The organism is Pseudomonas sp. PDM13 (assembly GCF_025685765.1).
GTDB classification, from domain to species: Bacteria; Pseudomonadota; Gammaproteobacteria; order Pseudomonadales; family Pseudomonadaceae; genus Metapseudomonas; species Metapseudomonas solani.
In genome coordinates this window covers 1-56,645 of record NZ_JAOTQU010000036.1, presented here as the reverse complement: position 1 = coordinate 56,645, position 56,645 = coordinate 1, and the positions used below count along the sequence as shown (strand labels likewise).

51 protein-coding genes (1 of these 51 running past the window's edge) are annotated in these 56,645 nt (G+C 67.0%); 27 read left to right on the top strand and 24 right to left on the bottom strand.

The annotated features are described in order from the left end of the window. The 4 genes from OEJ36_RS27955 to lnt form a co-directional block, all read left to right on the top strand. Positions 1–75 carry the end of a PhoH family protein gene (locus OEJ36_RS27955; RefSeq protein WP_263404287.1) on the top strand. 948 nt of this gene lie to the left of the window's left edge, so the window shows 75 of its 1,023 coding nt (coding positions 949–1,023); its start codon lies beyond the left edge, outside the window; its stop codon occupies positions 73–75. Next, on the top strand, positions 68–526 hold the full coding sequence (ybeY, locus tag OEJ36_RS27950) for an rRNA maturation RNase YbeY (protein WP_263404286.1): 459 nt from the start codon (positions 68–70) through the stop codon (positions 524–526). Before OEJ36_RS27955 ends, ybeY begins: the two co-directional genes overlap by 8 nt. A gap of 21 nt (positions 527–547) precedes the next feature. Next, complete coding sequence (locus OEJ36_RS27945) at positions 548–1,387, top strand: HlyC/CorC family transporter (protein ID WP_021222012.1); 840 nt, start codon at positions 548–550, stop codon at positions 1,385–1,387. Positions 1,388–1,489: 102 nt separating this feature from the next. Continuing rightward, positions 1,490–3,010 carry an apolipoprotein N-acyltransferase gene (gene lnt / locus OEJ36_RS27940; RefSeq protein WP_263404285.1) on the top strand — a complete coding sequence of 507 codons (1,521 nt, stop codon included), beginning with the start codon at positions 1,490–1,492 and terminating at the stop codon, positions 3,008–3,010. A 70-nt stretch (positions 3,011–3,080) separates the two neighbouring features. Here the strand turns inward: lnt and OEJ36_RS27935 are convergent, their stop codons facing one another. Together OEJ36_RS27935 and OEJ36_RS27930 are read right to left on the bottom strand one after the other, a co-directional pair. Next, a complete protein-coding gene (locus OEJ36_RS27935; protein WP_263404284.1) occupies positions 3,081–3,842 on the bottom strand; it encodes a YdcF family protein in 762 nt (253 codons plus the stop codon). A 26-nt stretch (positions 3,843–3,868) separates the two neighbouring features. Then, a complete protein-coding gene (locus OEJ36_RS27930) occupies positions 3,869–4,312 on the bottom strand; it encodes a hypothetical protein (RefSeq protein ID WP_263404283.1) in 444 nt (147 codons plus the stop codon). A 241-nt stretch (positions 4,313–4,553) separates the two neighbouring features. Here OEJ36_RS27930 and leuS point away from each other — a divergent pair, with 241 nt between their 5' ends. The 6 genes from leuS (at position 4,554) to lipA (ending at position 11,740) form a co-directional block, all read left to right on the top strand. Further along, positions 4,554–7,175 (top strand): leucine--tRNA ligase, encoded by a 2,622-nt coding sequence (gene leuS / locus OEJ36_RS27925; RefSeq protein WP_263404282.1) that lies wholly within the window; start codon positions 4,554–4,556, stop codon positions 7,173–7,175. Between the two features lie 60 nt (positions 7,176–7,235). Next, complete coding sequence (lptE, locus tag OEJ36_RS27920; protein WP_263404281.1) at positions 7,236–7,841, top strand: LPS assembly lipoprotein LptE; 606 nt, start codon at positions 7,236–7,238, stop codon at positions 7,839–7,841. Positions 7,842–7,883: 42 nt separating this feature from the next. Continuing rightward, complete coding sequence (holA, locus tag OEJ36_RS27915) at positions 7,884–8,921, top strand: DNA polymerase III subunit delta (RefSeq protein WP_021221479.1); 1,038 nt, start codon at positions 7,884–7,886, stop codon at positions 8,919–8,921. Positions 8,922–8,996: 75 nt separating this feature from the next. Beyond that, entirely contained in the window at positions 8,997–9,149 is a 153-nt protein-coding gene (gene arfA, locus OEJ36_RS27910; protein WP_021221480.1) for an alternative ribosome rescue factor ArfA, read from the top strand. Between the two features lie 56 nt (positions 9,150–9,205). Then, positions 9,206–10,510 carry a lytic murein transglycosylase gene (locus tag OEJ36_RS27905; protein ID WP_263404280.1) on the top strand — a complete coding sequence of 435 codons (1,305 nt, stop codon included), beginning with the start codon at positions 9,206–9,208 and terminating at the stop codon, positions 10,508–10,510. Between the two features lie 177 nt (positions 10,511–10,687). Further along, a complete protein-coding gene (gene lipA, locus OEJ36_RS27900; RefSeq protein ID WP_263404279.1) occupies positions 10,688–11,740 on the top strand; it encodes a lipoyl synthase in 1,053 nt (350 codons plus the stop codon). A gap of 101 nt (positions 11,741–11,841) precedes the next feature. Here lipA and lipB read toward each other — a convergent pair whose 3' ends face one another. The 11 genes from lipB to OEJ36_RS27845 all read right to left on the bottom strand — a co-directional run bounded on the left by lipB (position 11,842) and on the right by OEJ36_RS27845 (position 21,905). Then, on the bottom strand, positions 11,842–12,462 hold the full coding sequence (gene lipB, locus OEJ36_RS27895; protein WP_263404278.1) for a lipoyl(octanoyl) transferase LipB: 621 nt from the start codon (positions 12,460–12,462) through the stop codon (positions 11,842–11,844). Beyond that, positions 12,462–12,743 (bottom strand): DUF493 domain-containing protein, encoded by a 282-nt coding sequence (locus OEJ36_RS27890; RefSeq protein WP_263404277.1) that lies wholly within the window; start codon positions 12,741–12,743, stop codon positions 12,462–12,464. The genes lipB and OEJ36_RS27890 overlap by 1 nt, the downstream gene beginning before the upstream one ends. Before the next feature lie 89 nt (positions 12,744–12,832). Further along, entirely contained in the window at positions 12,833–13,996 is a 1,164-nt protein-coding gene (locus OEJ36_RS27885; protein ID WP_263404276.1) for a D-alanyl-D-alanine carboxypeptidase family protein, read from the bottom strand. A gap of 58 nt (positions 13,997–14,054) precedes the next feature. Further along, positions 14,055–15,059 carry a septal ring lytic transglycosylase RlpA family protein gene (locus OEJ36_RS27880; RefSeq protein ID WP_031288485.1) on the bottom strand — a complete coding sequence of 335 codons (1,005 nt, stop codon included), beginning with the start codon at positions 15,057–15,059 and terminating at the stop codon, positions 14,055–14,057. Between the two features lie 3 nt (positions 15,060–15,062). Then, positions 15,063–16,073, bottom strand: a complete 1,011-nt coding sequence (mltB, locus tag OEJ36_RS27875; protein WP_263404289.1) for a lytic murein transglycosylase B — start codon at positions 16,071–16,073, stop codon at positions 15,063–15,065. A 14-nt stretch (positions 16,074–16,087) separates the two neighbouring features. Next, positions 16,088–17,191: a rod shape-determining protein RodA gene (rodA, locus tag OEJ36_RS27870; protein WP_263404288.1), complete on the bottom strand. Its 1,104-nt coding sequence runs from the start codon at positions 17,189–17,191 to the stop codon at positions 16,088–16,090. 38 nt (positions 17,192–17,229) lie between these two features. Further along, positions 17,230–19,131, bottom strand: coding sequence for a penicillin-binding protein 2 (mrdA, locus tag OEJ36_RS27865; RefSeq protein ID WP_263404275.1), 1,902 nt, complete (start codon positions 19,129–19,131; stop codon positions 17,230–17,232). A gap of 9 nt (positions 19,132–19,140) precedes the next feature. Continuing rightward, complete coding sequence (gene rlmH, locus OEJ36_RS27860) at positions 19,141–19,608, bottom strand: 23S rRNA (pseudouridine(1915)-N(3))-methyltransferase RlmH (protein WP_021221490.1); 468 nt, start codon at positions 19,606–19,608, stop codon at positions 19,141–19,143. Positions 19,609–19,620: 12 nt separating this feature from the next. Beyond that, positions 19,621–19,974: a ribosome silencing factor gene (rsfS, locus tag OEJ36_RS27855; RefSeq protein WP_031288488.1), complete on the bottom strand. Its 354-nt coding sequence runs from the start codon at positions 19,972–19,974 to the stop codon at positions 19,621–19,623. A 21-nt stretch (positions 19,975–19,995) separates the two neighbouring features. Next, the gene (gene nadD / locus OEJ36_RS27850; RefSeq protein WP_184489631.1) at positions 19,996–20,640 is read right to left on the bottom strand and encodes a nicotinate-nucleotide adenylyltransferase; all 645 of its coding nucleotides are present in this window, start codon (positions 20,638–20,640) and stop codon (positions 19,996–19,998) included. Continuing rightward, a complete protein-coding gene (locus tag OEJ36_RS27845; protein WP_263404274.1) occupies positions 20,640–21,905 on the bottom strand; it encodes a glutamate-5-semialdehyde dehydrogenase in 1,266 nt (421 codons plus the stop codon). Before OEJ36_RS27845 ends, nadD begins: the two co-directional genes overlap by 1 nt. A gap of 298 nt (positions 21,906–22,203) precedes the next feature. Between OEJ36_RS27845 and OEJ36_RS27840 the strand changes: the two genes are divergently transcribed. Continuing rightward, complete coding sequence (locus OEJ36_RS27840; RefSeq protein ID WP_263404273.1) at positions 22,204–23,430, top strand: alpha/beta fold hydrolase; 1,227 nt, start codon at positions 22,204–22,206, stop codon at positions 23,428–23,430. Positions 23,431–23,581: 151 nt separating this feature from the next. Here the strand turns inward: OEJ36_RS27840 and OEJ36_RS27835 are convergent, their stop codons facing one another. After that, positions 23,582–24,433, bottom strand: coding sequence for a class I SAM-dependent methyltransferase (locus tag OEJ36_RS27835; RefSeq protein WP_263404272.1), 852 nt, complete (start codon positions 24,431–24,433; stop codon positions 23,582–23,584). 114 nt (positions 24,434–24,547) lie between these two features. On the opposite strand from OEJ36_RS27835, the gene OEJ36_RS27830 reads away from it, so the two are divergent. Both OEJ36_RS27830 and OEJ36_RS27825 read left to right on the top strand, forming a co-directional pair. Beyond that, complete coding sequence (locus OEJ36_RS27830) at positions 24,548–25,258, top strand: DNA-3-methyladenine glycosylase (protein ID WP_263404271.1); 711 nt, start codon at positions 24,548–24,550, stop codon at positions 25,256–25,258. Then, positions 25,255–26,574, top strand: a complete 1,320-nt coding sequence (locus OEJ36_RS27825) for a bifunctional DedA family/phosphatase PAP2 family protein (RefSeq protein ID WP_263404270.1) — start codon at positions 25,255–25,257, stop codon at positions 26,572–26,574. The genes OEJ36_RS27830 and OEJ36_RS27825 overlap by 4 nt, the downstream gene beginning before the upstream one ends. Before the next feature lie 38 nt (positions 26,575–26,612). Here the strand turns inward: OEJ36_RS27825 and OEJ36_RS27820 are convergent, their stop codons facing one another. From OEJ36_RS27820 to OEJ36_RS27810, 3 genes are read right to left on the bottom strand one after another with little or no spacing between them, the layout of a single operon-like run. After that, positions 26,613–27,203 (bottom strand): LON peptidase substrate-binding domain-containing protein, encoded by a 591-nt coding sequence (locus OEJ36_RS27820; protein ID WP_263404269.1) that lies wholly within the window; start codon positions 27,201–27,203, stop codon positions 26,613–26,615. Between the two features lie 10 nt (positions 27,204–27,213). After that, entirely contained in the window at positions 27,214–27,924 is a 711-nt protein-coding gene (locus tag OEJ36_RS27815) for an LrgB family protein (protein ID WP_031288489.1), read from the bottom strand. Positions 27,925–27,926: 2 nt separating this feature from the next. Next, on the bottom strand, positions 27,927–28,289 hold the full coding sequence (locus OEJ36_RS27810) for a CidA/LrgA family protein (RefSeq protein WP_021221500.1): 363 nt from the start codon (positions 28,287–28,289) through the stop codon (positions 27,927–27,929). Between the two features lie 245 nt (positions 28,290–28,534). Here OEJ36_RS27810 and OEJ36_RS27805 point away from each other — a divergent pair, with 245 nt between their 5' ends. The 7 genes from OEJ36_RS27805 to OEJ36_RS27775 all read left to right on the top strand — a co-directional run bounded on the left by OEJ36_RS27805 (position 28,535) and on the right by OEJ36_RS27775 (position 33,942). Further along, positions 28,535–28,990, top strand: a complete 456-nt coding sequence (locus OEJ36_RS27805) for a MaoC family dehydratase (protein WP_021221501.1) — start codon at positions 28,535–28,537, stop codon at positions 28,988–28,990. Between the two features lie 114 nt (positions 28,991–29,104). Next, the gene (locus tag OEJ36_RS27800; protein WP_021221502.1) at positions 29,105–29,317 is read left to right on the top strand and encodes a TM2 domain-containing protein; all 213 of its coding nucleotides are present in this window, start codon (positions 29,105–29,107) and stop codon (positions 29,315–29,317) included. A 90-nt stretch (positions 29,318–29,407) separates the two neighbouring features. Then, positions 29,408–31,135: a C13 family peptidase gene (locus OEJ36_RS27795; protein WP_263404268.1), complete on the top strand. Its 1,728-nt coding sequence runs from the start codon at positions 29,408–29,410 to the stop codon at positions 31,133–31,135. A 28-nt stretch (positions 31,136–31,163) separates the two neighbouring features. Continuing rightward, the gene (locus tag OEJ36_RS27790; protein WP_263404267.1) at positions 31,164–31,805 is read left to right on the top strand and encodes an oxidoreductase; all 642 of its coding nucleotides are present in this window, start codon (positions 31,164–31,166) and stop codon (positions 31,803–31,805) included. 101 nt (positions 31,806–31,906) lie between these two features. Beyond that, a complete protein-coding gene (locus OEJ36_RS27785; RefSeq protein WP_263404266.1) occupies positions 31,907–32,518 on the top strand; it encodes a class I SAM-dependent methyltransferase in 612 nt (203 codons plus the stop codon). 59 nt (positions 32,519–32,577) lie between these two features. Next, the gene (locus tag OEJ36_RS27780) at positions 32,578–33,444 is read left to right on the top strand and encodes an MBL fold metallo-hydrolase (protein ID WP_263404265.1); all 867 of its coding nucleotides are present in this window, start codon (positions 32,578–32,580) and stop codon (positions 33,442–33,444) included. Between the two features lie 30 nt (positions 33,445–33,474). After that, positions 33,475–33,942 (top strand): YbaK/EbsC family protein, encoded by a 468-nt coding sequence (locus OEJ36_RS27775; RefSeq protein ID WP_184489622.1) that lies wholly within the window; start codon positions 33,475–33,477, stop codon positions 33,940–33,942. Positions 33,943–34,054: 112 nt separating this feature from the next. On the opposite strand, the gene OEJ36_RS27770 is transcribed toward OEJ36_RS27775, so the two are convergent. The 6 genes from OEJ36_RS27770 to OEJ36_RS27745 form a co-directional block, all read right to left on the bottom strand. Beyond that, a complete protein-coding gene (locus OEJ36_RS27770) occupies positions 34,055–34,357 on the bottom strand; it encodes a YceK/YidQ family lipoprotein (RefSeq protein ID WP_263404264.1) in 303 nt (100 codons plus the stop codon). After that, positions 34,350–34,982, bottom strand: a complete 633-nt coding sequence (gene ubiX / locus OEJ36_RS27765; RefSeq protein ID WP_263404263.1) for a flavin prenyltransferase UbiX — start codon at positions 34,980–34,982, stop codon at positions 34,350–34,352. Before ubiX ends, OEJ36_RS27770 begins: the two co-directional genes overlap by 8 nt. Positions 34,983–34,992: 10 nt before the next feature. Further along, the gene (gene mpl / locus OEJ36_RS27760; RefSeq protein WP_263404262.1) at positions 34,993–36,345 is read right to left on the bottom strand and encodes a UDP-N-acetylmuramate:L-alanyl-gamma-D-glutamyl-meso-diaminopimelate ligase; all 1,353 of its coding nucleotides are present in this window, start codon (positions 36,343–36,345) and stop codon (positions 34,993–34,995) included. A gap of 181 nt (positions 36,346–36,526) precedes the next feature. After that, a complete protein-coding gene (locus tag OEJ36_RS27755; protein WP_263404261.1) occupies positions 36,527–42,445 on the bottom strand; it encodes a calcium-binding protein in 5,919 nt (1,972 codons plus the stop codon). 108 nt (positions 42,446–42,553) lie between these two features. Further along, positions 42,554–43,771, bottom strand: a complete 1,218-nt coding sequence (locus OEJ36_RS27750; protein ID WP_263404260.1) for a glycosyltransferase family 4 protein — start codon at positions 43,769–43,771, stop codon at positions 42,554–42,556. A gap of 181 nt (positions 43,772–43,952) precedes the next feature. Beyond that, positions 43,953–44,831, bottom strand: coding sequence for a LysR substrate-binding domain-containing protein (locus OEJ36_RS27745; RefSeq protein ID WP_263404259.1), 879 nt, complete (start codon positions 44,829–44,831; stop codon positions 43,953–43,955). Positions 44,832–44,943: 112 nt separating this feature from the next. Here OEJ36_RS27745 and OEJ36_RS27740 point away from each other — a divergent pair, with 112 nt between their 5' ends. The 3 genes from OEJ36_RS27740 (at position 44,944) to phnX (ending at position 48,526) form a co-directional block, all read left to right on the top strand. After that, positions 44,944–46,113 carry a 2-aminoethylphosphonate--pyruvate transaminase gene (locus tag OEJ36_RS27740; RefSeq protein ID WP_263404258.1) on the top strand — a complete coding sequence of 390 codons (1,170 nt, stop codon included), beginning with the start codon at positions 44,944–44,946 and terminating at the stop codon, positions 46,111–46,113. 216 nt (positions 46,114–46,329) lie between these two features. Next, on the top strand, positions 46,330–47,676 hold the full coding sequence (locus OEJ36_RS27735) for an MFS transporter (protein WP_263404257.1): 1,347 nt from the start codon (positions 46,330–46,332) through the stop codon (positions 47,674–47,676). Positions 47,677–47,698: 22 nt separating this feature from the next. Continuing rightward, positions 47,699–48,526 (top strand): phosphonoacetaldehyde hydrolase, encoded by an 828-nt coding sequence (gene phnX, locus OEJ36_RS27730; protein ID WP_263404256.1) that lies wholly within the window; start codon positions 47,699–47,701, stop codon positions 48,524–48,526. A gap of 206 nt (positions 48,527–48,732) precedes the next feature. On the opposite strand, the gene OEJ36_RS27725 is transcribed toward phnX, so the two are convergent. Continuing rightward, entirely contained in the window at positions 48,733–50,634 is a 1,902-nt protein-coding gene (locus OEJ36_RS27725) for a sigma-54-dependent Fis family transcriptional regulator (protein WP_263404255.1), read from the bottom strand. A gap of 317 nt (positions 50,635–50,951) precedes the next feature. Here OEJ36_RS27725 and OEJ36_RS27720 point away from each other — a divergent pair, with 317 nt between their 5' ends. The 4 genes from OEJ36_RS27720 to eutC all read left to right on the top strand — a co-directional run bounded on the left by OEJ36_RS27720 (position 50,952) and on the right by eutC (position 56,471). Then, positions 50,952–52,472 carry an aldehyde dehydrogenase family protein gene (locus OEJ36_RS27720; RefSeq protein WP_263404254.1) on the top strand — a complete coding sequence of 507 codons (1,521 nt, stop codon included), beginning with the start codon at positions 50,952–50,954 and terminating at the stop codon, positions 52,470–52,472. A 353-nt stretch (positions 52,473–52,825) separates the two neighbouring features. Further along, the gene (eat, locus tag OEJ36_RS27715; RefSeq protein ID WP_263404253.1) at positions 52,826–54,196 is read left to right on the top strand and encodes an ethanolamine permease; all 1,371 of its coding nucleotides are present in this window, start codon (positions 52,826–52,828) and stop codon (positions 54,194–54,196) included. A gap of 55 nt (positions 54,197–54,251) precedes the next feature. Next, positions 54,252–55,646 carry an ethanolamine ammonia-lyase subunit EutB gene (locus OEJ36_RS27710; RefSeq protein ID WP_263404252.1) on the top strand — a complete coding sequence of 465 codons (1,395 nt, stop codon included), beginning with the start codon at positions 54,252–54,254 and terminating at the stop codon, positions 55,644–55,646. Between the two features lie 9 nt (positions 55,647–55,655). Then, on the top strand, positions 55,656–56,471 hold the full coding sequence (gene eutC, locus OEJ36_RS27705) for an ethanolamine ammonia-lyase subunit EutC (RefSeq protein ID WP_263404251.1): 816 nt from the start codon (positions 55,656–55,658) through the stop codon (positions 56,469–56,471). Positions 56,472–56,645: the final 174 nt, after the last annotated feature.

Here is a 56,645-nt window from a genome sequence, read left to right as displayed (position 1 = left end):
CGCTACGACAACCGCAATCAGCCCAAGCCCAAGCCTGCCGACAACGACCCGGGTGCGATCGACGCCGATGCTTGAACTCGACCTGCAACTGGCCAGTGAAGCCCCCGGGCTGCCCGGCGAAGCCGACTTCCGCCGCTGGTGCGAACTGGCCCTGCGTCAGCGCAGCGCCGACTCGGAGCTGACCATCCGCCTGGTGGACGAGCCCGAGGGCCGCGAGCTGAACCACACCTGGCGGCACAAGGACTACGCCACCAACGTACTGTCCTTCCCCGCCGACGTGCCGGACGAGCTGCTGGATATCCCGCTGCTCGGCGACCTGGTGATCTGCGCCCCGGTGGTGGCCCGCGAGGCCGCTGAACAGGGCAAGGCCCTGGACGCCCACTGGGCGCACCTGGTGATTCATGGCTGCCTGCATCTTCTCGGTTACGACCACATCGAAGATGAAGAAGCCGAAGAAATGGAAGCGCTGGAACGGGATTTGCTGGCTGAACTGGGCCACCCCGACCCCTACCGCGATGACGAATAAGAAGGCACCGAGCAAGGACATATGAGCGAAGATCGATCGAGCAACGGGCACAGGTCCTGGCTGGAAAAGCTGACCCAGGCCTTTGCCCATGAGCCGAAGAACCGCCAGGAGCTGCTTGAGCTCCTGCGTGAAGCGCACCAGAACAAGCTGCTGGACAGCGAAGCCCTGTCGATCGTCGAAGGTGCAATTCAGGTCGCCGACCTGCAGGTACGCGACATCATGGTGCCGCGCTCGCAGATGATCAGCATCAAGGCCAACCAGAGCCCGAAGGAATTCCTTCCGGCGATCATCGACGCCGCGCACTCGCGCTACCCGGTGATCGGCGAGGGCCTGGATGACGTGATGGGCATCCTCCTGGCCAAGGACCTGCTGCCGCTGATCCTCCAGGACCCGGAGCGCCCCTTCGCCATCAAGGACATGCTGCGCCCGGCGACCTTCGTCCCCGAATCCAAGCGCCTCAACGTCCTGCTCAAGGAATTCCGTGCCAACCACAACCACATGGCCGTGGTCATCGACGAATACGGCGGCGTCGCCGGCCTGGTGACCATCGAGGACGTGCTGGAGCAGATCGTCGGCGACATCGAGGACGAGCACGATGTCGAGGAAGACAGCTACATCAAGCCGCTGCCCAGCGGCGACTTCATCGTCAAGGCACTGACCCCGGTGGACGCCTTCAACGAATTCTTCGAAACCGATTTCTCGGAAGACGAGTTCGACACCGTCGGCGGCCTGGTGATGGGCGCCTTCGGCCACCTGCCCAAGCGCAACGAAGTCACCCAGATCGGCGATTTCCGCTTCCGCGTGCTCAACGCCGACAGCCGCCGCCTGCACCTGCTGCGCCTCAGCCCGCTGTCCCGCTGAGACCACGCCGCGCCCCGCTTCACGGCGTGGGCGCGGCCCGGCTAGACTGCGCCGCGATGAACTCCCCGGGCGCGACCGCGCCACCAAGCCCAAGGACTGTGCATGAACTGGATCACCCGCCCCGGCTGGCCGGGCAACCTGCTGGCCCTGGCGGCCGGCGCGCTCACCCCGCTCGCCCTCGCGCCCTTCGATATCTGGCCGCTCTCGCTGCTGTCCCTGGCGTTGTTCTACCTCGGCCTGCGCGACCTGGCGCCCAAGGCCGCCTTCATCCGCGGCTGGTGCTACGGCTTCGGCCTGTTCATCGCCGGCACCAGCTGGATCTACGTCAGCATCCATGACTACGGCGCCGCCTCGGTGCCGCTGGCGGCCTTCCTCACCGGTGGCTTCAGCGCCGGCGTCGCCCTGTTCTTCGCCCTGCCCGCCATCGTCTGGGCACGCTGGTTCCGCCGCAGCGAAGCGCCCTTGGCCGACGCCCTGGCCTTCGCCGCCCTGTGGCTGGCCCAGGAGGCCTTCCGGGGTTGGTTCCTCACCGGCTTCCCCTGGCTCTACGCCGGCTACAGCCAGCTCGACGCGCCCCTGGCCGGGCTCGCCCCGGTGGGCGGCATGTGGCTGGTGTCCTTCGTCCTCGCGCTGACCGCCGCCCTGCTGGTCAACCTGGTGCGCCTGCGCACACGCCCGGGCTTCCTCGCTGCCGGCCTGGTGCTGCTGGTCGCCCCCTGGATCGCCGGCCAGGCCCTGAAAGGCCATGCCTGGACCAAACCCGCCGGCGAGCCGCTGAAGGTCGCCGCGCTGCAGGGCAACGTCGAACAGAACATGAAGTGGGACCCGGAGCAGCTCAACGCCCAGTTGGCGCTGTACCGCGACATGACCTTCAGCGCCGAGAAGGCCGACCTGATCATCTGGCCGGAAACCGCCGTGCCGGTGCTCAAGGAATACGCCGATGGCTTCCTCTCGGTGATGAACCGCTTCGCCCACGACCGCCAGGCCACCCTGATCACCGGGGTGCCGATCCGCCAACTCAACGAGCGCGGTGAAAAGCGTTACTACAACGGCATCACCGTGATCGGTGAAGGGGAAGGCACCTACCTCAAGCAGAAGCTGGTGCCCTTCGGCGAGTACGTGCCCCTGCAGGACATGCTGCGCGGCCTGATCGCCTTCTTCGACCTGCCCATGTCGGACTTCGCCCGTGGCCCGGCCGACCAGCAGCCGCTGCTGGCCAAGGGGTACCGCATCGCCCCCTTCATCTGCTACGAGGTGGTCTACCCGGAGTTCGCCGCCGGCCTCTCGGCCAACAGCGAACTGCTGCTGACGGTAAGCAACGACACCTGGTTCGGCACCTCAATCGGCCCGCTGCAGCACCTGCAGATGGCGCAGATGCGCGCCCTGGAAGCCGGCCGCTGGATGATCCGCGCCACCAACAACGGCGTCACCGCGCTGATCGACCCCTTCGGCCAGATCACCGCCAGCATCCCCCAGTTCCAGAAGGCCACCCTCTACGGCGAAGTGGTGCCCATGCAGGAGCTGACGCCCTACCTGAAATGGCGTGCCTGGCCGCTGGTGATCCTCTGCGGCCTGCTGTTCGGCTGGGCCCTGCTGGCCAGCCGCATCGCCAAGACCGTCTGACCCCGCGCCCCGGACCGTAACCGGGGCCGCACCACCGTAGCCCGGGCTTCAGCCCGGGACGCACGGAAGCTCAGCGATAGACCAGCGGATAGGCGATCAGCCCGATCCACTCGTTGAGCAGCATGCCGTTCCTCCATACCGCTGGCGCCTCGGGCAACCAGCCACCGAAGGGCTGCGAGACCGGCACCCCATAGGCGCCCGTGGGCGCCGTCACCACCTCCAGCCCCACCTTCTCGAAGCACCAGCGCGCCCGCTGCATGTGGTGCGCCTGGGTCACCAGCACCACCTTGTCGATGCCTTCGGCCTTGAGGATGCGTGCGCTTTCCACGGCATTTTCCCAGGTGGTGCGGCTGGTCCCTTCCTGCCAGCGCACGGGCACGCCGAGCTCCTGCTCCAGGGTCCTGGCCATGATCGCCGCCTCGCTGGGCGGGGTGCCGTAATGCAGGCCGCCGGAGGTCAGCACCGGCAGGCCGCTGGCCTTGGCCAGGAAGGCCGCATAGCGCACCCGCTCCATGGCCAGGAGGCTGGGCTGGTCCTCGCCCCAGGCGGGGTCGCCACGCATGCGCCCGGCACCGAGCACGACGATGGCCTGGGCACGCCCGGCCAGGCCGCTCCACTCATCCCGGGTCAAGGATGTTTCGGTTTCCAGCGCCCGTGCCGACCACTCGACCACCACCGGCAGGCTCATCGCCCACAAGCCGCCAAAGCCCAGCACGAAGCAGCACAGCGCCAGGCGCGGGCTGCGCCGGCGCAACCACCAGCCGGCCAGCAGAAGCAGCAACAGGCCACCGGGCGGCAGCAGCAATTGTTTGAAGAAATAGCGAATGGGCATCGGGCACCTCCAAAGGTGCGCGAAGCCTAACGGGGATTACCGGTACGGAAAAGCTGCGAACCGCAGGTGGGACAGGCCTGCACGCCCTGGCCACGCTGCCAGCTGGCAGCCGCGCCACAGAGCGCACAAACCAGTTGCTGGCGGCGCTTGAACAGGGGTTTGGCGACACGTGGCGAGGCCGTGGGCGCCTTGGCGGCGGTGCGAGTGACTTTGGATTTGGCCGGCTGCTGCTCGATCAGCGCCAGCTCTTCGGCGGCCGCATGCCAGCCACGCAGCCAGTGCAGGTCGTTGTCGAGGTAGGCGCGGATCAGTTCGAGCTCGGCGGGGGTCAGTCCCTTGAGCTCCAGTTCGCGGGGGTGTTCGTCACGCAGGCGGACGGCGGTGTCGGCTTCATCCAGGGCGAGCGCCAGGCGATGCAGCAATCGCTCGTAGAGCCCGCCCGCCGATTCCGCCCGCCGCAAATCGCCCATCTACCACCACCTCGTTACCGCATCCGACTTTTACAAAGCTAATGAATAGCTTAGCGCCAGGTGCCGAACCGGCAGGCTGCCGCGACAAACGGTGGGCCGCGCCCGGGCGGCGGACAATCAGGGTTTCCCTCAGCAGAGGGGGGTCATGTATGCTACGGCGCTCGAATTTCCTTTTCAGATCAGGCCTACCGAATCCGGGACAGCAGCGGATCTGAATGCCCATTTCTCAGCGCAAGTAGCCATGCACGAAAACTACCAGCCCCGCGAAATCGAAGCCGCCGCGCAATCCCACTGGGATTCGCAGAAATCCTTTGTAGTCAGCGAACAGCCCGGCAAGGACACCTTCTATTGCCTGTCGATGTTCCCCTACCCGAGCGGCAAGCTACACATGGGGCACGTGCGCAACTACACCATCGGCGACGTGATCGCCCGCTACCAGCGCATGCAGGGCAAGAACGTCCTGCAGCCCATGGGTTGGGACGCCTTCGGCATGCCGGCGGAAAACGCCGCGATGAAGAACAACGTCGCCCCTGCCAAGTGGACCTACGAAAACATCGACTACATGAAGACCCAGCTGAAAAGCCTGGGCCTGGCGATCGACTGGTCCCGCGAAGTCACCACCTGCAAGCCGGATTACTACCGCTGGGAACAGTGGCTGTTCACCCGCCTGTTCGAGAAAGGTGTCATCTACCGCAAGAACGGTACCGTCAACTGGGACCCGGTGGACCAGACCGTACTGGCCAACGAGCAGGTCATCGACGGCCGTGGCTGGCGTTCGGGCGCGCTGATCGAGAAGCGCGAAATCCCGATGTACTACTTCAAGATCACCGCCTACGCCGATGAGCTGCTGAGCAGCCTGGACGACCTGGATGGCTGGCCCGAGCAGGTCAAGACCATGCAGCGCAACTGGATCGGCAAGTCCCGCGGCATGGAAGTGAGCTTCCCCTACGACGCGGCCAGCATCGGCCAGGCCGGCGTGATGAAGGTCTTCACCACCCGCCCGGACACCCTGATGGGCGCCACCTACGTGGCCGTGGCCGCCGAGCACCCGCTGGCCGCCATCGCCCTGCAGAAGCTGCCGGCCGACAAGGCCGCCGAACTGCAGGCCTTCATCGATGAATGCAAGCGTGGCGGCGTCGCCGAAGCCGACATCGCCACCCAGGAAAAGAAAGGCCTGCCGACCGGCCTGTTCGTCGAGCACCCGCTGACCGGCGAGAAGCTGCCGGTGTGGGTCGCCAACTACGTCCTGATGAACTACGGCGAAGGCGCGGTGATGGCCGTGCCCGCCCACGACGAGCGCGACTTCGAGTTCGCAGCCAAGTACGCCCTGCCGGTGAAAGCCGTGGTGCGCACCAGCGCGGGCGACGAAACCCCGGTCCCGTGGCAGCCCGCCTATGGCGAGCATGGCCAGCTGATCAACTCCGGCGAGTTCGACGGCCTGGACTTCCCCGGTGCCTTCGACGCCATCGAAGTGGCCCTGCAGAAGAAATCCCTCGGCCAGGCGCGCACCCAGTTCCGCCTACGCGACTGGGGCATCAGCCGCCAGCGCTACTGGGGCTGCCCGATCCCGATCATCCACTGCCCGAGCTGCGGCGACGTGCCGGTCCCCGAGGACCAGCTGCCCGTCGTCCTGCCCGAGGACGTGGTGCCGGACGGCGCCGGTTCGCCGCTGGCCAAGATGCCCGAGTTCTATGAGTGCAGCTGCCCGAAATGCGGCACTGCGGCCAAGCGCGAAACCGACACCATGGACACCTTCGTGGAAAGCTCCTGGTACTTCGCCCGCTACGCCTCGCCCCATTACGACAAGGGCATGGTCGACCCGGCCGCCGCCAACCACTGGCTGCCCGTGGACCAGTACATCGGCGGTATCGAACACGCCATCCTGCACCTGCTCTACGCGCGCTTCTTCCACAAGCTGATGCGTGACGAAGGCCTGGTCAGCTCCAACGAGCCGTTCAAGAACCTGCTCACCCAGGGCATGGTGATCGCCGACACCTACTACCGCACCACCGAGAACGGCGGCAAGGACTGGTTCAACCCGGCCGACGTCGAAGTCGAGCGTGACGCGAAGGCCAAGGTCATCGGCGCCCGCCTGAAGACCGACGGCCTGCCGGTGGAAATCGGCGGCACCGAGAAGATGTCCAAGTCGAAGAACAACGGCGTGGACCCGCAAGCCATGATCGACGCCTACGGTGCCGACACCTGCCGCCTGTTCATGATGTTCGCCTCGCCGCCGGACATGAGCCTGGAATGGTCCGACTCCGGTGTGGAAGGTGCGAGCCGCTTCCTGCGCCGCGTCTGGCGCCTGGGCCAGGCCCACGTCAATGCAGGCCTGCCGGGCAGCCTCGACGCCGCCGCCCTGAGCGATGCGCAGAAAGAAGTACGCCGTGCCATTCACCTGGCCATCAAGCAGGCCAGCCAGGATGTCGGCCAGCACCACAAGTTCAACACCGCCATCGCCGCCGTGATGACCCTGATGAACGTGCTGGAGAAAGCCGCCCAGGAAACCGCCCAGGACCGCGCCCTGCTGCAGGAAGGCCTGGAAACCGTCGCCCTGCTGCTGGCCCCCATCACCCCGCACATCAGCCATGAGCTGTGGCGCGAACTGGGCCACGCCGACGCGATCATCGATGCCACCTGGCCGAAGGTCGACGAAAGTGCCCTGGTGCAGGACACCCTGCAACTGGTGGTCCAGGTCAACGGCAAGCTGCGCGGCCAGATCGAAGTGCCGGCCGACGCCAGCCGCGAGGCCGTCGAGGCCACCGCGCGGGAAAACGAGAACGTGCTGCGCTTCACCGAGGGCCTGACGATCCGCAAGGTCATCGTGGTGCCGGGCAAGCTGGTCAACATAGTCGCCAACTGATTGAGCCCGGGGCCGCGTGTGGAGCGCGGCCCCGGTACGTTCGCCAAGGGGAAAACAAAGATGAAGAAACGGAATCTGCTGGTCGTGGGTCTGGCCGTGATGCTCAGTGCCTGCGGCTTTCAACTGCGCGGCACCGGCGACACCCGGTTCGCCCTGAAGGAAATCGACGTCACTGGCCGCAACAGCTACGGCGAGACCGTCAAGCAGGTGCGCGAGCTGCTGGAGAAGAGCAACGTCAACGTCCACGCCGGCGCGCCCTACACCCTGGTCCTTGCCCGCGAGAAGGAAGACCAGCGTACCGCCACCTACACCGGCTCCGCGCGCAGCGCCGAGTACGAGATGAGCTACACCGTCGACTACGAGATCCGCGGCAACAACGACCTGCTGCTGCTCAGCGACCGCATGGACGTGCAGCGCTATTACACCCACGACAGCAACAACCTGATCGGTTCCTCCCAGGAATCCAGCCAGCTGCGTGAGGAAATGCGCCGCGAAGTGGTGCAGCAGCTGGCCATGCGCCTGCAGCTGATCACCCCCGAGCGTCTGGACCAGCTGCAGGCCGAAGCCGAAGCCAAGGCCAAGGCGGAAGCCGAAGCCCTGGAAGCCGAGCGTCGCGCCGACGAGGCCAAGCCGCAGCAGTCTCCGCTGCAACTGCCCATCCAGTAAGGTGCACGGGGCCGCTACTGCGGCCCCGGTCATTTCCCGCCCATGAAGCTCAACGCCGCCCAACTCAGCAAGCACCTGCAAGGCACCCTCGCCCCTGTCTACGTCGTCAGTGGCGACGAGCCGCTGCTGTGCCAGGAAGCCTGCGACGCCATCCGCATGGCCTGCCGCGAGCGCGACTTCAACGAGCGCCAGGTCTTCAACGTCGAGACCAGCTTCGACTGGGGCCAACTGCACGAGGCCGGTGCCAGCCTCTCGCTGTTCGCCGACAGGCGCCTGCTCGAGCTGCGCATCCCCAACGGCAAGCCCGGGGACAAGGGCGCCGCCGCCCTGCTCGAATACCTCTCGCGCCCGCCGGAAGACACCCTGCTGCTGGTGAGCCTGCCCAAGCTGGACGGCAGCACCCAGAAGACCAAATGGGCCAAGGCGCTGATCGACGGCCCCAATGCCCAGTTCCTGCAGATCTGGCCGGTGGACGCCCACCAGCTGCCGCAATGGATACGCCAGCGCCTGGCCCAGGCCGGCCTCGCCGCCAACCAGGAAGCGGTGGACCTGATCGCCGCCCGCGTGGAAGGCAACCTGCTGGCCGCCGCCCAGGAAATCGAAAAACTCAAGCTGCTCGCCGAAGGCGGCCAGATCGACGCTGCCACCGTGCAGGCCGCCGTTGCCGACAGCGCCCGCTTCGACGTCTTCGGGCTGATCGATGCCGCACTCAATGGCGAAGCCGCCCACACCCTGCGCACCCTCGAAGGCCTGCGTGGCGAGGGCGTGGAAACCCCGGTGATCCTCTGGGCCCTGGCCCGCGAGCTGCGCCAGCTGGCCGGCATCGCCCAGCAATACAGCCAGGGCGTGCCGCTGGAAAAGGCCTTCGCCTCCGCCCGCCCGCCGGTCTGGGACAAACGCCGCCCGCTGGTCAGCCGCGCTTTGCAACGCCACCCTGCCTCGCGCTGGAACCAGTTGCTCAGCGACGCCCAGCGCATCGACGCGCAGATCAAGGGCCAGGCCGCAGGCGACCCCTGGATCGGCCTCGCGCACCTCGCGCTCAGCCTCGCCGGCCAGCGCCTGCCCATCCCCGCCGCCTGACACTGGACATCGCCCGCACTCGGGCGCAAGATGCGCGCGCCTGCAACCCCGCAGGCGCCCAGTGGAGATCCGGCCATGGCCAAGCAGCGCAAGAAACCCAACAAGGCGAAAAGCATCATCGCCCAGCCCCTGTTCCGCAGCCGCCAGGAACAGCCGGCAAAAGGCAAAGGCAGCTACCGCCGCGAAGCCTCCCGTAACTGGGAGGCTTCTTCGCTTCTGGCCGCCTGAAAAGGGCCATCCGTGTTAAGGTCGCGGCTTGTTTTTACAGCTGTCGAGACCGCCCCATGCTCCTCGCCCCCGTACCCGGCCTGATCCTCCGCAGCCTGGCAGTGGCTACCACCCTCGCAGTCCTCAGCGCCTGCGCCGACACCCCGAGCAACGCCGCCCCCCTGGCCAGCGCGCCCGTCCAGCCCGCCTCCCCCTCCGCACAAACCACCGTGCAGCAGCTCGCGCCTGACGTCCTGCCCGACGAAACCTTCGAGCAATGGCGTGACCGTTTCCGCCAGGAAGCGCTGGCGGCCGGCATCCGCGCCACCATTTTCGACCAGGCCTTCCAGGGCGTCGAACCGGACCCTGCCGTGGTCAAGGCCGACCAGAGCCAGCCCGAGTTCACCCGCCCGGTCTGGGAGTACCTCGAAGGCGCCATGTCGCCCTACCGCGTCCGCAAGGGCCAGGCCCTGCTGGCGGAACACGCGCGGATACTGGACGCCATCGAGCAACGCTACGCCGTCGACCGCCAGACCCTGGTCGCCGTCTGGGGCATGGAAAGCAGCTTCGGCCAGTTCATGGGCGACAAGTCGGTGATCCGCTCCCTCGCCACCCTGGCCTACGAAGGCCGCCGCCCGGCCTTCGCCCACGCCCAGCTGATCGCCGCCCTGCAGATCATCCAGCACGGCGACATCAAGCCCGGCGGCATGCGCGGCTCCTGGGCCGGCGCCATGGGGCAGACCCAGTTCATCCCCACCACCTACAACACCCACGCCGTGGACTTCGACGGTGACGGTCGCCGCGACATCTGGAACTCCACCGCCGACGCCCTGGCCTCCACCGCCCACTACCTGCAGGCCTCCGGCTGGCAGAAGGGCAAGCCCTGGGGCGCCGAAGTGCGCCTGCCCGCCGGCTTCGACTACGCCCAGGCCGACACCGAGATCCGCAAGACGGTGGCCGAGTGGCAGGCCCTCGGGGTCAAGTCTCCCCTGCCCGCTTCGCTGGCGCAGGAACGGGGCTACCTGCTGCTGCCGGCCGGTTATCGCGGCCCGGCCTTCCTGGTGCTGGACAACTTCCGCGCCATCCTCAAGTACAACAACTCCTCGTCCTACGCCCTGGCCATCGGCCTGCTGTCCCAGCGCTTCGACGGCCAGGGGCTGATCGCCGGCACCTGGCCCAAGGGTGACAAGCCCCTGAGCCGCACCGAGCGCATCGAGCTGCAGGAAGCCCTGGCCAGCAACGGCTACAGCCCGGGCACCGCCGACGGCATCATCGGTGCCAACACCCGCAAGGCGATCCGTGGTTACCAGCAGCGCCTGGGCTGGCCAGCCGATGGCTACCCCAACCAGGAACTGCTCGGCGAACTGCGCAAGGTACGCTGAGCCCCGCCTTCGCCCGGCCACCGGACCCTCCTGCGGGAAGGCCGGCGGCAAGGGCTGACCGCCTGGTCATTTGTCTCCAGGTGGCTGCCAGTCTGTATCCACCTTTGTGATAAACTGCGCCACCCCCTTTTTTTGCCCCCGTGGCAGCCAGCTGAGCCTCTAGCGGAGCCAGTTCAGATGTCCGACACAGCCTCGCCAAAACCCGTCGCCAGTGGCGAAAAATTCCGTAATGCCGAGGGCATCACCGCGATCAAGGATGGCCAGAAGCGCCGCCCTTCGGCCGAGCCGCAGGTATTCGAACCCAAGCCCAAGTGGCTGCGGGTCAAGGCGCCCGGTGGCAGCCGCTTCGACGCGGTCAAGCGCAATGTCGGCGAACACCGCCTGAGTACCGTGTGCCAGGAATCCCACTGCCCGAACATGGGCGAGTGCTGGTCCAACGGCACCGCCACCATCATGCTGATGGGTTCGGTGTGCACCCGCGCCTGCCGCTTCTGCGCCGTGGACACCGGCAACCCCAACGGCTGGCTGGACAAGGAAGAGCCGCAGAACACCGCCAAGTCGGTGGAGCTGATGGCGCTGCGCTACATCGTGCTGACCTCCGTCGACCGCGACGACCTCGACGACGGCGGCGCGGCCCACTACGCGGCCTGCGTGCGCGCCATCAAGGAGCGCACCCCGAACGTAGTGGTGGAAGCCCTCACCCCCGACTTCAACGGTGACCTGCAAGCCATCGAGCGTGTGGCGGACTCCGGCCTCGAAGTGTTCGCGCAGAACGTCGAGACGGTGAAGCGCCTGACCTACGAAGTGCGCGACCCCCGCGCCGGCTACGAGAAGACCCTGCGCGTGCTGGAGCATGCCAAGCGCCATCGCCCCAGCCTGCTGACCAAGACCAGCCTGATGCTGGGCCTGGGCGAGACCGACGAAGAAGTGCTCGAAGCCATGGATGACATGCGCGCCATCGGCGTCGACATCCTCACCCTCGGCCAGTACCTGCAACCCACCCGCAACCACCTGAAGGTGCAGCGCTGGGTCAGCCCGGAAGAGTTCAACCGCTTCCGCGACATCGGCCTGGAGAAAGGTTTCATGGAAGTCGCTGCCGGCCCGCTGGTGCGTTCCAGCTACCGCGCCGACCGGGTGTTCGAGAAGAACAACCTGGGCCTCGCCGCACCGGTTCCGGTACCGGGCCAGCCCCTCGACACCAACCTGATCCCCGCCCTCAACCTGGGCTGAGCGGACACGGCACGATGCCCCGGGAAACCGGGGCACAGTGCAACCAAGGGAAATCAGGTTCTAGAAAAAAGGCGCCCTCAAGGCGCCTTTTTTGTGCCCGCTTAGCGCGGGTAGAGCCGGTCGCGCAGGACGCGTTCCAGCCGCTGCGCCACCTCGTCGAACGACGGCGGCGAGTCGAGCAGCTCGCGGAGCTGCACCATCTTCAGCCCGGCGTAGCCGCAGGGGTTGATGCGCTGGAAGGGCGACATGTCCATGTCCACGTTCAGTGCCAGGCCATGGAAGGAGCATCCACGGCTGACCCGCAGCCCCAGCGAGGCGATCTTGTCGCCCGCGACATAAACGCCGGGCGCGTCCGCCTTGGGCGCGGCCTCGATACCGTATCCGGCCAGCACATCGACCAGGCTCTGCTCCATCGCCGTGACCAGTTCGCGCACGCCCAGTCCCAGGCGGCGCAGGTCGAGCATCAGGTAGCCCACCAGCTGGCCGGGGCCGTGGTAGGTGACCTGGCCACCGCGATCCACCTGGACCACCGGGATATCCCCGGGTGCCAGCAGGTGCTCGGCCTTGCCGGCCTGCCCCTGGGTGAAGACGCGGGGGTGCTGCAGCAGCCAGATTTCGTCGGGGGTGCTGTCGTCGCGCTCAGCGGTCAGGCGACGCATCGCCTCCAGGGTCGGCAGGTACTCCGCCAACCCCAGATGACGCACGATGAGTTCAGGTGCCACTAGAGCACCATGTGCACACGGCCGGTGGCCCGGAGGTCGCTGTGGATGGCCTGGAGCTGGTCCACGCCCGTGGCGGTGATCAGCACCTGCACGGAGAGGAAGCGGCCATTGCGGCTGTCACGCGCCACCAGGGTGGTGACGTCGAGGTCCGGCGCATGGCGCTGGATGATCTCGATGACCAGGTCGGAGAAGCCCTCGCCGGCATCGCCGATCACCTTGATCGGGTAGCGCTCGCAGGGGAATTCGATTTTCGGGGGTTGTACGTCGGTTTCGTCGGTCATGGCGGCGGCGGACTCGTGGCCCGCGATGCGGACGCCCCGCCACCCGGATGGGGGGCGGGGCGTCGGCTCAGTAGGTCGGTGGGTACGGCTTAGTTGAACAGGCCGTAGAAGAACAGGCGGATGCTATCCCACACGCGGCGGAAGAAGCCACCTTCCTCGACGGCCTCCAGGGCGACCAGGTCGGCGCTGTGCACCACCTTGTCGTCCAGCTTGACCTCGACCTTGCCGATCACATCGCCCTGCTTGATGGGCGCGACCAGCTGCGGGGACAGGGTCATGGCAGCCTGCAGCTTCTGCAGCTGGCCTTTCGGCAGGGTCATGGTCAGGTCGCTGGCCAGGCCGGCCTTCACTTCGCGGGAAGCGCCCTTCCATACCTGGGCTTTCGCCAGCTCGGCACCCTTCTGATAGAAGGTCTTGGTCTCGAAGAAGCGGAAACCGTAGGTCAGCAGCTTCTGGGTCTCGGCGGCGCGGGCCTGCTCGCTGTTGGTGCCGAACACCACGGCGATCAGACGCTGGTTGTCACGCACGGCAGAGGCCACCAGGCAGAAGCCGGCTTCCTCGGTGTGGCCGGTCTTCAGGCCGTCGACGGTCTTGTCGCGCCACAGCAGCAGGTTGCGGTTGGGCTGCTTGATGTTGTTCCAGAAGAACTCCTTCTGCGAGTAGATGGCGTAGTGCGCCGGATCCTCGTAGATGATCGCGCGGGCCAGGCGGGCCATGTCGTGCGCGGTGGAGTAGTGCTCCGGGTTGGGCAGGCCGGTGGCGTTCATGAAGTGGCTGCCGACCATGCCGAGTTTCTCGGCGGTGGTGTTCATCATGTCGGCGAAGGCGTCTTCGCTGCCGGCAATGTGCTCGGCCACCGCGACGCTGGCGTCGTTGCCGGATTGGATGATGATGCCGTGCAGCAGGTCGCTCAGCGACACCTGGGTGTTCACCTGCACGAACATGCGCGAACCGCCGGTGCGCCATGCGTGCTCGCTGATGGTCACCGGGTCGTTCTCGCCGATCTGACCCTTGCGGATCTCCAGGGTGGCGATGTACGCGGTCATCAGCTTGGTCAGGCTGGCGGGCGGCAGGCGCTCGTCACCGTTGTTCTCGACCAGGACCTGGCCACTGGCGGCATCCATCAGCACATAGGCCTTGGCAGCCAGTTGCGGCGGCGATGGGACGATCTGCTCGGCGGCCAGGGCGACCGGCGCGGCGATGAGCAGGGCTGCTGGCAGTAGAAGGCGTTTCGCAAAGCTGATGATGTTCATCCGTCTCTCTGAAGTTGCTAATGGTCTAACAGGCCCTTGCGGGCAAAGAACGAAGCCGTCAGTCCGGCTTCACCAGGGTCGGCTGGCCGAGGTTGGCCAGGCGTACGCTGTCCTGCAATTGCTGTGCTTCACCCTGCGTGTCGATCGGCCCCAGGCGTACCCGGTGCAGGATCTGCTGATTGCGCACGACCGAGCTGATGAATACCGGGGCACTCACCATCCCGCTCAGCTTGTCCTTGAGGAGCTCCGCAGCGTCCGGATTGGCGAAGGCGCCCACCTGGAGATACAGGCCAGATGCTCCGAGTGAACCGTTTTTTTTTGCGTCGATCTGCACGGGCAGCACGGCGGCTGCGTGCTGTGCGGGCGGCGGCGTGTACTGCTCCACGGGTGCGGAAGCGACCTGTGCGACGCTCGGCGCCGGCTGCGCCTTGGCCACCTGCTGCGGCTGTGCCAGCACCATGGGCACCGGGCGGCCCTGGGCGGCCCACCACTCGTTGGGGTCGATGCCTTCCACCTTGACCCGCGCGGTGCCGCTCTCGGCATAGCCGAGCTTCTTCGCGGCAGCGAAGGACAGGTCGATGATGCGGTCGGAGTAGAACGGGCCACGGTCGTTGACCCGCAGGATCACGGTGCGGCCGTTGTCCAGGTTGGTCACCTTGACGTAGCTCGGCAGCGGCAGGGTCTTGTGCGCGGCGGTCATGCCGTAGAGGTCATAGGCCTCGCCGTTGGCGGTGGCCTGGCCGTGGAACTTGGTGCCGTACCAGGAGGCGGTGCCGGTGGCCTGGTAGCGGCGCGCATCGCTCATCGGGTAGTAGGTCTTGCCGAGCACCGTATAGGGGTTGGCCTTGTACGAGCCGTAGTGCGGCATGGGCACGGCATCGGGAATCCGCGAGACGTCCACGTCCCACCAGGGGGCGCCGTCACGGTGAGGGCGCGAATAGTCGCCGGGGCCGGAAATATTTCCGCCCTGCTGTACCGGCTGCGGGGTACGGCTGCTGGAGCAACTGGCGAGCATCAGCGCCAGGACACCGTAAGCAGCGATTCTTATAGGCATTGGCTGCATCTGTTAACGCCCGCCCCGTGCATTGACCAAGGATTCTGAAAGCTGATGCACCGCCATGGAATACATCACGCTGCGATTGTAGCGGGTGATCACGTAGAAGTTGGGCAGGCCCATCCAATACTCCATGCCGTCGACGCCATCCAGCCGGAAGGCCGTGACGGCGAGATCATCGCGCAAGGCGTCACCGCTTGCCCAGCCCAGGGCACGCAGTTCGCCGACATTCTTCACCGGGTCCAGGCCTTCGGTGAGGCCCTGCTCGGCATTCTCGCCACGCACCTGGGCGCGGCTCACCACCGGCTCGCCGGCCACCCAGCCATGGCGCTTGAAGTAGCTGGCCACGCTGCCGATGGCATCCACCGGGTTGTTCCAGATATCGATGTGGCCGTCACCGTCGAAGTCCACCGCGTAGGCGCGGAAGCTGCCCGGCATGAACTGCGGCAGGCCCATGGCGCCGGCGTAGGAACCTTTCAGGGTGAGCGGGTCGACCTGCTCTTCACGCGCCAGCAGGAGGAATTCCTTGAGTTGCTTGCGGAAGAAGTCGGCGCGCGGCGGGTAGTCGAAGCCCAGGGTGGAGAGCGCATCGATCACCCGGTAGCTGCCGGTGTTGCCGCCATAGAAGGTCTCGACGCCAATGATGGCGACTATCACCTGGGCGGGCACGCCGTACTCTTTCTCGGCGCGGGCCAGGGCGTCGGCGTGCTTGTTCCAGAAATCCACGCCTTTCTGGATGCGGGCATCGGTGATGAAGATCGGCCGGTATTCCTTCCACGGCTTGACCCGTTCGGCCGGCCGCGAGATGGCATCGAGGATCGCCTGCTTGCGCTCGACCTCGCGGAACAGGCTGACCAGTTGCTCCCCGGCGAAACCATAGTCGCGGGTCATCTCCGCAACGAACTCGGCGACCTGGGGGCTTCCTTCATAGTCGCCCGCCAATGCGGGGGCGGCTGCACCCAGCACGCCGCAGAAGCCCACTCCCAGGGCCCCTCGCATCATCCAGTTGCGCAGTATTTTCAAATTATTCACTCGTATCAAACCTGGGCGATCCACTTGCGATGGGTATGGATGGCCATCAAAACCCCAAACCCTGACAGCAGCGTAACCAGCGAAGTTCCGCCGTAGCTGATGAAGGGAAGAGGCACTCCAACCACCGGCAGCAGGCCACTGACCATGCCGATGTTGACGAACACATAAACGAAGAAGGTCATGGTCAGGCTGCCCGCCAGCAGCTTGCCGAACAGGGTCTGCGCCTGGGCGGTGATGACCAGGCCGCGACCGATCAGCAGCATGTAGACCAGCAGCAGGATGCACACGCCGACCAGGCCGAACTCTTCGCCGAGGACGGCAATGATAAAGTCCGTGTGGCTTTCGGGCAAAAAATCCAGGTGCGACTGGGTGCCCAGCAGCCAGCCCTTGCCGAACACCCCGCCCGAACCGATCGCCGCCTTCGACTGGATGATGTTCCAGCCGGTGCCGAGCGGGTCGCTCTCCGGGTCGAGGAAGGTCAGCACGCGCTGTTTCTGGTAGTCGTGCATGACGAAGAACCACATCCCCACCGCGATCGGCACCACCGCCGTGACCGCGCCGAGTATCCAGCGCCACTGCAGCCCGGCCATGAACAGCACGAAGGCGCCCGAGGCGAGGATCAGCAGCGCGGTGCCGAGGTCCGGCTGGCGCACCACCAGGATGAAGGGCACGACGATCAGCGCCAGGCTCACCACCACGTGCTTGAGCTTGGGTGGCAAGGTGCGTTTGGACAGGTACCAGGCGATGGTCGCCGGCATCAGGATCTTCATGAACTCGGCGGGCTGGAAGCGGATCACCCCGGGGATGTTGATCCAGCGTGTCGCGCCCATGGCGTTGTGGCCCATGATGTCCACCACTATCAGCAGCGACACGCCGCCGACGTAGCCCAGGGGCACCCAGCGGGCGAGGAAGCGCGGTTCGAACTGGGCGATCACCACCATCGCCACCAGGCCGAGGCCGAAGGACGAGGTCTGCTTCATCAGCAGGTCCCAGTGCTTGCCGCTGGCCGAATAAAGGACGAACAGGCTGCCGGCAGCCAGGAGCAGCAGCAGCAGGAGCAACTGGCCGTCGATGTGCAGGCGCTGCAGCAGGCTCGCGCGGCGGCGCATCACGTCCTCGTTGGACAGGGTGCGGTCGAAGTTGCTGTTCATCGGCTCGGGCTCTTCTCGGCGGTGAGGGGCGCCTGCGGTGGCTGGAACTCGGGTTTCAACTGGCCATCGGGGCCCAGCAGCCAGGCATCCATCACCTGCTTCACCACGGGTGCGGCGACGCCGGAGCCGGATTCGCCGTTCTCCACCATCACCGCCACGGCGATCTTCGGGTTGTCCGCCGGGGCGAAGCCGATGAACAGCGCGTGGTCGCGGTGGCGCTCCTGCAGCTTGGAGCGGTCGTACTTCTCGCCCTGCTTGATCGCCACCACCTGTGCGGTACCGGACTTGCCGGCGATGCGGTACACCGATGCATCGCCAACCTTGCGCGCGGTACCGCGGGCGCCGTGCACCACCTGCTCCATGCCAATGCGGCCGTAGTCCCAGAACTTCGGGTCGCGCAGCGCGATGTCCGGCATCGGGTTCGGGTCTTCCGGCGGCTTGCCTTCGATGGTCTTGGCCAGGTGCGGGCGGATCCACTTGCCGCGGTTGGCCATCAGCGAGGTGGCCTGGGCCAGCTGCAGCGGCGTGGCCTGCATGTAGCCCTGACCGATGCCGAGGATCAGCGTCTCGCCCGGGTACCAGGCCTGGCGGTAGCGGGCACGCTTCCAGTCACGGGACGGCATCAGCCCGGTGGTTTCCTCGAACATGTCCAGGGCGACCTTCTGGCCGAAGCCGAAGCGGCTCATGTAGGTGTGCAGGCGATCGATGCCCATCTTGTGGGCGAGGTCGTAGAAGTAGGTGTCGTTGGACCGCATGATCGCGGTCTCCAGGTTCACCCAGCCGTCGCCGCTGCGGTTCCAGTTGCGGTACTTGTGGTCGTAGTTGGGCAACTGGTAGAAGCCGGGGTCGAACACCCGGGAATCCGGGGTGACCACACCAGCGTCCAGCCCCGAAACGGCCACCATCGGCTTCACCGTCGAACCCGGCGGGTAAAGGCCGCGCAACACGCGGTTGTACAGCGGCCGGTCGATGGAGTCGCGCAGCTCGGCGTACTGCTTGAAGCTGATGCCGGTGACGAAGGGGTTGGGATCGAAGCTCGGCTGGCTGACCATCGCCAGCACGTCGCCGCTGGAGGGCTCGATCGCCACGATGGCACCGCGACGCCCGGCCAGGGCCGCCTCGGCCGCCTCCTGCAGGTGCGTGTCGATGGTCAGCACCAGGTCCTTGCCCGGCTTCGGGTCGGTACGCTTGAGCACCCGCAGCACGCGGCCACGGGCGTTGGTCTCGACTTCCTCGTAACCCACCTCGCCGTGCAGCGTGTCTTCGTAGAAGCGCTCGATGCCGGTCTTGCCGATATGGTGGGTGCCGCTGTAGTTGATCGGGTCGAGCTCCTTGAGCTCCTTCTCGTTGATGCGCCCGACGTAGCCCACCGAATGGGCGAAGTGCGCCCCCTGGGGGTAGTGCCGCACCAGCTGCGCCACCACCTCCACGCCCGGCAGGCGGAACTGGTTCACCGCCACGCGGGCGATCTGCTCCTCCGAGAGTTCGAAGAGGATGGGCACTGGCTCGAAGGGACGACGGCCCTGCTTCATGCGCTTCTCGAACAGCGCCCGGTCATCGGCGCTCAGCTGCAGCGCCTCGACTATCACGTCCAGGGTCTGCTCCCAGTCGCCGGCGCGCTCGCGGGTCACCGTGAGGCTGAAGCTCGGCCGGTTGTCGGCGATGATCAGGCCATTGCGGTCATAGATCAGGCCACGGGTCGGCGGGATCGGCTGGACGTGGACGCGGTTGTTCTCGGACAGCGTCGAGTGGTACTCGTACTGGATCACCTGCAGGTAATAAAGGCGGGCGATCAGCACGCAGGTCAGCAGCAGCACCACCAAAGCGCCGACGACGACGCGACGCCGCACCAGGCGGGCATCCTTCTCGTGGTCTTTCAGGCGGATCGGCTGCGGCATCGGTACGGCTTACTTGTGATAGGGGTGGCCGGACAGCACGGTCCAGGCACGGTAGATCTGCTCGCCGACCAGAATCCGCACCAGCGGGTGCGGCAGGGTCAACGGCGACAACGACCAGCGTTGCTCACTGCGCGCGCAAACCTCGGGGGCCAGCCCTTCCGGGCCACCGACCATAAGGTTCACGGTGCGCGAGTCGAGACGCCAGCGGTCCAGTTCCACCGCCAGTTGCTCGGTGCTCCAGGCGCGGCCTTCGACTTCCAGGGTGACGATGCGTTCCCCGGGTTGCACCTTGGCCAGCATCGCCTCGCCTTCCTGGCGGATCATCCGCGCCACGTCGGCGTTCTTGCCGCGCGTGGTCAGGGGGATCTCCACCAGTTCGAGGGCGAGTTCGGACGGCAGGCGCTTGGCGTACTCGTGCCAACCCTCCTCCACCCAGCGGGGCATGCGCGAGCCAACGGCGATCAGACGCAGACGCAAGGCGACGCTCCGTTATTCCTGGGGATGCTGGGCGCGGCTCTGCTCGGCACCCTGCCACAGGCGCTCGAGGTCATAGAACTGGCGGGTGGCGACCTGCATCACGTGGACGACCACATCGCCCAGGTCCAGCAGGGCCCATTCGCCGCTGTCCAGGCCTTCGCTGCCCAGGGGGCGCACGCCTTGTTCCTTGACCTTCTCCAGCACGTTGTCGGCGATCGACTTGACGTGGCGGCTGGAGGTACCGCTGGCGATCACCATGAAATCGGTGACGCTGGTCTTGCCGCGTACATCGATGGTGGTGATGTCCTGGGCCTTCATGTCTTCCAGGGCCGCAAGAGCGACCTTGACCAGTTCTTCGTTTTGCATCGGTTCAACTACCTCGATCATTCAGCTCGTCGCACGGTACAGGCCGTGCTCATGGATATAGGCCAGCACCGCATCGGGGACGAGGAATCGTACCGAACGCCCGGTGGCCAGCAATTGGCGGATCTGCGTGGCGGACACCGCCAGCGGTGCCTGCCATACAAAGGAAATCTGCCCACCGCGCCCGGCCAGGGCCAGGGGGTCGGCGACACTGCGCGCCGCCAGCAGGTCGCGCAGTGCTTCCGGTGGTTCGCTGTCGGCATCCGGCCGCTGCAACACCAGGATGTGGCAGTGCTCCAGCAGCTCCTCCCAGCGGTGCCAGCTCGGCAGGCCGCAGAAGGCGTCCCAGCCCAGCAGCAGGTAAAGCGAGTCGTCCGTGCCCAGCTCGGCCTGCACGGACTCCAGGGTATCGATGGTCCAGGACGGCCGGTCGCGCTTCAGTTCGCGGTCATCCACCCGCAACGGCGGCAGGTCGGCCACCGCACGCTGGACCATTTCCAGGCGATCGGTCGCAGAAACCTGCGGCGTCTCGCGGTGCGGCGGCCTGGCGCTGGGGATCAGACGCAACTCGTCGAACCCCATCAGCTCGGCGACCTCCAGCGCACCACGCAAGTGGCCGATGTGCACAGGATCGAAGGTACCGCCGAACAGACCGATGCGTTTGCCCATCAGGTGCGCACGTGACCGTCACCGAAGACCACGTACTTCTCGCTGGTCAGGCCTTCCAGGCCGACCGGGCCACGGGCGTGCAGCTTGTCGGTGGAAATACCGATCTCCGCGCCCAGGCCGTACTCGAACCCATCGGCGAAGCGCGTCGAGGCGTTGACCATCACCGAGGCGGAATCCACTTCGGTGAGGAAACGACGGGCGTCGCTGAAGTTCTCGGTGATGATCGCGTCGGTGTGCTGCGAGCCGTAGGCGTTGATGTGCTCGATGGCCTCATCCAGCCCGGCGACGATGCGGATCGACAGGATCGGTGCGTTGTATTCGGTGCGCCAGTCTTCCTCGGTCGCCTCCAGCACATCACTGCCCAGCAGCGCGCGGGTGGCGGCGTCGCCACGCAGCTCCACCTGCTTGTCGCGGTAGATGGCGGCCAGCGGCGGCAGCACGCGCTCGGCGATGCCGGCATGCACCAGCAGCGTTTCCATGGTGTTGCAGGGTGCGTAGCGCTGGGTCTTGGCGTTGTCGGCGACGCGAATCGCCTTGTCCAGGTCCGCGGCGATGTCGATATAGACGTGGCAGATGCCGTCCAGGTGCTTGATCACCGGCACCTTGGCATCACGACTGACGCGCTCGATCAGGCCCTTGCCGCCACGCGGCACGATGACGTCGACGAACTCCGGCATGCTGATCAGCGCGCCCACGGCAGCGCGGTCGGTGGTCTCGACCACCTGCACCAGCTCGGCCGGCAGGCCGGCGTCGGCCAGGCCCTTCTGGATGCACAGGGCAATGGCCTGGTTGGAATGGATGGCTTCGGAGCCGCCCCGCAGGATGGTGGCGTTGCCGGACTTCAGGCACAGGCTGGCCGCATCGATGGTCACGTTCGGGCGCGACTCGTAGATGATGCCGATCACGCCCAGGGGCACGCGCATCTTGCCCACCTGGATGCCCGAAGGCAGGTAGCGCATGTCGCGGATCTCGCCGATGGGGTCCGGCAGGGTGGCCACCTGGCGCAGGCCCTCGATCATGTCGTCGATGCGTGCCGGAGTCAGCGCCAGGCGATCCAGCATGGCTGGCTCCAGACCGTTGGCCCGGCCGTTGGCCAGGTCCTGCTCATTGGCGGCGGACAGCTCGCCACGGGCGGCGTCCAGGGCATCGGCGGCGGCCAGCAGGGCGCGGTTCTTCTGCGCGGTGCTGGCACGGGCGGCCACGCGCGAGGCGGCGCGCGCGGCGCGGCCCAGGCGGGTCATGTAATCGAGAACGGACTCGGTCATGGTCTCGGCGGTCTGGCAGTTGGGAAAAGTGGGCGATTATAGCCCGCGCGCCCCGCCACGCCCAGCGGCGCCGGGCGGATGGTAAACAGCCCGTTCCGCGCCCTCCCAGCCTCCCACCCGCAAGCGCCAGCCCCCGCGGTTGCAGGGGATACGGTGACACCCGGGGAAAAATACTGGCTTTTTGCCGCCCGAAGGTTGGGTAAACAAAATCGTCACCGATGTTTACCTTGAGGTCGTGCCCCGCGCCCCGACTCGCGGCGAGAACAACAACAAGGCGCCCGAGCGCCGGAGAATCGCCATGCTCTATCGCACCGGATACAGCGCAGACCTGCTCGCCTCCCCCCCCGAGAGGCTCCACATCGGCCCCTGGTGCCTGCATTACCAGGCCTGGTCCCACCATGCAGACGACCCACGAACGCCGGTGCTCATGCTCGGCGGCGCCTTCCAGAGCTTCCGCTCCTTCGCCGCCGAGGTGGAGGAGCTGCTCGGCGAGCACCCGGTCATCCTTCTCGACCTCCCCGGCCAGGGCGGCAACCTGCAACTGGCCCCCGAGCTGGGGCTGGAGCAACTGGCCGACCTGATCGCCGACTTCGCCGAGGAACTGGCGCTGCCGCCGCTAATGCCCATCGGCCTCTCCTACGGTTCGGCCCTGGCAGCGCTGTTCGCCAGCCGCCACCCGCAACGCTGCGAGCGCCTGCTGCTGGCCGGCATCACCGCCTTCGGCCGCGACGGCGCCCGCGCGTTGCTGGAGGAAGGCCTGCTGATGCTCGCCGAAGGCAACCTCGCGGCCTTCGCCCAGGGCGTGCTGATCGGTCTGATCAACCCGCTGCGCCTGGATGCCACCGGCATCACCCCGGGCTTCCGCAAGGCCATGCTGCGCCAGCTGCAGCGCCTGTCGCCGGTGGAGCAGGAGCGCTACCGGCAGAACAGCCGGCGCCTGCTGGATTTCGGCGGCTTCGCCCAGCACCCGCGCTGCCCGACCCTGGTGCTGGCCGGCGAATACGACCACTTCACCCAGCCCTGGGAACACGCGCTGTTCGCCGCCGCCTGCGACGATGCCGACTGCGCGCTGATCGAGAACGGCGATCACCTGGCCCAGTTCGAACGCCGCGACGCCTGCTCGCGCCTCTACGTGCCCTTCTTCAAGGGCAACCCGCTGCCGCAGCAGGCCCCCGGTGCCGCGCGCCTGGCGCGGGGCATGCTCGGCAACCTGGAGAAACGCCAGGAACCCCGCCTCGCCCCGCTCGACCGCAACGGCCGCCTGTTCCACCCGGAACTGGGAGAGCTAAGCGTGGAAGTGAGCGAGCTGGGCTTCTTCGGCGGCCTGCTGCACGGCGACCTGCCAGCCACCCTCCCCACCCGGGGCTGGAGCCTGCGCGCCGGCGACCTGCCAGCACTGGAACTGCTGCCCCTGCGCCGGCAGAGCGACACGCTGTCGCTGGTGTTCACCCATGTCGACGCCCAGGCCAGCGCCGCCCTCGCCGCCCAGGTCGGCCCCTGGCAGATGGCGGCGGCAGCAGCCTGAAAGCTGGAAGCTGGAAGCTGGAAGCTGGAAGCTGGAAGCCAGGAATGCTCTTGAAGCTTTTGGCTTTTGGCTTTTGGCTTTTGGCTTCTGGCTTGTGGCTTGTGGCTTGTGGCTTGTGGCTTGTGGCTTGTGGCTTGCCGCTTGCCGCTTTTCATATGGAAGCCTCGACGACGCGGACCAGGGTGGGCCACCGCCCCATGCTCAAGCCAAGGTCGGCGCCATCCACCTGCGGGTCCAGCACCTGCACCCGGGGGAAACCACAACGGTTGAAGCCGTCGATGATGGCCGCGCCGTCGCGGTAGTGCAGCGGGTAGTTGCCGCGGGTGAAGCGGCCGACCAGGTCGACGCCCCAGCGCACCTGGCGGTAGCGCGGGTGCTCGCGCAGGTCCGGGTAGAGGTCGGTGAGGTAGGTGGCCGAGGGGAAGGCACGCAGCTGGTCGGCCAGGCGCTGCCAGAAGCCCTCGATCACCGGCAGCTCGAAGTAGTTGACCAACCCCTCGGTGATCACCACTACCGGTCGGTGGCGGTCCAGCCCGGCGAACAGTGCATCCAGCCCCTGCCCGCCCTCACCCGCGAGAATGTCCACGGCGCGCACCTGGTGGCGGCTGTTGAGCCAGCCCTCGCCGTGCAGCAGCAGGCGCTTGCGCGCGGCCATGGGCGGCAGGTCGGCCTCCAGGTAACGCAGCTCCGGGTAGCGCTCGCAGAAGCGCCGACCCCGGGGCGACAACCCGCAGGCGATCTCCACCACCTGGGTCGTGCCACTGGCGATGGCGGCGTCGAGCCGGGCGTCGATCATCAGGTGGCGTTGCAGCAGGAAGTTCTCGATATCCAGGCCGAAGCCCACCCGCGCGCCCCAGGTGATGGGGCTGAGCAGGCCATGCACCCAGCGCCCGAGGGAGGTGGCGAACGCCGGGTCGGCCAGGTGATGGCGGTACCAGACATAACCGGTGTAGTGCGCGCTGGGCGTGATGTGGGCGCTGTCGGCCCGAGCGGTTCTGGACATGGCAGGACTCTTTATTGTTTTTCTCGGTGTTTCCCATCCAGCCGTTCAGCTGCCGGCCGTCGAGGCTTACGTATAATCGCCAGCCTAAGCCGCTGCGGATAGCCAAGACAGCCCATGCCCACCGTTCCCACCCTAAGTTTGCCCTGGCCGCACGACCGCGCCCTGGGCGATGCCTTCTTCGACCGCGACGCACAACTGCTGGCCCGTGAACTGCTCGGCAAGGTCATCCGCCACCGGGTCGGCGAGCACTGGCTGTCGGCGCGCATCATCGAGACCGAAGCCTATTACTGCGCAGAGAAAGGCAGCCACGCCTCCCTCGGCTACACCGAGAAGCGCCGGGCGCTGTTCCTCGATGGCGGCCACATCTATATGTACTACGCACGCGGCGGCGATTCGCTCAACTTCAGCGCCCAGGGCCCCGGCAACGCCGTGCTGATCAAGTCCGGCCACCCCTGGCAGGACGCGATCTGCGGCCCCGAGGCACTGATCGCCATGCAGCTCAACAACCCCGACGCCAACGGCATCCCGCGCCCGCCCGAGCGCCTCTGCGCCGGCCAGACCCTGCTGTGCAAGGCCATGGGCCTGCGCGTGAAGGAATGGGATGCGCAGCGTTTCGACCCCACCCGGCTGTTCGTCGAAGACGTTGGCGAGCGACCGACTCAGATCATCCAGACCACCCGCCTGGGCATTCCCCACGGCCGCGACGAACACCTGCTCTACCGCTTCGTCGACGCCGGCTATGCACGGCACTGCACACGCAACCCTTTGCGCCGTGGGCAGGTCGAAGGGCAGCACTATCACCTGATCGAAGGAACGACCCCATGAGCGAATGGCTCGACGCCCTCACCACCTGGCTCGGCGCCCACCCGCAGTGGCTGGGCCTGGCCATCTTCATCATCGCCTGCGTCGAATGCCTGGCCATCGCCGGCATCATCGTGCCCGGCACCGTGCTGCTGTTCGCCGTCGCCGTGATGGCCGGCAGCGGCGCGCTGGGGCTTTGGGAAACCCTGCTGCTGGGCTACTTCGGCGGCCTGCTGGGGGATGCCATCTCCTATGGGCTGGGCCGGCGCTTCCACCAGAACATCCGCCGCCTGCCGGGCCTGCGCCACCACCCGGAATGGCTGGCCGGGGCGGAGAACTACTTCAACCGCTACGGCGTCGCCAGCCTGCTGGTGGGCCGCTACATCGGCCCGCTGCGGCCGATGCTGCCCATGGTCGCTGGCATGCTCGACATGCCGCTGCCGCGCTTCATCGCCGTGAGCCTGCTCGCTGCGGCCGGCTGGTCGGTGGCCTACCTGCTGCCCGGCTGGGCCACGGGCGCGGCCTTCCGCCTGCCCTTGCCGGAGGGGTTCTGGAAGGAAGCCGGTGTGGTGGTGGTCGCCGTGCTGGCGATGCTGGCGCTGATCCTCCAGGGCAGCCTGCGCGAGAAGCGCTGGGCGACGCCTCTGGCCGCCGGCCTCAGCCTGGCGCTGCTGGCGGGGCTGTTCTTCGGCTGGTCCTACCTGCACGACTTCGACCAGGGCCTGATGGCGCTGGTGCAGGAGCAGCGCAACGACACCCTCGACAGCTTCATGGTGCTGGTCACCCGCCTCGGCGATTTCCGCACCCAGCTGTTCGCCGGCGCCCTGCTCACCTCGCTGCTATTGGTCGCCCGGCAATGGCGCCACGCGGTGTTCGCCGGTGCCACCCTGGTGTGCACGGCACTGGCCAATGGCGGCCTGAAGCAGCTGTTCGCCCGCGCCCGGCCGGAGGTGCTGGCCGAGCCCCTGAGCACCTTCAGCTTCCCCAGCGGCCACAGCTCGGCGGCCTTCGCCTTCTTCCTGGTACTGGGTGTGCTGGCCGGCCGTTCGCAGCCCGCACGCATGCGCCTGACCTGGCTGCTGCTGGCCTGCCTGCCGGCGCTGGCCATCGCCCTGTCACGGGTCTACCTGGGGGTGCACTGGCCCACCGACATCCTCGCCGGCGCCCTGCTGGCCGGCTGCATCTGCGCGGCCTGGCTGGCCATCCTGCAGCGTGACGAGCCGATGCCAGCAATGAGCGCGAGGGTCTGGTGGCTGGTGCTCCCGGCCTGCATCGCCCTGCTCGGCGGCGTGGCCACCTGGGCCCTGCCCGAGGCCTTCGCCATGTACCGCTACAAGTGATCGGGAGCCGGTAGCCCGGGAAGGGAGGAGCGGGCGGCTCAGGCGATCATGTCGCCCTGCAGCTTGTTGAGCAGCCCCTGCAGGTGATCCAGGCGCTGCTCGGGGTCGCCCAGCGCCAGGAGTTCGAGCTTTTCCTTGAGCGAGAACGGCAGCAGGTAGGCCAGCTGGTTGGCCAGCTCCTGCTGCCCATTGGCCAGGCCGCCCATGCCAAGCCCCTGCACCAGCGGGTGCTCGGCCAGGGCGTTGAGCAGCGCGGCGAGGTCGGCGTGCTCGGGCTGCAGCGGGCGTTCCTCGGCCTCGTCCAGCCACTCGATATCGGCGACCGTCAATTGGTCGGGCAGCACCTCGGCGCGGGTCACCTTGAAACGCCGCCCGCCCTCCACGCGAATCCCCAGCAGGCTGTTGGGCAACTGCTTGAAGTCGCGGATCACCGCCTCGCAGCCCATGCCGGAGAAACGGCTGGCCGCGTCGCCCACCTCCTCGCCCTCAAGGATGCAGACCACGCCGAAGCCGGTGCCCTGCTTCATGCAGCGGCCGATCATGTCCAGGTAGCGCGCCTCGAACAGCTGCAGGTCGAGCGAGCAGCCGGGGAAGAGCACGGTATTGAGCGGAAACAGCGGCAGATTCATCGACACGACCTCAAACGACCATCGCAACGGCCAGCGGCAACAGCACCGCGGTGGCCACACCCATCAAACTCATCGCCAGCGCCGCGAAGGCGCCACACTCCTCGCCTTCCTGCAACGCCCGGGCGGTGCCCACGGCGTGGGCGGTGATGCCCAGCGCCATGCCCTGGGCCGCCGGGTGACGCACGCCGATGCGGCGCAGCAACTCCGGGCCGAGGGTGGCGCCGATGACGCCGGTGATCAGCACGAACACCGCTGCCAGCGCCGCCACGCCACCGATCTGCTCGGCCACCAGCATGGCGATGGGCGAAGTCACCGACTTCGGCGCCATGGTCATCAGCATCATGTGCTCGGCACCGAAGGCCCAGGCCAGGCCCACGCCCATAACCGTAGCAACCAGGCCGCCGATGAACAGGGTGATCAGCGTCGGCCAGAACAATTGGCGGATGCGCTTGAGGTTGAGGAACAACGGCACCGCCAGGGCCACGGTGGCCGGGCCCAGCAGCAAGGTCAGCAGGGTGGTGCTCTGGCGGTACTCTTCGTAGCCGATGCCCAGGGGCACCAGCACCGCGATCACCAGGGCCATGGACACCAGCACCGGCTGCAGGAACATCAGCCGGGTCTTCTCGTAGAGGAAGATGGACAGCTGGTAGGCCGCCAGCGTCAGGCCGACGCCGAACAGCGGATGGTGGGCGATGGCCTGCCAGGCGCCGTGCCAGTCGATGCTCATGGGCGACCCTCCTGGCGGGCCTTGCGGTCGATCAGGCGCTGCATCAGCCAGCCCACGAACAGCATCGAGAAGAACACCGACAGCGCCAGCGCGCCGACCACCGCCCAGAAGTCCGCCCAGATCGCCTGGGCATAGACCATCACCCCCACCGCCGGCGGCACCAGCAGCAACGGCAGGTAGCGCAGCAGGCTGCTGGAGGCCACCGACAGCGGCTCACCCACTTCGCCCCGGGCGACGAGGAACAGGAACAGCAGCACCAGGCCGATGATGGGGCCGGGCAGCATGTGCAGGAAAAGGGCGTTGATCCCGGTGCCAAGCAACTGGAACAGCACCAGCCAGGTCAGGCCGCGCAAAAGCATGAAAATCTCCGGATAGGTCGAGGAAGCAAACGGCGAACCGCGCGCAAGGCCCGCTGCAGAGGGGCCGTTGCCAGGATCGCGCCATTATAGGCCCGCTCGCCACCCTCGCTATAACCCGCCATTCGCAGGGGGCATGCCAGCTTGACCCCTGGCATCCGGCCATGCTGATCTAGACGGCGTTGAATCCAGGGTCGGCCAAAGACCCAGCAAGAAGAACAACAAACCACGTCCACGGAGGATGAAGCATGCCGTTCGTACCTGTATCCGAACTGAAGAACTACATAGGCAAGGACCTGGGCCACTCCGAGTGGCTGACCATCGACCAGGGTCGCATCGACCAGTTCGCCGAGTGCACCGGCGACCACCAGTTCATCCATGTTGACCCGGAGAAGGCCAAGCACACCCCCTTCGGCACCACCATCGCCCACGGTTTCCTCACCCTGTCGCTGATCCCGGTACTCACCGAAGGGCTGCTGGTACTGCCCGAAGGCATGAAGATGGGCATCAACTACGGCCTGGACAGCGTGCGCTTCATCCAGCCGGTGAAGGTGGACTCCCGCGTCCGCCTGGCGCTCACCATCATGGACGTCACCGAGAAGAACCCCGGCCAGTGGCTGATCAAGGCCCGCGCCACCCTGGAGATCGAAGGCCAGGCCAAGCCTGCCTACATCGCCGAATCCCTCAGCCTCTGCTTCGTCTGAAGCCCCTGCCGGCGGCTCTCCGCCGGCATCCCTCCCGCTACTCGCCGCCAGGGCGCCGCGTTCGCTAGAATGCCGCCGCCAATCGGCACCCGCTTTCTCAACAAGGACAGTTCCATGACCGAAAAACGCATTCTCCCGGCCTTCCTGCTGTGCTTCTTCCTGGGCACCTTCGGCGCACATCGCTTCTACGCCGGCAAGATCGGCACCGCCATCCTGCAGATCCTCACCCTCGGCGGCCTGGGCATCTGGACCCTGATCGACTTCATCATGATCATCGTCGGCGCCTTCACCGACAAACAGGGCAACAAGATCACCCAGTGGACCTGAGCCCCTGCCTGACTGAAAAGAAAAGCCCGCAATAGCGGGCTTTTTTACGCCACACTTGCACCAGCCGTATCCACCTTCAAGGGACTGTCGATGAAACCGCTGCTGCCCCTCGCGCTCGCCCTGCTCCTCGCGGCCTGCGGAGACGGAGAACCCCTCACCCCGCCGGACGCCCGCCTGCCCGACGGCTCCCGCTACCGTGGCGCGGTGGTCGATGGCCTGCTGCAGGGCCCGGGGCGCCTGGACTACAGCAACGGCACCTGGTTCGAAGGCACCTTCAAGGATGGCCAGCCCAACGGGCGCGGCACCTGGCACGGCCCCAACGGCGTCGAGTACCAGGGCGATTTCAGCAACGGCCTGTTCGACGGAAACGGCCACATGACCTATGGCGACGGCACGCTCTACGAGGGCGGCTTCAAGGCCAACCAATTCAACGGCGAAGGCACGCTCAGCCGCGAAGGCATGGTCTACAGCGGCACCTTCCGCGACGACCGCTACCACGGCCAGGGCAAGCTCGCCCTGCCCGATGGCAGCAGCTACCAGGGCCAGTTCAAGCGCGGCGAACAGACCGGCCGGGGCGTGCGCACCGACGCCGATGGCTCGCGCTATTCCGGCCTGTTCAAGGCCGGCCAGCTCAACGGCGAAGGCGACTACCAGGGCGCCGACGGCGGCTTCTACAGCGGTGGTTTCAAGGGCGGCCTGTTCGACGGCAAGGGCCGCTACCAGAACGCCGAAGGCTCGGTGTGGAGCGGCCAGTTCAAGGACGGCGGCCTCACCGGCAAGGGCGAATTCAAGGGCGCGGACGGCGAGCTGTACACCGGCGCCTTCCGCAACTGGCGCTACCAGGGCGAAGGCAGCCTCAGCCTCGCCGATGGCAGCCGCTATGAAGGCGGTTTCGCCGCAGGGCGCTATGCCGGCAAGGGCACCCTGACCCTGGCCGACGGCGGCCAGGAGAAAGGCACCTGGCGCGGTGGCCGGCGCATCAGCGACGAAACCGGCAAGGCGCTGCCCAATCCCCTGGAAGTCGGCCTGCTGGAACAGGGCCGCCTGCTCGACGCCGCCATCGACGCCCTGCCCGCCTCCACCCCGGCGGTGGAGCTGTACTCCCTGAGCCTGGGAGGCGACGGCCGCCAGAGCGTATTCCTGCGCGAGGCCGACTACGTCGCCAAGCTGCTCGACCAGCGCTTCGGCGCCCACGGCCACATCACCCTGATCAACCACCGCGATCACATGGACGACCGCCCCCTGGCCACCCGCGAGAGCCTGGCCCGCGCCATCCAGGGCATCGCCCAGCGCAGCGGGCCGGAAGACCTGGTGTTCATCTACCTCACCAGCCACGGCTCCGCCGACCACCAGCTGGCCCTCGAGCAGCCCGGCCTGCAGCTCGGCGACCTGCCCGCCAGCGAGCTGGCCACGGTGCTGGCACCGCTGAAGGAGCGCCACAAGGTGGTGGTGATCTCCGCCTGCTATTCCGGCGGTTTCATCCCCGCGCTCAAGGACGACAAGACCCTGGTGATGACCGCCGCCCGCGCCGACCGGGTGTCCTTCGGTTGCTCCGACGACAACGAATTCACCTACTTCGGCCGCGCCCTGCTGGCCGACGCCCTGAACCAGACCGACGACCTGGAACGTGCTTTCGAACTCGCCCGCACCGAGGTTGCCGAATGGGAGAAGGCCGACGGTTTCGAACCCTCCGAACCGCAGATCTGGGCACCGAAACCGGTGCTCGCCCATTGGCGAAAGTTGCGCGCCGCGCAAGCCCAGGAGGCCCTCGCCGCGCAACCTGCAACGGCCGACGGCAAAACCGCCGCCAGCCACTAAGCTGAAGCTGTAACAGCGGAGAAACAGCATGCATCTGACGCCCCAGCACGTACTGCTCGCCGGCGCCACGGGCTTGACCGGTGAACACCTGCTCGACCGACTGCTCAACGAACCCACGGTGGAGCGGGTGCTCGCGCCGACCCGTCGCCCCCTCGCCGAGCACAAGCGCCTGGACAACCCGGTGGGCGATATCGCCGACCTGCTGCCGCAGCTCCTGGGGCCGGTGGACACCGCCTTCTGCTGCCTCGGTAGCACCATCCGCCAGGCCGGCTCCCAGGAAGCCTTCCGCGCCATCGACCTCGACCTGGTGCTCGCCGTCGGCGCCCGCGCCCGCGAACTCGGCGCCCGCCACTACCTGGTGATCAGCGCCCTGGGCGCGGACGCCAGTTCCTCGGTGTTCTACAACCGCACCAAGGGCGAGATGGAGGCAGCGCTCAAGGCCCAGGACTGGCCCCAGCTGACCCTGGTGCGCCCGTCCCTGCTGCTCGGCCCGCGCAGCGAATTCCGCCTCGGCGAACGCCTGGCCGCCCCGCTCATGCGCTGGCTGCCGGGCAAGTACCGTGGCATCGGCGCCTGCACCCTGGCCCGGGCCCTGTGGCGCCTGGCCCTGGAAACCGACCAGGGCACGCGCATCGTCGAGTCGGACGAACTGCGCCGCCTGGGTCGCTGAGCCGGGCGGGAATCCTCCCGCCATTGGCCGAAATCCCCGCGCCGCGCGGGGATGCGCCCTGCTAACGTGAACGCCTCGTCAACCGCAATGGACTGCCCGCCATGGGTTTCTACGATCGCCACGTCCTGCCCCGCCTGATCGACTACGCCTGCGGCATGGGCGAAGTGATGAAGACCCGCTCGAAGATCGTGCCCCAGGCCGAAGGCAAGGTGCTGGAGATCGGCATCGGCACCGGCCTGAACCTCGGTTTCTACGACCCGGCCAAGGTGCAGGTGGTGATCGGCGTCGACCCCGCCGCGCAGATGCAGGCCCTGGCTCGCCAGCGTGCCGACGCCATCACCATCCCGGTGGAAACCATCGCCCTGGAACTGGGCGAGATCCAGGCCAGCGACGCCAGTTTCGACAGCATCGTCTGCACCTTCACCCTCTGCACCATCCCCGACGCCCCGGCAGCGCTGAAGGAAATGCGCCGCGTGCTCAAGCCCGGCGGGCGCCTGCTGTTCGCCGAACACGGCCTGGCACCGGACGCCCCGGTGGTGCGCTGGCAGCACCGCCTCACGCCGTTGTGGAAACCCTTCGCCGGCGGCTGCCACCTCAACCGTGACATCCCGCGCCTGATCGAAGGTGGCGGCTTCGCCATCCGCGAGCTGCAAACCGGCTACCTGCAGGGCCCGCGCCCCATGACCTTCGTCTATCGCGGCTGGGCGGATTGACCGGCGCCCCCGCAACCGGGTTAGCCTTGGGCGCTTGAAAGCCAGCCCGGAACCGCCCCATGCGTACCCTCACCTCGCTCACCGGCAACAGCCAGAAACTCGACGGCGGCGCCATGTTCGGCAACGCCCCGCGCGCCCTCTGGGAACGCTGGATGCAGCCGGACGCGCAAAACCGCATCGACCTCGGCTGCCGCGCCCTGCTGGTACAGGAAGACGAGCGCAACATCCTCATCGAAACCGGTATCGGTGCCTTCTTCCCGCCGGAACTCAAGCACCGCTTCGGCGTGCAGGAGGCGCACCACGTGCTGCTCGACAGCCTCGCCGAGGCGGGCCTGTCCGATGCCGACATCGATATCGTGCTGCTCACCCACCTGCACTTCGACCACGCCGGCGGCCTGCTCGCCGCCTGGGAGCAGGACCAGCCCATGCGCCTGCTGTTCCCCAACGCCCGCTTCGTCACCGGCCGCAGCCAGTGGCAGCGCGCCTGCAACCCGCACCCGCGCGACCGCGCCTCCTACATCCCGGAAATGCTCGAACTGCTGGAGGCCAGCGGCCGCCTGGTGCTGATCGACGAGCAGCCCAGCGCCGAGATCCTCGGCCCCGACTGGCGCCTGCACTGGAGCGACGGCCACACCCCCGGGCAACTGCTGCCGGAGATCGCCATGCCCGACGGCCCGGTGGTGTTCAGCGGCGACCTGATCCCCGGCGCGCCCTGGGTGCACCTGCCCATCACCATGGGCTACGACCGCTTCCCCGAAGGCCTGATCGAGGAGAAGGAAGCCCTGCTCGCCAGCCTGCTGGAGCGCAATGGCCGTCTGCTCTTCACCCACGACCCGAGCGTCGCCATGGGCCGCGTCACCCGCGACGGCAAGGGCCGCTACGGCCTCGACGACAGCCTCGCCGCCGTGCACCAGCTGGCCGCCTGAGCCGGCCGGACAGAAATCAAGGAGCCCCGAATGAGCCTCGAATCCGTACGCGCCTTCCTCGCCGAGAAGGCCCCCGAACTCGCCATCATCGAACTGGAAACCAGCACCGCCACCGTCGCCCTGGCCGCCGAAGCCCACGGCGTCGAACCGGGCCGTATCGCCAAGACCCTGGCCTTCCGCGTCGGCGAGCAGCACCTGCTGGTGGTGGCGCGCGGCGATGCGCGCATCGATAACCGCAAGTTCAAGGAAGCCTTCGGCGCCAAGGCCAAGATGCTCGACGCCGAAACCGTGCAGGCGCTGACCAGCCACCCCGTCGGCGGCGTCTGCCCCTTCGGCCTGGCCACCCCGCTGCCGGTTTATTGCGACCTATCGCTGCAGGCCTTCGACGAAGTGGTCCCCGCCGCCGGCGCCATCCATAGCGCCGTACGCATCGCCCCCCAGCACATGGCCGAACTGGTCGCCGCGCAATGGGTGGATGTCTGCCAGGACCCGGCCTGAGGCGGGCCGATCAGATGCTCGCAGCGGCCTCGAAACCCACCGCTCACACAGAGCTCCTCCGTAGGATGGGTAGAGGTACGAAACCCATCACCGCGTAGCCCTACGGAGCGCCTCAATTCCCGCCGGTCACACCCAACCCCACGCCCAGCTCCGCCGCCACCGCGAACGGCAGCAACAGCGTCTCCAGCACCGCGCTGAACGGCAGGTCGAGCGCCGCCCAGCCTGGCGCTTCGGCGCCGAAGCGGTCCTTGGGGCAACAGCCGCCATTGAGGGAATACCAATCCAGCCGAGTGCCGGAGTAGATAATCGGCGCGCCGGGCTTGGCCGCGTCCAGGGTGCGCACGGCGGCGCAGCCCTGGAGCACCAGCACCAGGCCGATGAACAAGCCCAGGCGGGTGCGGCGTGGTTCAGTCATCGCTGCTCTGCAAGTGATGCTCGCCCCAGCGCGGCAGCATGTCCTGGGGGATTTCCAGCAGGTTGAGGATGCGCGCCACCACGAAGTCCACCAGGTCATCGATGGTCTGCGGCTGGTGATAGAAACCCGGCGAGGCCGGCAGGATGATCGCGCCGAGGTTGGAGAGCTTGAGCATGTTCTCCAGGTGGATGCTGGAGTACGGCGCCTCGCGGGGCACCAGGATCAGCTTGCGCCGCTCCTTCAACGCCACGTCCGCGGCGCGCTCGATCAGGTTGTTGCAGGCACCGGTGGCGATGGCCGACAGCATGCCGGTAGAGCAAGGCACCACCACCATCGCCCCCGGGGCACCGGAGCCGGAGGCCGCCGGGGCCATCCAGTCTTCCTTGCCGTAGACGCGGATCTGCCCCGGCGCGGCGCCGGTGTACTCGCTGAGGAAGGCCTGCATCGACTGCGGCTTGGGCGGCAGGGTGACTTCGGTCTCGGTGGCCATCACCAGCTGCGCGGCCTTGGAGATGAGGAAGTGCACCTCGCGGTCTTCCTGCACCAGGCAGTCCAGCAGGCGCAGGCCGTACTGGGCGCCGGAAGCGCCGGTCATCGCCAGGGTGACGCGTTCGGGTCCGCTCATGTCGTCGTCCTCAGCCTTCCAGCGCCTTGGCCAGCTTGCCGTGCAGGCCGCCAAAACCGCCGTTGCTCATGATCACCACCTCGGTGCCCGGGCGCGCCTGGCCCTTCACCCGCTCGATGATCGCCTCCAGCGAATCGCAGACCACCGCCGGCACCGGGCAGGCGGCGGCCGTGGCGGCCAGGTCCCAGCCCAGGTTCGGCGGCGCGTACCAGATCACCTGGTCGGCCTGGGCCACGCTCTCCGGCAGGCCGTCGCGGTGGGCGCCCAGCTTCATGGAGTTGGAGCGCGGCTCGATGATGGCGATCACCGGCGCCTCGCCCACGCGCTTGCGCAGGCCGTCGAGGGTGGTAGCGATGGCGGTGGGGTGGTGGGCGAAGTCGTCGTAGATGGTCACGCCGTTCACTTCGGCGACCTTCTCCATGCGCCGCTTGACGTTGCGGAAGGCACTCAGGGCGGCGATGCCCAGCTCCGGCACCACGCCCACATGGCGCGCGGCGGCAAGGGTGGCCAGGGCGTTGGCCACGTTGTGCTGGCCGGTCAGGGTCCATTCCACGGTGCCCTGTACCTTGCCGTCGAACCGCACCTCGAAGCGCGAGCCATCCTCGCTGAGCAGGCGCACCTGCCACTGGCCACCTTCACCGGTGGTCTGCACCGGCGTCCAGCAGCCCATTTCCAGCACCCGCACCAGGGCCGGTTCGGTGGTGGGGTGGATGATCAGGCCCTCGCCGGGGATGGTGCGCACCAGGTGGTGGAACTGCCGCTCGATGGCGGGCAGGTCCGGGAAGATGTCGGCGTGGTCGAATTCCAGGTTATTGAGGATCGCCGTGCGCGGGCGGTAGTGAACGAACTTCGAGCGCTTGTCGAAGAAGGCGCTGTCGTACTCGTCCGCCTCCACCACGAAGAACGGCGTGCCGCCCAGGCGCGCCGAGATGCCGAAGTTCTGCGGCACGCCACCGATGAGGAAGCCCGGGCTCATGCCCGCATGCTCCAGCACCCACGCCAGCATGCTGGTGGTGGTGGTCTTGCCGTGGGTACCAGCCACCGCCATCACCCAGCGGCCCTGTAGCACGTGGTCCGCCAGCCACTGCGGGCCGGAGACATAGGGCAGCCCCTTGTTCAGCACATGCTCCACCGCCGGGTTGCCCCGCGACAGCGCATTGCCCACCACCACCAGGTCCGGCGCCGGGTCCAGGTGCGCGGGGTCGTAGCCCTGCATCAGCTCGATGCCCTGGGCCTCCAGCTGGGTGCTCATGGGCGGATAGACGTTGGCATCGGAGCCGGTGACGCGGTGGCCGAGTTCCTTGGCCAGCACCGCCAGCGAACCCATGAAGGTGCCGCAGATGCCGAGGATATGGATATGCATGGAATACCTCTGGAAACGGGCTGCCGGAGCCCGAAAAAAACATGCCGCAGGTTAGCACAGCGGCCCCGCCCGGAGCCTGGCCCTGCGGCATATGTAGAGCGTTGGAAGGTGATTTCATTCGCCGCCGCGCAACGAAAAAGCCCCGCCGATTGGCGGGGCTCCTCGTCACGCGTTCAGGCGATCACTGCCAGTTGGCGGCGATCACCAGGTTCAGCTCGTCGCGCTGGGCGGCGGTGAGGTTGCCCTCAGCCCCAGCCGGCACACCGAAGGCGGCCATCGCATCCACCAGCCCCTGCACCTGGCTGTCCAGCAGGGTCTTGCCGTCGGCCGACTTGAACTGATCGAGGTGGTAGGCGCTGCCGCCGTACCAGTTCTCGATGCTCACCCGCTCGGTGCCGCCCACCAGGCTGACGTCCAGGTCGTTGCCGTTCTGGCGGAACCAGAGTTGCTCGACCGAGATGCCGCCGCCGAATTGCAACAGGTCCAGGCTGCCCGCCACGCTGTCGTTGTTCTGGATGACATCCTGGCCGTCGCCCAGGCCGAAGACATAAGTATCCGAGCCGGCACCACCGGAGAGGGTGTCATTGCCGGCCCCACCGATCAGCGTGTAATTTCCCGCGCCACCAGACAGCCGGTTGGCCGCCGCGTTACCACGCAGCTGGTTGTCCAGGGTGTTGCCGGTCCCGTCGATAGCGGCGTCCCCGGTCAGGGTCAGGTTCTCCACGCCGAACGCCAGGCTGTGGCTGATGGAGGCCTCGACGGTGTCGATCCCGTCGTTGAGGTACTCGAAGACGCTGTCACCGAGCGAATCGATCACGAAGGTGTCGTTGCCACGGCCGCCATAGAGGCTGTCGTTACCCTCGCCGCCGTACAGGCGGTCATCGCCATCGCCGCCATTGAGGACGTCATTGCCGGCCCCGCCGAACAGCGTGTCGTTGCCGAGGTTGCCGTTCAGGGTGTCGTTGCCGTCTCCGCCATCGAGGTAGTCCTGCCCGGAGCCCGTCACCAGCAGGTCATCACCGCCCCTGCCGAACAGGCTGTTGTTGCCGATGCCGCCATACAGCGCGTTGTTCGCATCGTTGCCGATGATGAGGTTGTCCAGGTCATTGCCGGTGCCGTTGATAGCAGCAGTGCCGGTGAGGGTGAGGTTCTCTACGGCAAAGCCCAGCGTATGGGTAACGGAAGACTCCACCGTGTCAACGCCCTCATTGGAGTACTCGACGACGCTGTCACCTGCCGAGTCGATGACGTAGGTGTCGTTGCCGCCCCCGCCATAGAGGGCGTCGTTTCCTTCGCCACCGTTCAGGCGATCATCACCCACGCCGCCGTACAGGGTGTCATTGCCCGCACCACCGGAGAGCTGGTCGTTGCCCGCGCCCCCCTGCAGCACGTTGTTCGCCTGGTTGCCGGTGATGACGTTGTCCAGCGCGTTGCCCGTACCATTGATGGCAGCGGTTCCGGTAAGCACCAGGTTCTCGACATGGGCACCCAGGGTCTGGGTCACGCTGGATTCGACGGTGTCGACTCCCGCATCGGCGCTCTCGATCACCAGGTCACTCAGCGAGTCCACCTGGTAGGTGTCGTCGCCGGCACCGCCTTCCATGCGGTCGCCGCCCAGGCCGCCAAGCAGCGAGTCATTACCGGCGCCACCGAACAGCGTGTCGTTGCCGGCTCCGCCATCGAGGGTGTCGTTACCGGCAAAGCCGCGCAGCTCGTCCTGGCCGTCATCGCCAAAGAGGGCGTCGTCCGTGGAATAGCCCTGCACCGTGTCGTTGCCATAGGAACCGTGCAGCAGGCTGTTGCGGATGAAGTCGCCGGTCCAGATATCGCCATTGCCGAAACGAACCTCCTCGATGGAGGCCGGTCCCTTGCCATCACCAGCGAAGAAGCCGACGACGGTCAGGCTGTCCAGGGTGTTGTTGCGCTCGAACACCAGGTTGTCGTCGACACGACGGAAGCGGATGTGCTCGGGGTTGAAGTCGGCGAACTCGATGACGTCATGCTTGCCGATGCCGTCGTCCTGGTTGTGGATGACGTCCTGCCCCCAGTAGTTGCCGAACACATAGGTGTCGTCGCCCGCACCGCCGATCAGGGTGTCCTTGCCCTGCCCGCCCTTCAGGCGGTCGTCGCCCGCCTCCCCACGCAGCAGGTTGTCGCCGTCGCCACCACGGATATCGTTGTTCAGCGCGTTGCCGATGCCTTCGATCGCCGGGCCACTGAGGACCAGGTTCTCGACGTTGTCGCCCAGGGTCCAGGAAACCCGCGACTCGACCGTGTCGATGCCGCCGTCCACGCCTTCGACCACGCTGTCGCCCGCGTCCACCCAGTAGCGGTCATCGCCGGCACCGCCGATCAGGGTATCGACCCCGGTGTAGCCATCGAGCAGGTCGTTGCCATCGCCGCCGTCGAGCAGGTCGTTGCCGGCCCCGCCGTACAGGGTGTCGTCACCAGCCAGCCCGAAGAGGCTGTCGTTGCCCCCCTTGCCGTCGAGGACGTCGTTGCTGGCAAAACCGACCAGGCGGTCGTCGATGGTGTCCCCCTGCAACACCCGCGAGCGGAGCTGGTCCGGCTGCCACTGGGTGCCATCGGCGAAGCGGATCAGCTCCACGGCTCCAGTCGCACCGAAGTAGCCCACCACACGGATGCTGTCGGTGCTGCCCCACAGGTTCAGCAACAGGTCGTCGCCATCGTGGCTGACGGTGATATCGCCGGGCGCGATGCCCGTAGCGAACTCGATGGCGTCCAGGGCACCGTCGGTATCGTCGATCACGTCCTGGCCCCAGCCACGGGCGAAGCTGTAGAGGTCGTCGCCCTCACCCCCCTGCAACTGGTCGTTGCCCGCGCCGCCATTCAGCGAATCGTTGCCGGCGCCGCCCTGCAACAGGTTGTTGCCGGCGTTGCCGACCAGGGTGTTGTCCAGGCTATTGCCGATGCCCTGGAGGTTGGTGCTGCCGGTGAGCGTCAGCTTCTCGATGCCCGTACCCAGGGTGAAGGAAACACTGGCCTCCACCGTGTCGATGCCGCTGCTGTCGATCACCACATCGCCTGCGGAATCGACCACGAAGACGTCGTCGCCGGCACCGCCGTTCAGGGTGTCGTTGCCCGCGCCCCCGACCAGCCGATCGTTGCCGGCGCCCCCTTCGAGCACATCGTCGCCGCTGCCGCCGTCCAGGGTGTCGTTGCCATCGCCCCCGAGGATGCTGTCATTGCCGGCACCGCCACCGATGCTGTCGGCAGTGGCGTAGCCCGTCAGCGTGTCGTTGCCGCTGGTGCCCTGCAGTACCAGCGCCTTGATGGTCGCCAGGGTCCAGCGGGTGCCATTGGCGAAGCGGATTTCATCTACCGCATTGGAGGTGGCGCCATCGCTCAGGAAATAGTTGACGACATTGATGCGATCGCCGCTGCCACCCAGGCTCAGCACCAGGTTGGCCCCGCTGCGGGACGCCTGGATATCGCTCGGCAGGATATCGGCAGCGAACTCGATGACATCCAGGCCATTGGAGCCGGGCTCGACGTTCTGCACCGTGTCCGCCCCCCAGCCCCTGGCGAAGCGGTACACGTCGTTGCCAACGCCCCCTTCGAGGGTATCGTTGCCGCCTTCACCGCTCAGGGTGTCGTTACCGGCGTTGCCCATCAGGTAGTTGGCACCCTGGTTGCCAGTGATCAGGTTGTTCGCGCCGTTGCCGACGCCGGTCAGGTTGCCGCTGCCGGTCAGGCGCAGGTTCTCGATATTGGTACTCAGCATCGAGCTGATGCTGACGCTGGACTCCAGGGTATCGATACCCTCGTTGGCACTCTCCTGGATCACATCGACGAGGGAGTCGATCACATAGGTGTCATCCCCCAGTCCGCCACGCAGGGTGTCATTGCCGGTACCACCGTTCAGCACATCGTTGCCGGCACCGCCGATCAACAGGTCGTTGCCCTCCGCGCCGAAGAGCGTGTCGTTACCCGCCCCACCGTTCAACGTATCGGCGGTACTGAAGCCATTGAGCAAGTCATCACCATCGCCCCCCTGGAGTACCAGGCTGCGTACCTGCGCGAAGGTCCAGACCACGCCATTGGCGAAACGGATCTCTTCGATGCCATTGGCATTCGCACCGTTGTTAAGGAAATACTGCTGGACCGATATGGAGTCCGAGGTTCCCTTCAGGTTGAGCACCAGATCGTCGCGCAGGTGCACCGCCTGGATGTCGCTCGGCAGGATATCCGCAGCGAACTGAATGACATCGACGCCGCCACCAAGGTCGGCAATCGCGTCCAGGCCCCAGCCCCGGGAGAAGAAGTAGGTGTCGTTACCACTGCCGCCCATGAGCAGGTCATCGCCCGCGCCCCCTTCAAGGCGGTCATTGCCCGCGCCGCCTTCGAGCACGTTGTTGCCCGTATTGCCGGTCAGCTCGTTGTTCAGTTCATTGCCGGCGCCATTCAGGTCCGCGGTACCGGTCAGCACCAGGTTCTCGAGGTTTGCCAAAAGACCGAAATGGATGCTGCTGCGCACCGTATCCAGGCCGCCTCCGATCTCCTCGCGGATCTGCTGTTTTACCTGGCTGACGACGTAGGTATCGTTGCCTGCGCCGCCAACGAGCGTATCGGCGCCCTCCCCTGCATCCAGCCAGTCGTCGCCATCCCCGCCGTACAGCGTATCGTCACCCGCACCACCGAACAGTCTGTCGTTGCCTGCGCCGCCTTCCAGAACGTCCTTGCCGTCCAGGCCATACAGGCGGTCGTTGCCGGCCTCGCCCTTGAGGCGGTTGTCGCCGGCGTTACCGGTGATGTCGTTGTCCAGTTGGTTGCCATAGCCATCGATATTGGCACTGCCCGTCAGCACCAGGTTTTCCAGGGCATTGCCCAGCGTATGGGTCGCGCTGCTGAGTACCGTATCGATCCCCCCTCCGATGTTCTCGACGATAAAGTTGGAACCTTGGCTATCCACCACATAGGTGTCATTGCCCATGCCGCCAACGAGGTGGTTGTAGCCCTCCCCACCATCCAGCCAATCGTCGCCGTCACCGCCGAGCAAGGTATCGCTGCCCGCACCGCCATAGAGGCTGTCGTTGCCCGCGCCGCCGTCCAGCCGGTCGCTGTCACCCATGCCGAACAACTGGTCATCGCCCAAGCCACCGGAAAGGACATCGGGTATCTGCGTCCCCGTCAGCGTGTCGTTGCCGGCGGTACCGACGTTCAGCAATTGCATGACATCAATCGGTGTCCACATCCGATCGGAGAAGCGGATCACCTCCACAACGGAAGTAACCGGGGCTTGCATGCCGAAGTAGTTGGCAATGGTGATCCTGTCGCTCGTTCCCGGACGCAACAGGATCAGGTCATTACCGACACGACTGACCTGCACGCTGATCGATGCCACGTCGAGGATCTCGATCACATCGTGACCACCTGACGCCGTGGCCTCCTCATCGATGAAAACCTGGCCCCAGGAGCCCGACAGACGATAGGTATCACTCCCCTGGCCACCAGCCAGGGTGTCGAAACCCTGGCCACCGATCAGCGTGTCGTCACCTTCACCACCGAGCAACAGGTCATCACCGCCACTGCCATTCAGCAGGTCGTTGCCATCACCGCCCTCCAGGGTGTCGGCCCCCTCGGTACCTTGAAGCAGATCAGCGCCCGGAGTGCCCAATACAAGCTGTCCCTGGGGGGCGCTCTCCACCCGCATCCTTACGTCATAGGGCGACCAACGGGCGCCATTGGCGAAGAAGATCTCCGCGATCTCCGGCCAGCCTGTGCTGGAGAAGTAGTTGCGCAGGATGACCTGGTCATTCGAGTCGACGAGGCTCAGCACCAGATCCCCATCGACGCGCCTGCAACTGACGTTCTCCGGCAGGATGCCCGCCTCGAACTCGAGGCGGTTGATGAAGCCATCGCCCCCGCCATCCTCGATCACATCGCGGCCACTGCCCCGCCCGAAGCGATATACATCCATGCCCAGCCCGCCGCGCAAGGTGTCATTGCCAGCGCCACCGGACAGCATGTCCACGCCAGCGCCACCGACCAGCAGGTCATCCCCCTCAGCGCCATAGAACTGGTCGTCCGTATCGCCGCCGACCAGGGTGTCGTTGCCGTTTGTGCCTTGAAAATCCATACCCTCTCCTTTGATGGATCACACGATCGAACCGCCACCACCCGCGCCCCTTCGGTAGTCCGAAGAGGTATCCGCAGGTGTGGATAAATGAACGGGGGGCTGTCGCAATCAGGCGGGCTGCATCACCGAGTCGAGGCCCAGCACCTGGAGGTAGCGGGCGATGCCGCTGTCCGTCGAATAGCCCCGCGCGGTGACCACTGCCTGCCGCCTCAGGGCCTGGAACCGCTCGGGCTCGGCCAGGGCCTGCAAGGCCTTCTCGGCGATCCGAACGCCATCGAAGAAGTCCACCAGCAGCCCGTTGCGGCCATCCTCGATCACCTCGCGCACCGGCGCGGTATCCGAACCGATGATCAGGCAGCCGCTGGCCATGGCCTCCAGCAGGGACCAGGACAGGACGAAGGGATAAGTCAGGTAGATATGCGCGGCGGAAACCTGCAGCACCCGCTTGTAGGTGGCATAAGGCACCTTGCCAAGGAAGTGCACGCGCTGCAGGTCGATGGGGTTCTCCGCCAACAGCTTGCTGCGCCAGTTGGCGGCGCCCTTGGGGCGGCTGCCGTAACTCACCTCGTCGCCACCGACCACCAGCACCTGGCAGGTCGGGTGCGCTTCAAGGATGCGCGGCAAGGCCCGCATGAAGCTATGGAAGCCCCGGTAGGGCTCAAGGTTGCGCGCCACATAGGTGATGATCGGCTGCCCGGCCTTCAGCACCTGGCCATCGGGCAACTCCAAGCTGGCCTCGGGATCAGGGCCCAGACCAGCGATATCGATGCCTTCATGGATCACCTGCATGGCGTCGCGGTAGGCCGCCGGATGCACGCTGCGCTGCCACTGGGTCGGGGTGATGGCGAGGTCGCAGTTCTCCAGGTTGAGCAGGTGCAGCGCATTGCGGCTGCGGATGCTCGCGGCGCCATTGGTGTCGAGCGGGAACTCCGGATCGAAGCCGGCATCGGCGCCACGGGCCTGGTAGTAGTACTCGCAGAAGTGGATCAACCGCGCCGAGGGGAAGGCTTCCTTCACATACAGGCTTTCACCCCAGCCCGGATGGGCGACCACCACATCCGGCCGGTAGCCCTTGCCCTTCAGGTCCAGCAGCAGACGCAGCACCTGCTGCCCATGGAGCACACCATCCTCGAAGGTGCGCACATAAGGGTGCGTCTGCGCACTCGCCTTGCGGTGCGGCTTGTAGCGCAACAACCGCACACCCGGCAGCCCAGGCGCCTGCTCGCGGCCGATGGCCAGGACCTCGACATCGTCCCGCTTCGCCAGATGGGCGGCGAGATGACGGAACTGGCCAGGGAAATTCTGGTGAATGAACAGCACACGCATCCCGCCGCAACTCCTTTTGCAGGTCTTCCATGGCTGCCACCCCTCGGGTTTGCCCAGGCGAGAAGCGGCAGAAAATCATGGCACTACGCCACAGGCGAAGGATGAACCGGGACGGGGGAACAAGGAAAGCGGGCCGCGTGATGCGGCTCACGAATGGCGGATCAATAGCCTGAGCAAGGAATCAGGACCTGGCGTCCTGAATTCCCACCACCTCCAAAAACGCCCCGATCACCCGCCTCGCCCCCTGCTCCTTCAAGCACACCAGCGTCTCGGTCATGCGCGGTTCGAAGTCGAGGATGGGCAGTACGTGCACGCCGCGGCTGGAGCCGAGTTCGGCGGCGGAGACGATGCCGACGCCGAGGCCGGCGACGACCATCTCGAATACCGCTTCGCGGCCTTCCACCTCGATGGCGGGATGGGTGTCGAGGTCGAGGCGGCGCATTTCGTCTTCCAGCATCTGCCGGGTCATGGAGCCCTGTTCACGCAGCACCAGCGGGGTGCGGTGCAGGTCGGCGAGGTGGATGGCGTCGCGCCGTGCCCAGGGGTGGCCTTCGGCGACGAAGGCCACCAGCGGGCCGCTGCTGAGCACATGGGCGATCAGGCGGTCGTCGTCCGCCGGGCGGCCGAGCACGGCGAAGTCGGCCTGGTAGTCGAACAGCCGGCGCAGGGATTCGTCGCTGTTGCCGGTCACCAGGCGCACGCGGATGCCGGGGTAGCGCTCGCAGAAGCGGGCGATGTAGGGCAGCAGGTGCATGGGCGCGTCCACCGCCAGGGTGAGGCTGCCGCTTTGCAGGGCGCGGGAGCTGGTGAGCAGTTCCTCGGCCTCGTTCTCGGCGGCGAACAGGCGCTGAGTGATGGCCAGCAGGCGCTCGCCCAGTTCGGTGAGCTGCACCGAGCGCTTGTTGCGGTTGAACAGCAGCACGCCGAAGCGCTCCTCCAGCTTGCGCACCTGGTCGGAGACCGCCGGCTGGCTGAGGAACAACTGCTCCGCCGCGCGGGTGAAGTTGCCGTGCACCGCCACGGCATGGAAGGCCTTGAGTTGTGCCTGGGAAACCGACATCACCGCCCCTATTAATAAGCTCAGCTTGTTTGTGAAATACCATAAATCGATTTCATTTATTTCTAGCCAATTGCTTTGATCAGCGCCAGCCCGACCACCGCTGGAGACGATCATGAGCAAAGCCGAATTCCCCGTATCGCATACGCCCCTCGCCGCGCCTGTCCAGGGCGAGCCCTACCTGCTGACCCCCGGCCCGCTGACCACCTCGCGCGCCACCAAGGAAGCCATGCTGCGTGACTGGGGCTCGTGGGATGCCGACTTCAACCGCGTCACCGCCGAGATCCGCCAGCAGCTGCTGGCCATGGCCGGGGTGACTGACGACAGCTACGCCTGCGTGCCTCTGCAGGGCAGCGGCACCTTCTCGGTGGAAGCCGCCCTGGCCACCGCCATCCCCCGCGACGGCAAGGCGCTGATCCTGATGAACGGCGCCTACGGCCAGCGCGCCGCCAAGACCCTCGATTATCTGGGCCGCGCCCATATCGCGCTGGACAAGGGCGACTACCTGCCGCCGCAACCCGAGGAGGTGGACGCCCTGCTCCGCGCCCACCCCGAGGTCACCACCGTGTTCCTGGTCCACTGCGAGACCAGCTCCGGCATCCTCAACCCGCTGCGTGAGCTGGCGGCCGTGGTGAAGGCCCATGGCAAGCGCCTGATCGTCGACGCCATGAGCTCCTTCGGCGCAGTGCCGCTGACCGTGGACGAGGTGCCCTTCGATGTCCTGGTGTCCTCGGCCAACAAGTGCATCGAGGGCATCCCCGGCTTCGGCTTCGTGATCATCCGCCGCGACCTGCTGGAAGAGTCCGCTGGCCGCGCCCACTCCCTGAGCCTCGACCTGCTGGAGCAGTGGCGCTACATGGAGCGCACCGGCCAATGGCGCTTCACCCCGCCCACCCACAGCGTGGTGGCCTTCCACGCGGCGCTGGAACAGCACGCCGCCGAGGGTGGCGTGCCGGGCCGCCTGGCGCGCTACACGCGCAACCGCGACGTGCTGGTGACCGGCATGCGCGAGCTGGGGTTCGAGACGCTGCTGGAGGACCGCTGGCTGTCGCCGATCATCACCACCTTCTTCAGCCCCGAGCACCCGGCCTTCGAGTTCAAGCGCTTCTACGACGAACTCAAAACCCGTCAGTTCGTCATCTACCCCGGCAAGCTGACCCAGGCCGAAAGCTTCCGCATCGGCTGCATCGGCCAGATCGACGAGCCCATCGTCCGCCAGTTGCTGCGCGCCATCGCCGAGTCCCTGCAGGCGATGGGCGTGACCCTCGAGAAAACGGCGGCCTGATATCCGCCCCTTGGCCGCCCGTGCCCCGATACGGGCGGCCCCTTTTCCATCGGCCGGCCATGCCGGCGAGGAGCCCGCCTAGCGATACGACCATGAACAGACTGACGCACGGCCTCTGCCTTCTGACCAGGCCCGGCGTTTAGACAGCCAGGAAGTACCCAAGAACAACAACAGCCTCCCTCTCGCACTGTCGGCAAACCCATAGGGGTCAGAACCATGAACAACCAACTCGGTGTCCAAGGGCGCGGATGGCAATCCATCCAGCGCTGGCGTGTACAGATCTTCCTCATCACCTGGCTGGCCTACGCCGCCTTCTACTTCACCCGCAAGGCCTTCTCGGTGGCCAAGCTCGGCATCGCCGAGGACGCGGATTTCGAACTCGACAAATCGGTCATGGCCAACCTCGATGCCCTGTACCTCGCCGCCTACGCCATCGGCCAGTTCACCTGGGGCATCTTCGCGGACCGCTTCGGCCCGCGGGTGATCGTCTTCGGCGGGCTGCTGGTCTCGGCGCTCGCCGCGCTGGCCATGGGCACCCTCGCCACCCTGCCGATCTTCGCCACCTGCATGGTGGTCCAGGGCCTGGCGCAGTCCACTGGCTGGAGCGGGCTGTGCAAGAACATCGGCTGTTTCTTCGCCACCCGCGAGCGCGGCCGGGTGCTGGGCTACTGGAGCACCTGCTACGCCTTCGGTGGCCTGGTCTCCACGCCCTTCGCCGGCTGGTGGGCGTACCAGGTGTTCGGCGACTGGCGCGCGGCCTTCGTCTCCAGCGCTGTGGTGGTGCTGGTGGTGGCGGTGCTGTTCTGGCTGCTGCAGCGCAACCGCCCCGAGGATGTCGGCCTGCAGCCGGTCGAGGTGGAAGTGAAGACCTCCCGCGAGCTGAAGATCGAGCGCGATGGCCACTGGGCCTCGCTGCGCAAGATCATGGGCAACCGCACGGTGCTGGTCCTCGGCCTCGCCTACTTCCTGCTCAAGCCGGCGCGCTACGCGATCCTGCTGTGGGGCCCGATGATGGTCTACGAGCGCATGCCCGCCGTGGGCAAGGTCGCCTCGGCCATCGTGCCCACGGCCTTCGAAGTGGCCGGGCTGGTGGGGCCGATCCTCATCGGCATCGCCTCCGATCGCTGGTTCGGCGCGCGGCGCATGCCCGCCTGCGTCATCAGCCTGGTGGCGCTGACCCTGTGCCTGGGCCTGTTCGTGCCGGCCATGCAGAGCGGCAGCCTGTACCTGGTGGTCGGCCTGCTGTTCATGCTGGGCCTGACCCTCTACGGCCCCGACTCGATGATCAGCAGCTCCGCCGCCATCGATTTCGGTACCACCGAAGCGGCCGGCACCGCCGCCGGCTTCGTCAACGGCTGCGGCTCGGTCGGCGCCATCCTCGGCGGCCTGCTGCCCGGCTACTTCGACACCACCACCGTATTCATCGGCTTCACCGTCGCGGCCCTGCTCGCCAGCCTGATGTTGGTGCCGTTCTGGAACAGCCGGCCCAAGACCCTGAAGGTTCTCGACGGACTCATCCCCCCACCCGGCAACGACGGCCAGCCCCTCGGTGCCCGTTCCTGACTTCACTCCCAAGGAGACACCCATGAACTACCAGCAACCCACCCAGCTGCAAGCCGCCATCCTCGACTGGGCCGGCACCGTGGTCGACTTCGGCTCCTTCGCGCCGACGCAGATATTCGTCGAGGCCTTCGCCGAGTTCGGCGTCGCCGTGAGCCTGGAGGAAGCGCGCGGCCCGATGGGCATGGGCAAGTGGGATCACATCCGCACCCTGTGCGACATCCCCGCCATCGCCGAGCGCTACCGCGCCGCCTTCGGCCGCCTGCCCACGGACGACGACGTCACCGCGATCTATGAACGCTTCATGCCCCTGCAGATCGAGAAGATCGCCCTGCACTCGGCGCTGATCCCCGGCGCCCTGGAGGCCATCGCCGGCCTGCGCGGCAAGGGGCTGAAGATCGGCTCCTGCTCCGGCTACCCGGCAGCGGTGATGGCCGAGGTGGTGGAACTGGCGGAAAAGAACGGCTACGTCGCCGACCATGTGGTCGCCACTGACGAAGTCCCCAACGGCCGCCCGCACCCGGCCCAGGCACTGGCCAACGTCATCGCCCTAGGCATCAGCGACGTGGCCGCCTGCGTGAAGGTGGACGACACCTGGCCGGGCATCCTCGAAGGCCGCAGCGCCGGCATGTGGACGGTCGCCCTCACCTGCTCCGGCAACGCCCTGGGCCTGACCTGGGAGCAGTTCAAGGCCCTGCCCGCCAACAAGCTGGAGCAGGAGCGTGCACGCATCGCCCAGCAGTTCGAAGGCGCCCGCCCGCACTACCTGATCGACACCATCGCCGACCTGCCGCAGGTGATCGACGACATCAACGCGCGCCTCAAGCGCGGGGAAATGCCCCAGGGCGCGTGAGGAAACCGTAGGGGGCACCCTGTAGGGCTGTAGGGGCGACTTCAGTCGCCAAGCAGCCCGCAGGGCTGCCCCGACACCGCGCTTCCCGGTGGCATCGTTCGGTGGATGAAAAGAGCGCCATCCACCCTGCGCCCGCTTGGATCGCGCAATGAACGAACCCGCCAATCGGCGGGTTCTTCATGTACGGCGGGCGACTGAAGTCGCCCCTACAGGCTGCGCGTTTCGATCGAATGCTTGCGCAGCTTACGGTACAGGGTGTTGCGGCTGATGCCGAGCTGCTCGGCGGTGCGGGTCATGTGCCAGCGCTGGCTTTCCAGGGCGGCGAGCAGGGCGCTGCGTTCGGCGTCTTCCAGCGGGTGAACCACGCAGTCGTTGATGGGGACCGGGGCAGGTGCACGGCGCAGGTCCGCCGGCAGGTCGGCGTAGCGGATGCGGCCGTCCTCGCACAGCGCCGTCAGGGTGCGCAGCACATTGCGCAACTGGCGCACGTTGCCGGGCCAGGCGTAGTCGAGCAGCGCCTGGCGGGCGTCCTGCTCCAGGCGGATGGCCTGGCCGCGCGCTTCTTCGTGCAACAGGTGGTCGAGCAGCTCGGGGCGGTCGCTGCGGTCGCGCAGGGGCGGCAGGTCGATCACCAGGCCGTTTAGGCGGTAGTAGAGGTCCTCGCGGAAGCTGCCGTTGCTCACCCGCTCGCCCAGCTCTCGGTGGGTAGCGCTGATGATGCGCACGTCCACGGCCTGGGCCTCGCCGCCGATGGGCACCACCTGGCGCTCCTCCAGCACCCGCAGCAGACGGGTCTGCAGGGCCAGGGGCATGTCGCCGATCTCGTCGAGGAACAAGGTGCCGCCATCGGCCTGTTGCAGCTTGCCGCGCATGCCTTCCTTGCGCGCACCGGTGAAGCTGCCGCCGCGATAGCCGAACAGCTCGCTCTCGATCAGGGACTCGGGGATGGCCGCGCAGTTGAGCGCCACGAAGGGCCGCGCGGCACGGGAACTGGCCAGGTGCACGGCCTTGGCGAAGGCCTCCTTGCCGGAGCCGGTCTCGCCATTGACCAGCACGGGCACGTCGCGCTCGTACACCTTGAGCGCACGCCGGAAATCGGCGGCCAACGCCGGGTCGCCCAGGCACAGCCCGGGCACGGCGGATTTCGGCGCCACCGGCAACGCGCGGGCGGTGGCGCGCGGCTGGCCCCGCAACACGGCATAGAGGGCACGGCCATTGCGCGCACGCAGCGGCCAGCTGGCATTGGGTTGTGGTTGGGCGCGGCCGAGCAGGTCGTCCAGCCGGCAGTCGAAGAAGGCTTCCACGCTCTGCCCCAGCAGGCGCTCGCGGGCGCTGTCCAGCAGGTTGATGGCGCTCTGGTTCACCGCGCGGATGCGCCCTTCACCGTCGAAGGCCATCAGCCCCTCGCTGAACAGGCCGACGTACTCGGCCTGCAGGTGGAAGCGCAGCAACCACTCGCCTTCGAAGCGGCGCAGGAAGTAGCAGCTCTCGATCATCTTCGCCGAGAGGTTGACCAGCGCCATGGTGTGGAACTGGCTCTGGCGCGACACGTCGTGGCGCGCGGAAGACACATCGAGCACCGCCAGCAGGTCGCCCTGGGGGTCGAACACCGGGCTGGCGGAGCAGGTGAGGCCGGTGTGGCGACTGCGGAAGTGCTCGTCCTGGTGGATGGTCAGCGCCTGGCGCTCGATCACGCAGGTGCCGATGCCGTTGGTGCCCTCGCGAGCCTCGCTCCAGTCGGCACCCAGCCACAGGCCGGCACGCTCGAAGGCCTGGCGCTCGGCCCCGGCGGTCACGCAATTGAGGATCACCCCCCGGGCATCGGTGAGCAGCACCGCATGGCCGGCACCGGAAAGCTGGTGATACAGGCTGCTCATCTCGCCGCTGGCAATCTCCAGCACCTGCTGCATGCCTTCGCGGCACTCGAGCATGCGCGCATGCTCCAGCACGGTCGGCGCCATGGGCAGGGCCGGATCGAGGTGGTAATCCTCCAGGCAGCGCAGCCAGGAGCGGGCGATGGAAGGGTCGGCGGCGGGCCCGCTGGACTGGGCCTTGCCTTGCGCCACGGTCAGCACTTGCCGAGCGTGGCGGCTCAGGTGGTCGTGCATTCTTGTCGTTCTCCATTGCGGGCTTGCGGGAGGCAGCCCGTGCCCCGATGGGCACCCGCATCGCCGCAGCATCCACCAGCACAAGCGGCTTTGCAATCGCCGGGTGACCCACCGGTCGAGCGCTGTACCGGATGCGTGACACTCTGTCACCCGGGACGTACCAGGCATGCGACAGCCCTCGCCCGCAGGCCGTTCCCCACACCACTCGGAGCCCTCTCCCACGGGGCTTCCGCCGGCCTGGCCCGGCCCTTGCTCTATGCTGCTCAAAGCGCTTCGGCGCCAACTCCCCAATAAGCACAAGAGCCAGGAGATAGACCATGCGTTACGCCCAACCCGGTACCCCCGGCGCCATCGTTTCCTTCAAGGCCCGCTACGGCAACTACATCGGCGGCGAGTTCGTCCCGCCGGTCAACGGCCAGTACTTCACCAACACTTCGCCGGTGAATGGCCAGCCCATCGCCGAATTCCCCCGCTCCGACGCCGCCGATATCGACAAGGCGCTGGACGCCGCCCATGCCGCCGCCGATGCCTGGGGCAAGACCTCGGTGCAGGACCGCTCCCTGGTGCTGCTGAAGATCGCCGACCGCATCGAAGCCAACCTCGAACTGCTCGCCGTCACCGAGACCTGGGACAACGGCAAGGCCGTGCGTGAAACCCTCAACGCCGACATCCCCCTGGCCGCCGACCACTTCCGCTACTTCGCCGGCTGCATCCGCGCCCAGGAAGGCGGCGCCGCCGAGATCAACGAGAACACCGTTGCCTACCACATCCACGAACCCCTGGGCGTGGTCGGGCAGATCATCCCGTGGAACTTCCCGCTGCTGATGGCCGCCTGGAAGCTGGCCCCGGCCCTGGCCGCCGGCAACTGCGTGGTGCTCAAGCCCGCCGAACAAACCCCGCTGGGCATCAGCGTGCTGCTGGAGCTGATCGGCGACCTGCTGCCGCCCGGCGTGCTCAACGTGGTGCAAGGCTTCGGCAAGGAAGCGGGCGAAGCGCTGGCCACCAGCAAGCGCATCGCCAAGATCGCCTTCACCGGCTCCACCCCGGTGGGCGCGCACATCATGCATTGCGCGGCGGAGAACATCATTCCGTCCACCGTCGAGCTGGGTGGCAAGAGCCCGAACATCTTCTTCGAAGACATCATGCAGGCCGAGCCGGCCTTCATCGAGAAGGCCGCCGAAGGCCTGGTGCTGGCCTTCTTCAACCAGGGCGAGGTGTGCACCTGCCCGTCCCGCGCCCTGGTGCAGGAATCCATCTACCCGGCATTCATGGCCGAGGTGATGAAGAAGGTGAAGGCCATCAAGCGCGGCGACCCGCTGGACACTGACACCATGGTCGGCGCCCAGGCCTCCGAGCAGCAGTACGACAAGATCCTCAGCTACCTCGATATCGCCCAGCAGGAAGGTGCTGAAATCCTCACCGGCGGCGGCGTCGAGAAGCTCGAAGGCAACCTGTCCACCGGCTACTACATCCAGCCGACGCTGCTGAAGGGCAACAACAAGATGCGCGTGTTCCAGGAGGAGATCTTCGGCCCGGTGGTGGGCGTCACCACCTTCAAGGACGAAGCGGAAGCCCTGGCCATCGCCAACGACACCGAGTTCGGCCTGGGCGCCGGCCTCTGGACCCGCGACATCAACCGCGCCTACCGCATGGGCCGTGGCATCAAGGCTGGCCGCGTCTGGACCAACTGCTACCACCTGTACCCGGCCCACGCCGCGTTCGGTGGCTACAAGAAGTCCGGCGTCGGCCGCGAAACCCACAAGATGATGCTCGACCACTACCAGCAGACCAAGAACCTGCTGGTGAGTTATGACATCAACCCTCTCGGCTTCTTCTAAAAAGCCTCTGGACCAGCTGCGCGTCGGCGATACGTTGTCGGAGCCCGTCTCGAAATGCTCATTTGCACCAGCAAACTGCGCTTTCTCGGCGAGCTCCTCCTAGTCTCGCTCTAGCTCGCAAGGCCAGGAGAGCTGCTGATAGGTAAGAAAAGGACCGGGCAGCGATCAGGCGGCGCCCGGTCCGCTCCACCCCGGCTCCATCCGACTACAACAACAAGAAACGGTGAACTCCATGTGCATCACGCCTCGCTGCTGCCCGCAGTCGGTGGTCCGTGCCCGCTCGGGCCACGCGCCGCCTCCCGCCTCTCCGATCCGTCGCCCCACTTCCCCCAAGGCAACCTCCGGAGACGCGCATGACAACCACTAATCAACTCAAACCCACCCTCGGCACCCTGCACCTCTGGGGCATCGCCGTCGGCCTGGTGATTTCCGGCGAGTATTTCGGCTGGAGCTACGGCTGGGGCGCCGCCGGCACCCTCGGCTTCCTGGTCACCACGCTGCTGGTGGCGACCATGTACACCTGCTTCATCTTCAGCTTCACCGAACTGACCACCGCCATCCCCCACGCCGGCGGCCCCTTCGCCTACAGCAGCCGCGCCTTCGGTGAGCGCGGCGGGCTGATCGCCGGCATCGCCACGCTGATCGAATTCGTCTTCGCCCCACCGGCCATCGCCATGGCCATCGGCGCTTACCTCAACGTGCAGTTCCCCGAGCTTGATCCCAAGCACGCGGCGGTGGGTGCCTACTTCGTGTTCATGACCCTGAACATCCTCGGCGTCAGCATCGCCGCCACCTTCGAACTGGTGGTCACCCTGCTCGCCGTGGCCGAACTGCTGGTGTTCATGGGTGTGGTGGCGCCGGGCTTCAGCTTCAGCAACTTCGTGCTCAACGGCTGGGCCGGCTCGGACACCTTCAGCAGCGCCTCGATCTCCGGCATCTTCGCCGCCATCCCCTTCGCCATCTGGTTCTTCCTCGCCATCGAGGGCGCGGCCATGGCGGCCGAGGAAGCCAAGGACCCGAAACGCACCATTCCCAAGGCCTACATCGCCGGCATCCTCACCCTGGTGACCCTGGCCCTCGGGGTGATGGTCTTCGCCGGTGGCGTGGGCGACTGGACCCAGCTGTCGAACATCAACGACCCGCTGCCCCAGGCCATGAAAACCGTGGTCGGCGAGAACTCCGGCTGGCTGCACATGCTGGTGTGGATCGGCCTGTTCGGCCTGGTGGCCAGCTTCCACGGCATCATCCTCGGCTACTCGCGGCAGTTCTTCGCCCTGGCCCGTGCCGGCTACCTGCCCCGTGGCCTGGCCAAGCTGTCGCGCTTCCAGACCCCGCACCGCGCCATCATCGCCGGCGGCGTGATCGGCATCGCCGCCATCTACAGCGACGGCCTGATCAACCTGCAGGGCATGAGCCTGACCGCTGCGATGATCACCATGAGCGTGTTCGGCGCCATCGTCATGTACATCATCAGCATGCTCGCGCTGTTCAAGCTGCGCGCCAGCGAACCCAACCTGGAGCGCACCTTCCGCGCCCCGGGCTACCCGGTGGTGCCGGCCATCGCCCTGCTGCTGGCGGTTGCCTGCCTGGTGGCCATGGCCTGGTTCAACACCCTGATCGGGTTGATCTTCCTCGGCATCATGGCCGTGGGGTTCGTCTGGTTCCAGTTCACCGCCCACCACCGCGCCAGCGCCCCCGCCGACGCGATGCTGACCCGCATCTGAGCCCCCAGGCCGGCCCCATCGCAACGGTGGGGCCGGCACAGACAGGACGATCGACATGGCAGTTTTTTCCCACAGCGTCGGCGGCCAGACCTGGCGTTTCGATAGCCTCAAGGAGGTCATGGCCAAGGCCAGCCCGGCACGCTCCGGCGACTTCCTCGCCGGTGTCGCTGCCAGCAGCGACGGCGAACGCGTGGCCGCGCAGATGGCCCTGGCCGACATCCCGCTCAAGCACTTCCTCGACGAGGCGCTGATCCCCTACGAGGAGGACGAAGTCACCCGCCTGATCATCGACGGCCACGACCGCGCCGCCTTCGACCCGGTCAGCCACCTCACCGTCGGCGGCCTGCGCGACTGGCTGCTCGGCGACGTGGCCGACGAGGCCGCGTTGCGCGCCCTGGCCCCGGGGCTGACGCCGGAGATGGCCGCGGCCGTGTCGAAGATCATGCGCGTGCAGGACCTGGTGCTGGTGGCGCAAAAGATCCGCGTCGTCACCCGCTTCCGCAACACCATGGGCCTGCGCGGGCGCATGGCCACGCGGCTGCAGCCCAACCACCCCACCGACGAGCCCGCCGGCATCGCCGCGAGCATTCTTGACGGCCTGCTCTATGGCAACGGCGACGCCATGCTCGGCATCAACCCGGCCACCGACAGCCTGTCGTCCATCTGCGCCATGCTGGAGATGCTCGACGCCATCATCCAACGCTACGAAATTCCCACCCAGGCCTGCGTGCTCACCCACGTCACCACCTCCATCGAGGCGATCAACCGCGGCGTGCCGCTGGACCTGGTGTTCCAGTCCATCGCCGGCACCGAGGCGGCCAACGCCAGCTTCGGCATCAGCCTGGAAATCCTCCGCGAGGGCTACGAAGCCGGCCTCTCGCTGAAACGCGGCAGCCTGGGCAACAACCTCATGTACTTCGAGACCGGCCAGGGCAGCGCGCTCTCCGCCAACGCCCACCACGGCGTCGACCAGCAGACCTGCGAAACCCGCGCCTATGCCGTAGCGCGCCACTTCGACCCCTTCCTGGTCAATACCGTGGTCGGCTTCATCGGCCCGGAGTACCTCTACAACGGCAAGCAGATCATCCGCGCCGGGCTGGAGGACCACTTCTGCGGCAAGCTCCTCGGCGTGCCCATGGGTTGCGACATCTGCTACACCAACCACGCCGAAGCGGACCAGGACGACATGGACATGCTGCTGACCCTGCTCGGCGTCGCCGGCATCAACTTCATCATGGGCATCCCCGGCTCCGACGACGTGATGCTCAACTACCAGACCACCTCCTTCCACGATGCCCTCTACGCCCGCCAGAGCCTGGGCCTGCGCCCGGCCCCCGAGTTCGAGGCCTGGCTCGAGCGCATGGGCATCGCCAGCCAGCAGGGTGGCCGCGTGCGCCTGGGCGAGCAGGTGCCACCCGCCTTCCGCCAGGCCCTGGCGCAGCTCACCTGAGGAGGCCCCATGAGCGACGACAAACGCCCCGCCCTCGATAACCCCTGGCGCGAACTGCGCAACCTCACCCCGGCGCGCATCGCCCTCGGCCGCGCCGGCACCAGCCTGCCCACCGGCGCCCAGCTGGATTTCCAGTTCGCCCACGCCCAGGCCCGCGACGCCGTGCACCTGCCCTTCGACCGCGCGGCCCTGGCTGCCGAGTTGGCCACGCGCGATCGCGACAGCCTGCTGCTGCACAGCGCAGCGGCGGACCGCCACACCTACCTGCAGCGCCCGGACCTGGGCCGGCGCCTGGACGAGGACTCGGCCCAGCGCCTGCGCCAGCACGCCGAGGCCAATCCCGACGGCTACGACCTGGCCCTGGTGATCGCCGATGGCCTGTCTTCCCTGGCCGTGCAGCGCCACGCCCTGCCCTTCCTGCAACGCTTCGAGGAACAGGCGGCGGAAGACGGCTGGCGCACCGCGCCCATCGTCCTGGTGGAACAGGGCCGCGTGGCGGTGGCGGACGAGGTGGCCGAACTGCTCAAGGCGAAGATGGTGGTGATCCTCATCGGCGAGCGCCCCGGCCTCAGCTCCCCCGACAGCCTCGGCCTGTACTTCACCTGGGCGCCCCGGGTCGGCCTCACCGATGCCAGCCGCAACTGCATCTCCAACGTGCGCCTGGAAGGCCTCTCCTACGGCCTCGCCGCCCACCGCCTCCTCTACCTGATGCGTGAGGCCAGCCGTCGCCAGCTCTCCGGGGTCAACCTCAAGGACGACTCCCAGGTGCCGCTGCTCGACGGCACCGGCCAGCCTGCACGGGGCAACTTCCTGCTGGGGGGTTGAAGCGCCTCGCCGCCCATCCGGTGGGGGCGAATTCATTGGCTCTGTCTGCGTTAGCTGTTGTGGTTTTAATGCAAGCGTTCAAGCACGGCCCTTTCCGGGCGCCCAAGGGTTCGTGCCACCTCCGCCGCATGGGTTTCGCTTCGCTCTACGCCATCCTACGAAAGCCCGTGCGCA

Excerpts from the sequence above, each read along its gene's own strand:
- ybeY (WP_263404286.1), top strand. The coding sequence starts at position 68 with ATGCTTGAACTCGACCTGCAACTGGCCAGTGAAGCCCCCGGGCTGCCC.
- OEJ36_RS27945 (WP_021222012.1), top strand. The coding sequence starts at position 548 with ATGAGCGAAGATCGATCGAGCAACGGGCACAGGTCCTGGCTGGAAAAG.
- lnt (WP_263404285.1), top strand. The coding sequence starts at position 1,490 with ATGAACTGGATCACCCGCCCCGGCTGGCCGGGCAACCTGCTGGCCCTG.
- OEJ36_RS27935 (WP_263404284.1), bottom strand. The coding sequence starts at position 3,842 with ATGCCCATTCGCTATTTCTTCAAACAATTGCTGCTGCCGCCCGGTGGC.
- OEJ36_RS27930 (WP_263404283.1), bottom strand. The coding sequence starts at position 4,312 with ATGGGCGATTTGCGGCGGGCGGAATCGGCGGGCGGGCTCTACGAGCGA.
- leuS (WP_263404282.1), top strand. The coding sequence starts at position 4,554 with ATGCACGAAAACTACCAGCCCCGCGAAATCGAAGCCGCCGCGCAATCC.
- lptE (WP_263404281.1), top strand. The coding sequence starts at position 7,236 with ATGAAGAAACGGAATCTGCTGGTCGTGGGTCTGGCCGTGATGCTCAGT.
- holA (WP_021221479.1), top strand. The coding sequence starts at position 7,884 with ATGAAGCTCAACGCCGCCCAACTCAGCAAGCACCTGCAAGGCACCCTC.
- arfA (WP_021221480.1), top strand. The coding sequence starts at position 8,997 with ATGGCCAAGCAGCGCAAGAAACCCAACAAGGCGAAAAGCATCATCGCC.
- OEJ36_RS27905 (WP_263404280.1), top strand. The coding sequence starts at position 9,206 with ATGCTCCTCGCCCCCGTACCCGGCCTGATCCTCCGCAGCCTGGCAGTG.
- lipA (WP_263404279.1), top strand. The coding sequence starts at position 10,688 with ATGTCCGACACAGCCTCGCCAAAACCCGTCGCCAGTGGCGAAAAATTC.
- OEJ36_RS27890 (WP_263404277.1), bottom strand. The coding sequence starts at position 12,743 with ATGACCGACGAAACCGACGTACAACCCCCGAAAATCGAATTCCCCTGC.
- OEJ36_RS27885 (WP_263404276.1), bottom strand. The coding sequence starts at position 13,996 with ATGAACATCATCAGCTTTGCGAAACGCCTTCTACTGCCAGCAGCCCTG.
- OEJ36_RS27880 (WP_031288485.1), bottom strand. The coding sequence starts at position 15,059 with ATGCAGCCAATGCCTATAAGAATCGCTGCTTACGGTGTCCTGGCGCTG.
- rodA (WP_263404288.1), bottom strand. The coding sequence starts at position 17,191 with ATGCGCCGCCGCGCGAGCCTGCTGCAGCGCCTGCACATCGACGGCCAG.
- mrdA (WP_263404275.1), bottom strand. The coding sequence starts at position 19,131 with ATGCCGCAGCCGATCCGCCTGAAAGACCACGAGAAGGATGCCCGCCTG.
- rsfS (WP_031288488.1), bottom strand. The coding sequence starts at position 19,974 with ATGCAAAACGAAGAACTGGTCAAGGTCGCTCTTGCGGCCCTGGAAGAC.
- nadD (WP_184489631.1), bottom strand. The coding sequence starts at position 20,640 with ATGGGCAAACGCATCGGTCTGTTCGGCGGTACCTTCGATCCTGTGCAC.
- OEJ36_RS27845 (WP_263404274.1), bottom strand. The coding sequence starts at position 21,905 with ATGACCGAGTCCGTTCTCGATTACATGACCCGCCTGGGCCGCGCCGCG.
- OEJ36_RS27840 (WP_263404273.1), top strand. The coding sequence starts at position 22,204 with ATGCTCTATCGCACCGGATACAGCGCAGACCTGCTCGCCTCCCCCCCC.
- OEJ36_RS27835 (WP_263404272.1), bottom strand. The coding sequence starts at position 24,433 with ATGTCCAGAACCGCTCGGGCCGACAGCGCCCACATCACGCCCAGCGCG.
- OEJ36_RS27830 (WP_263404271.1), top strand. The coding sequence starts at position 24,548 with ATGCCCACCGTTCCCACCCTAAGTTTGCCCTGGCCGCACGACCGCGCC.
- OEJ36_RS27825 (WP_263404270.1), top strand. The coding sequence starts at position 25,255 with ATGAGCGAATGGCTCGACGCCCTCACCACCTGGCTCGGCGCCCACCCG.
- OEJ36_RS27820 (WP_263404269.1), bottom strand. The coding sequence starts at position 27,203 with ATGAATCTGCCGCTGTTTCCGCTCAATACCGTGCTCTTCCCCGGCTGC.
- OEJ36_RS27810 (WP_021221500.1), bottom strand. The coding sequence starts at position 28,289 with ATGCTTTTGCGCGGCCTGACCTGGCTGGTGCTGTTCCAGTTGCTTGGC.
- OEJ36_RS27805 (WP_021221501.1), top strand. The coding sequence starts at position 28,535 with ATGCCGTTCGTACCTGTATCCGAACTGAAGAACTACATAGGCAAGGAC.
- OEJ36_RS27800 (WP_021221502.1), top strand. The coding sequence starts at position 29,105 with ATGACCGAAAAACGCATTCTCCCGGCCTTCCTGCTGTGCTTCTTCCTG.
- OEJ36_RS27795 (WP_263404268.1), top strand. The coding sequence starts at position 29,408 with ATGAAACCGCTGCTGCCCCTCGCGCTCGCCCTGCTCCTCGCGGCCTGC.
- OEJ36_RS27790 (WP_263404267.1), top strand. The coding sequence starts at position 31,164 with ATGCATCTGACGCCCCAGCACGTACTGCTCGCCGGCGCCACGGGCTTG.
- OEJ36_RS27785 (WP_263404266.1), top strand. The coding sequence starts at position 31,907 with ATGGGTTTCTACGATCGCCACGTCCTGCCCCGCCTGATCGACTACGCC.
- OEJ36_RS27780 (WP_263404265.1), top strand. The coding sequence starts at position 32,578 with ATGCGTACCCTCACCTCGCTCACCGGCAACAGCCAGAAACTCGACGGC.
- OEJ36_RS27775 (WP_184489622.1), top strand. The coding sequence starts at position 33,475 with ATGAGCCTCGAATCCGTACGCGCCTTCCTCGCCGAGAAGGCCCCCGAA.
- OEJ36_RS27770 (WP_263404264.1), bottom strand. The coding sequence starts at position 34,357 with ATGACTGAACCACGCCGCACCCGCCTGGGCTTGTTCATCGGCCTGGTG.
- ubiX (WP_263404263.1), bottom strand. The coding sequence starts at position 34,982 with ATGAGCGGACCCGAACGCGTCACCCTGGCGATGACCGGCGCTTCCGGC.
- mpl (WP_263404262.1), bottom strand. The coding sequence starts at position 36,345 with ATGCATATCCATATCCTCGGCATCTGCGGCACCTTCATGGGTTCGCTG.
- OEJ36_RS27755 (WP_263404261.1), bottom strand. The coding sequence starts at position 42,445 with ATGGATTTTCAAGGCACAAACGGCAACGACACCCTGGTCGGCGGCGAT.
- OEJ36_RS27750 (WP_263404260.1), bottom strand. The coding sequence starts at position 43,771 with ATGCGTGTGCTGTTCATTCACCAGAATTTCCCTGGCCAGTTCCGTCAT.
- OEJ36_RS27745 (WP_263404259.1), bottom strand. The coding sequence starts at position 44,831 with ATGTCGGTTTCCCAGGCACAACTCAAGGCCTTCCATGCCGTGGCGGTG.
- OEJ36_RS27740 (WP_263404258.1), top strand. The coding sequence starts at position 44,944 with ATGAGCAAAGCCGAATTCCCCGTATCGCATACGCCCCTCGCCGCGCCT.
- OEJ36_RS27735 (WP_263404257.1), top strand. The coding sequence starts at position 46,330 with ATGAACAACCAACTCGGTGTCCAAGGGCGCGGATGGCAATCCATCCAG.
- phnX (WP_263404256.1), top strand. The coding sequence starts at position 47,699 with ATGAACTACCAGCAACCCACCCAGCTGCAAGCCGCCATCCTCGACTGG.
- OEJ36_RS27725 (WP_263404255.1), bottom strand. The coding sequence starts at position 50,634 with ATGCACGACCACCTGAGCCGCCACGCTCGGCAAGTGCTGACCGTGGCG.
- OEJ36_RS27720 (WP_263404254.1), top strand. The coding sequence starts at position 50,952 with ATGCGTTACGCCCAACCCGGTACCCCCGGCGCCATCGTTTCCTTCAAG.
- eat (WP_263404253.1), top strand. The coding sequence starts at position 52,826 with ATGACAACCACTAATCAACTCAAACCCACCCTCGGCACCCTGCACCTC.
- OEJ36_RS27710 (WP_263404252.1), top strand. The coding sequence starts at position 54,252 with ATGGCAGTTTTTTCCCACAGCGTCGGCGGCCAGACCTGGCGTTTCGAT.
- eutC (WP_263404251.1), top strand. The coding sequence starts at position 55,656 with ATGAGCGACGACAAACGCCCCGCCCTCGATAACCCCTGGCGCGAACTG.